The organism is Dyella dinghuensis, assembly GCF_003977615.1.
GTDB lineage: Bacteria > Pseudomonadota > Gammaproteobacteria > Xanthomonadales > Rhodanobacteraceae > Dyella_B > Dyella_B dinghuensis.
In genome coordinates this window covers 688143-745813 of record NZ_RYZR01000003.1, presented here as the reverse complement: position 1 = coordinate 745813, position 57671 = coordinate 688143, and the positions used below count along the sequence as shown (strand labels likewise).

The 57671-nt window shown below is 60.0% G+C and carries 51 protein-coding genes, 1 tRNA gene and 2 pseudogenes (2 of these 54 cut by a window edge); 30 read left to right on the top strand and 24 right to left on the bottom strand.

Going from position 1 to position 57671, the window contains the following annotated elements:
* The 6 genes from EKH79_RS06515 to EKH79_RS06490 form a co-directional block, all read left to right on the top strand.
* On the top strand, positions 1-419 hold the 3' end of the coding sequence (locus EKH79_RS06515) for an SIS domain-containing protein (protein ID WP_199754154.1). 748 nt of this gene lie to the left of the window's left edge; only the last 419 of its 1167 coding nucleotides appear in the window; the start codon falls outside the window, past its left edge; its stop codon occupies positions 417-419.
* Positions 416-1357 carry a carbohydrate kinase family protein gene (locus EKH79_RS06510; protein WP_126672947.1) on the top strand — a complete coding sequence of 314 codons (942 nt, stop codon included), beginning with the start codon at positions 416-418 and terminating at the stop codon, positions 1355-1357. Before EKH79_RS06515 ends, EKH79_RS06510 begins: the two co-directional genes overlap by 4 nt.
* Positions 1354-2316 carry a 1-phosphofructokinase family hexose kinase gene (locus tag EKH79_RS06505; RefSeq protein WP_126672946.1) on the top strand — a complete coding sequence of 321 codons (963 nt, stop codon included), beginning with the start codon at positions 1354-1356 and terminating at the stop codon, positions 2314-2316. The genes EKH79_RS06510 and EKH79_RS06505 overlap by 4 nt, the downstream gene beginning before the upstream one ends.
* 135 nt (positions 2317-2451) lie before the next feature.
* On the top strand, positions 2452-5532 hold the full coding sequence (locus tag EKH79_RS06500) for a TonB-dependent receptor plug domain-containing protein (protein ID WP_158621208.1): 3081 nt from the start codon (positions 2452-2454) through the stop codon (positions 5530-5532).
* 118 nt (positions 5533-5650) lie between these two features.
* Positions 5651-7684, top strand: a complete 2034-nt coding sequence (locus tag EKH79_RS06495) for an enterotoxin (RefSeq protein ID WP_199754152.1) — start codon at positions 5651-5653, stop codon at positions 7682-7684.
* Between the two features lie 206 nt (positions 7685-7890).
* The gene (locus EKH79_RS06490) at positions 7891-9768 is read left to right on the top strand and encodes a beta-galactosidase (protein ID WP_126672944.1); all 1878 of its coding nucleotides are present in this window, start codon (positions 7891-7893) and stop codon (positions 9766-9768) included.
* Positions 9769-9770: 2 nt separating this feature from the next.
* Here the strand turns inward: EKH79_RS06490 and EKH79_RS06485 are convergent, their stop codons facing one another.
* Positions 9771-11159, bottom strand: a complete 1389-nt coding sequence (locus EKH79_RS06485) for a carbohydrate porin (RefSeq protein WP_233590204.1) — start codon at positions 11157-11159, stop codon at positions 9771-9773.
* A 91-nt stretch (positions 11160-11250) separates the two neighbouring features.
* The gene (typA, locus tag EKH79_RS06480) at positions 11251-13083 is read right to left on the bottom strand and encodes a translational GTPase TypA (protein WP_126672943.1); all 1833 of its coding nucleotides are present in this window, start codon (positions 13081-13083) and stop codon (positions 11251-11253) included.
* Between the two features lie 306 nt (positions 13084-13389).
* Between typA and EKH79_RS06475 the strand changes: the two genes are divergently transcribed.
* The 3 genes from EKH79_RS06475 to EKH79_RS06465 all read left to right on the top strand — a co-directional run bounded on the left by EKH79_RS06475 (position 13390) and on the right by EKH79_RS06465 (position 16338).
* On the top strand, positions 13390-15138 hold the full coding sequence (locus tag EKH79_RS06475) for a 3-hydroxybutyrate oligomer hydrolase family protein (protein ID WP_126672942.1): 1749 nt from the start codon (positions 13390-13392) through the stop codon (positions 15136-15138).
* Positions 15139-15232: 94 nt separating this feature from the next.
* The gene (locus tag EKH79_RS06470) at positions 15233-15742 is read left to right on the top strand and encodes a peptidylprolyl isomerase (protein WP_126672941.1); all 510 of its coding nucleotides are present in this window, start codon (positions 15233-15235) and stop codon (positions 15740-15742) included.
* A gap of 89 nt (positions 15743-15831) precedes the next feature.
* A complete protein-coding gene (locus EKH79_RS06465) occupies positions 15832-16338 on the top strand; it encodes a YidB family protein (RefSeq protein ID WP_484481983.1) in 507 nt (168 codons plus the stop codon).
* 72 nt (positions 16339-16410) lie between these two features.
* Here EKH79_RS06465 and EKH79_RS06460 read toward each other — a convergent pair whose 3' ends face one another.
* Entirely contained in the window at positions 16411-16668 is a 258-nt protein-coding gene (locus EKH79_RS06460; protein WP_126672939.1) for a GlsB/YeaQ/YmgE family stress response membrane protein, read from the bottom strand.
* Positions 16669-16869: 201 nt separating this feature from the next.
* On the opposite strand from EKH79_RS06460, the gene EKH79_RS06455 reads away from it, so the two are divergent.
* Entirely contained in the window at positions 16870-18069 is a 1200-nt protein-coding gene (locus EKH79_RS06455; protein WP_126672938.1) for a pyridoxal phosphate-dependent aminotransferase, read from the top strand.
* A 65-nt stretch (positions 18070-18134) separates the two neighbouring features.
* Positions 18135-19121 carry a malate dehydrogenase gene (locus tag EKH79_RS06450; protein ID WP_126672937.1) on the top strand — a complete coding sequence of 329 codons (987 nt, stop codon included), beginning with the start codon at positions 18135-18137 and terminating at the stop codon, positions 19119-19121.
* A gap of 100 nt (positions 19122-19221) precedes the next feature.
* Here EKH79_RS06450 and EKH79_RS06445 read toward each other — a convergent pair whose 3' ends face one another.
* From EKH79_RS06445 to EKH79_RS06405, 9 genes are all read right to left on the bottom strand, one after another.
* Complete coding sequence (locus tag EKH79_RS06445) at positions 19222-20907, bottom strand: ShlB/FhaC/HecB family hemolysin secretion/activation protein (RefSeq protein ID WP_158621207.1); 1686 nt, start codon at positions 20905-20907, stop codon at positions 19222-19224.
* Between the two features lie 134 nt (positions 20908-21041).
* On the bottom strand, positions 21042-22544 hold the full coding sequence (locus tag EKH79_RS06440) for a collagen-like triple helix repeat-containing protein (protein WP_126672935.1): 1503 nt from the start codon (positions 22542-22544) through the stop codon (positions 21042-21044).
* A 297-nt stretch (positions 22545-22841) separates the two neighbouring features.
* On the bottom strand, positions 22842-23570 hold the full coding sequence (locus EKH79_RS06435) for a UDP-2,3-diacylglucosamine diphosphatase (protein WP_126672934.1): 729 nt from the start codon (positions 23568-23570) through the stop codon (positions 22842-22844).
* Positions 23567-24223: a peptidylprolyl isomerase gene (locus tag EKH79_RS06430; RefSeq protein WP_126672933.1), complete on the bottom strand. Its 657-nt coding sequence runs from the start codon at positions 24221-24223 to the stop codon at positions 23567-23569. Before EKH79_RS06430 ends, EKH79_RS06435 begins: the two co-directional genes overlap by 4 nt.
* Positions 24224-24313: 90 nt before the next feature.
* Complete coding sequence (locus tag EKH79_RS06425; protein WP_126672932.1) at positions 24314-25831, bottom strand: Ppx/GppA phosphatase family protein; 1518 nt, start codon at positions 25829-25831, stop codon at positions 24314-24316.
* Between the two features lie 67 nt (positions 25832-25898).
* The gene (gene ppk1, locus EKH79_RS06420) at positions 25899-28004 is read right to left on the bottom strand and encodes a polyphosphate kinase 1 (RefSeq protein WP_126672931.1); all 2106 of its coding nucleotides are present in this window, start codon (positions 28002-28004) and stop codon (positions 25899-25901) included.
* A 54-nt stretch (positions 28005-28058) separates the two neighbouring features.
* A complete protein-coding gene (gene phoR, locus EKH79_RS06415; protein WP_126672930.1) occupies positions 28059-29360 on the bottom strand; it encodes a phosphate regulon sensor histidine kinase PhoR in 1302 nt (433 codons plus the stop codon).
* Between the two features lie 13 nt (positions 29361-29373).
* Positions 29374-30063 carry a phosphate regulon transcriptional regulator PhoB gene (gene phoB / locus EKH79_RS06410; protein WP_115476890.1) on the bottom strand — a complete coding sequence of 230 codons (690 nt, stop codon included), beginning with the start codon at positions 30061-30063 and terminating at the stop codon, positions 29374-29376.
* Between the two features lie 111 nt (positions 30064-30174).
* Positions 30175-31920 carry a M48 family metalloprotease gene (locus EKH79_RS06405; RefSeq protein WP_425478474.1) on the bottom strand — a complete coding sequence of 582 codons (1746 nt, stop codon included), beginning with the start codon at positions 31918-31920 and terminating at the stop codon, positions 30175-30177.
* Positions 31921-32042: 122 nt separating this feature from the next.
* Here EKH79_RS06405 and grxC point away from each other — a divergent pair, with 122 nt between their 5' ends.
* From grxC to EKH79_RS06390, 3 genes are all read left to right on the top strand, one after another.
* A complete protein-coding gene (gene grxC, locus EKH79_RS06400; RefSeq protein WP_126672928.1) occupies positions 32043-32306 on the top strand; it encodes a glutaredoxin 3 in 264 nt (87 codons plus the stop codon).
* Positions 32303-32692, top strand: coding sequence for a carboxymuconolactone decarboxylase family protein (locus EKH79_RS06395; protein WP_126672927.1), 390 nt, complete (start codon positions 32303-32305; stop codon positions 32690-32692). Before grxC ends, EKH79_RS06395 begins: the two co-directional genes overlap by 4 nt.
* A 325-nt stretch (positions 32693-33017) precedes the next feature.
* Entirely contained in the window at positions 33018-34031 is a 1014-nt protein-coding gene (locus EKH79_RS06390; protein WP_126672926.1) for an isocitrate dehydrogenase, read from the top strand.
* A 275-nt stretch (positions 34032-34306) separates the two neighbouring features.
* Here the strand turns inward: EKH79_RS06390 and EKH79_RS06385 are convergent, their stop codons facing one another.
* The 8 genes from EKH79_RS06385 to EKH79_RS06350 form a co-directional block, all read right to left on the bottom strand.
* Positions 34307-34774, bottom strand: a complete 468-nt coding sequence (locus EKH79_RS06385; RefSeq protein WP_126672925.1) for a carboxymuconolactone decarboxylase family protein — start codon at positions 34772-34774, stop codon at positions 34307-34309.
* A gap of 39 nt (positions 34775-34813) precedes the next feature.
* Positions 34814-35713 carry an RNA polymerase sigma factor SigJ gene (gene sigJ, locus EKH79_RS06380; protein WP_126672924.1) on the bottom strand — a complete coding sequence of 300 codons (900 nt, stop codon included), beginning with the start codon at positions 35711-35713 and terminating at the stop codon, positions 34814-34816.
* 57 nt (positions 35714-35770) lie between these two features.
* Positions 35771-36694 (bottom strand): aspartyl/asparaginyl beta-hydroxylase domain-containing protein, encoded by a 924-nt coding sequence (locus EKH79_RS06375; protein WP_325050587.1) that lies wholly within the window; start codon positions 36692-36694, stop codon positions 35771-35773.
* 113 nt (positions 36695-36807) lie between these two features.
* Entirely contained in the window at positions 36808-37596 is a 789-nt protein-coding gene (gene thiD / locus EKH79_RS06370) for a bifunctional hydroxymethylpyrimidine kinase/phosphomethylpyrimidine kinase (protein ID WP_126672923.1), read from the bottom strand.
* Between the two features lie 38 nt (positions 37597-37634).
* Positions 37635-37901, bottom strand: a complete 267-nt coding sequence (locus EKH79_RS06365; RefSeq protein ID WP_126673082.1) for a GIY-YIG nuclease family protein — start codon at positions 37899-37901, stop codon at positions 37635-37637.
* A 108-nt stretch (positions 37902-38009) separates the two neighbouring features.
* Positions 38010-39389, bottom strand: a complete 1380-nt coding sequence (locus tag EKH79_RS06360) for a PhoH family protein (RefSeq protein ID WP_126672922.1) — start codon at positions 39387-39389, stop codon at positions 38010-38012.
* 70 nt (positions 39390-39459) lie between these two features.
* Complete coding sequence (locus EKH79_RS06355; RefSeq protein ID WP_126672921.1) at positions 39460-39921, bottom strand: peroxiredoxin; 462 nt, start codon at positions 39919-39921, stop codon at positions 39460-39462.
* A gap of 105 nt (positions 39922-40026) precedes the next feature.
* Positions 40027-40590: a glycine cleavage system transcriptional repressor gene (locus EKH79_RS06350; RefSeq protein ID WP_126672920.1), complete on the bottom strand. Its 564-nt coding sequence runs from the start codon at positions 40588-40590 to the stop codon at positions 40027-40029.
* Between the two features lie 114 nt (positions 40591-40704).
* Here EKH79_RS06350 and dapA point away from each other — a divergent pair, with 114 nt between their 5' ends.
* Positions 40705-41598 carry a 4-hydroxy-tetrahydrodipicolinate synthase gene (gene dapA / locus EKH79_RS06345; RefSeq protein WP_126672919.1) on the top strand — a complete coding sequence of 298 codons (894 nt, stop codon included), beginning with the start codon at positions 40705-40707 and terminating at the stop codon, positions 41596-41598.
* 57 nt (positions 41599-41655) lie between these two features.
* The gene (locus tag EKH79_RS06340; RefSeq protein WP_126672918.1) at positions 41656-42246 is read left to right on the top strand and encodes a hypothetical protein; all 591 of its coding nucleotides are present in this window, start codon (positions 41656-41658) and stop codon (positions 42244-42246) included.
* A 70-nt stretch (positions 42247-42316) separates the two neighbouring features.
* Here the strand turns inward: EKH79_RS06340 and fdxA are convergent, their stop codons facing one another.
* Together fdxA and EKH79_RS06330 are read right to left on the bottom strand one after the other, a co-directional pair.
* Complete coding sequence (fdxA, locus tag EKH79_RS06335) at positions 42317-42640, bottom strand: ferredoxin FdxA (RefSeq protein ID WP_126672917.1); 324 nt, start codon at positions 42638-42640, stop codon at positions 42317-42319.
* A 48-nt stretch (positions 42641-42688) separates the two neighbouring features.
* Positions 42689-42764: transfer RNA gene (locus tag EKH79_RS06330), tRNA-Glu, on the bottom strand.
* Positions 42765-42946: 182 nt separating this feature from the next.
* Between EKH79_RS06330 and pcnB the strand changes: the two genes are divergently transcribed.
* From pcnB to panD, 5 genes are all read left to right on the top strand, one after another.
* On the top strand, positions 42947-44299 hold the full coding sequence (gene pcnB / locus EKH79_RS06325) for a polynucleotide adenylyltransferase PcnB (RefSeq protein ID WP_126672916.1): 1353 nt from the start codon (positions 42947-42949) through the stop codon (positions 44297-44299).
* Positions 44296-44778, top strand: a complete 483-nt coding sequence (gene folK, locus EKH79_RS06320; protein ID WP_126672915.1) for a 2-amino-4-hydroxy-6-hydroxymethyldihydropteridine diphosphokinase — start codon at positions 44296-44298, stop codon at positions 44776-44778. The genes pcnB and folK overlap by 4 nt, the downstream gene beginning before the upstream one ends.
* Positions 44779-44832: 54 nt before the next feature.
* On the top strand, positions 44833-45663 hold the full coding sequence (gene panB / locus EKH79_RS06315) for a 3-methyl-2-oxobutanoate hydroxymethyltransferase (protein WP_126672914.1): 831 nt from the start codon (positions 44833-44835) through the stop codon (positions 45661-45663).
* Between the two features lie 23 nt (positions 45664-45686).
* The gene (panC, locus tag EKH79_RS06310; RefSeq protein WP_126672913.1) at positions 45687-46532 is read left to right on the top strand and encodes a pantoate--beta-alanine ligase; all 846 of its coding nucleotides are present in this window, start codon (positions 45687-45689) and stop codon (positions 46530-46532) included.
* A 97-nt stretch (positions 46533-46629) separates the two neighbouring features.
* The gene (gene panD, locus EKH79_RS06305; protein ID WP_126672912.1) at positions 46630-47016 is read left to right on the top strand and encodes an aspartate 1-decarboxylase; all 387 of its coding nucleotides are present in this window, start codon (positions 46630-46632) and stop codon (positions 47014-47016) included.
* A gap of 13 nt (positions 47017-47029) precedes the next feature.
* Here panD and queG read toward each other — a convergent pair whose 3' ends face one another.
* The gene (gene queG / locus EKH79_RS06300; protein ID WP_126672911.1) at positions 47030-48106 is read right to left on the bottom strand and encodes a tRNA epoxyqueuosine(34) reductase QueG; all 1077 of its coding nucleotides are present in this window, start codon (positions 48104-48106) and stop codon (positions 47030-47032) included.
* Between the two features lie 33 nt (positions 48107-48139).
* Here queG and EKH79_RS06295 point away from each other — a divergent pair, with 33 nt between their 5' ends.
* The 5 genes from EKH79_RS06295 (at position 48140) to EKH79_RS06275 (ending at position 54951) form a co-directional block, all read left to right on the top strand.
* Positions 48140-49624: an NAD(P)H-hydrate dehydratase gene (locus EKH79_RS06295; RefSeq protein ID WP_126672910.1), complete on the top strand. Its 1485-nt coding sequence runs from the start codon at positions 48140-48142 to the stop codon at positions 49622-49624.
* On the top strand, positions 49617-50075 hold the full coding sequence (gene tsaE, locus EKH79_RS06290) for a tRNA (adenosine(37)-N6)-threonylcarbamoyltransferase complex ATPase subunit type 1 TsaE (RefSeq protein ID WP_126672909.1): 459 nt from the start codon (positions 49617-49619) through the stop codon (positions 50073-50075). Before EKH79_RS06295 ends, tsaE begins: the two co-directional genes overlap by 8 nt.
* Before the next feature lie 218 nt (positions 50076-50293).
* The gene (locus EKH79_RS06285) at positions 50294-51823 is read left to right on the top strand and encodes an N-acetylmuramoyl-L-alanine amidase (RefSeq protein ID WP_425478473.1); all 1530 of its coding nucleotides are present in this window, start codon (positions 50294-50296) and stop codon (positions 51821-51823) included.
* Positions 51824-52143: 320 nt separating this feature from the next.
* Positions 52144-53961: a DNA mismatch repair endonuclease MutL gene (gene mutL / locus EKH79_RS06280; RefSeq protein ID WP_126672907.1), complete on the top strand. Its 1818-nt coding sequence runs from the start codon at positions 52144-52146 to the stop codon at positions 53959-53961.
* Positions 53962-54030: 69 nt separating this feature from the next.
* Positions 54031-54951, top strand: a complete 921-nt coding sequence (locus EKH79_RS06275; RefSeq protein WP_126672906.1) for a DUF1684 domain-containing protein — start codon at positions 54031-54033, stop codon at positions 54949-54951.
* Between the two features lie 63 nt (positions 54952-55014).
* Here the strand turns inward: EKH79_RS06275 and EKH79_RS06270 are convergent, their stop codons facing one another.
* Positions 55015-55776 (bottom strand): enoyl-CoA hydratase/isomerase family protein, encoded by a 762-nt coding sequence (locus tag EKH79_RS06270; protein ID WP_425478479.1) that lies wholly within the window; start codon positions 55774-55776, stop codon positions 55015-55017.
* Here EKH79_RS06270 and EKH79_RS19190 point away from each other — a divergent pair.
* The 4 genes and pseudogenes from EKH79_RS19190 to EKH79_RS06250 form a co-directional block, all read left to right on the top strand.
* Positions 55660-55974: pseudogene (locus EKH79_RS19190) on the top strand (hypothetical protein); the annotation flags it as partial. The gene EKH79_RS06270 and the pseudogene EKH79_RS19190 overlap by 117 nt on opposite strands.
* Positions 55974-56738, top strand: a complete 765-nt coding sequence (gene bamJ / locus EKH79_RS06265) for a BamJ family beta-barrel-assembly machinery protein (protein WP_233590203.1) — start codon at positions 55974-55976, stop codon at positions 56736-56738. The pseudogene EKH79_RS19190 and the gene bamJ, both read left to right, overlap by 1 nt.
* A 49-nt stretch (positions 56739-56787) precedes the next feature.
* Positions 56788-57572 (top strand): annotated as a pseudogene (locus tag EKH79_RS06255) (NUDIX hydrolase).
* Positions 57569-57671, top strand: the start of a protein-coding gene (locus EKH79_RS06250; RefSeq protein WP_126672903.1) for a sulfurtransferase. Its footprint extends 761 nt past the window's final position; 103 of the gene's 864 nt are visible here — the first part of the coding sequence; the start codon lies at positions 57569-57571; its stop codon lies beyond the right edge, outside the window. The pseudogene EKH79_RS06255 and the gene EKH79_RS06250 overlap by 4 nt, the downstream one beginning before the upstream one ends.

Sequence of the window (57671 nt, the reverse complement as noted above, 5' to 3'; positions counted from 1 at the left end):
TGGAGATGACCGGTGGCAGGGTCGTCACCATGGCGGAAACATTCCTTGGCCTCCGGCATGGACCGATGTCGTTCATCCATCCGTCGACGTTGATTGTGGCGTTGTTGTCGCCCAAGGCCGATGTTCGCCGTTATGAATTGGATGTGTTGCGTGAGGTGTCGCGCAAGCGGCTTGGCTTGGCCAAGCTGATCGTCGGTGCGGACGTGCCATCAGAAGTGATTAGCGTTAACGACGTTTATGTCGACGCACCTTTCGCGACATCCAATGCCGATACCGCTGCTGTACTTACCGATGTGGTGGCGACACAACTGCTGGCATTTTTCCGCTGCCTGCACTTGGGCTGCAAACCCGATGCGCCATCCGAAGGTGTGCTGACTCGTGTTGTCGAGGACTTCGCCATTCACGGAGCATCGCCGTGAAGACGACCCAGCAGCCCGTACGCATCCTGGTGGTTGGCGAGATCAACGTGGATTTCGTCTTCAAGGGCTGCCGTGCGCTACCGATGCCGGGCAAGGAAGTGCTTGCCGACGACTTCGTGATGACGCCGGGCAGCTCATCGATGATTTGCGCGATGGGCTTGGCGAAGCTCGGAAATCATGTCGCATTTCACGGGAGACTCGGCTCGGATGCGTCCGGCGAGTATTGCCTGCGTGCATTGCGCGACGCCGGAATCGATACCTCTTCGCTGCGACCCGATGCGTCGCTGCGCACCGGTGTCACCGCTTCATTGTCGACACCGAACGACCGCGCACTCGTCACATTCGCAGGCGCCATGGCCGAACTGCGTGCCGATGAAGTGCAGGACGAGTGGCTGCGAAAAGCGACTCATCTGCACATCTCTTCCTACTTCCTGCAGAAGGCATTGCGGCCCGGTTGTCGCCGATTGTTCGAGCGCGCCACCGCATTAGGCCTCACCACATCGCTCGATCCGGGTTTCGATCCCGAGCAAAAGTGGGAAGGCGACGTGCTTGAGACTTTGCAACACGTCGATGTGTTTCTACCCAACGCGCAGGAGTTGGAAGCGATCACGGGCCGTGACGATCTGGGCGAAGCATTGGCTGCCGTACAAAACGGCCGCACTCGCACTGTCGTAAAGCGCGGCAGCGACGGATGCACCAGCCTGGACGATGGCTTGAAGGTTGATGTACCCGCCTATCCCGTCGACGCCATCGACAGCACGGGCGCCGGTGATTCATTCGACGCCGGTTTCTTGCATGCGTGGCTACGCAAGGCGTCGTGGCTGGATTCCATGCGGTGGGGTAGCGCGTGCGGAAGTCTTTCCACCCGCGGCATGGGTGGCACGGCAGCACAAGCCACGGCTGATCAAGCCATGTCCATGATGGCGGCAAAGCCATGATCACAGTCGCCGGATTCAACACGGCTATCGATCGTTTTATTCAGCTCGAAGCGCTGAATCCTGGCGAGGTGCATCGGGTCCAGGTTGAACATGTTTATCCCGGTGGGAAGGGTGTGCACGTTGCGCAAACCATTGCGGCGCTGGGTGAGCGCGTGCAACTGATCGGCTTGGTGGATGCTACGCATCGCGCTTTGATTGATCGCCGCATGCGTGAGCGCGGTGTTGCGTTTCACGGCGTCGATGTGGGTGGCGAACTTCGCCATTGCCTGGCACTACGCGATGCACGCGGCACGATCACGGAAATATTGGGGCAGGGTCCGGAACTCTTGCGATCCGAATGCGAGGCGCTGCTAGAGCATTTTCGGCGCAGCATCGATGAAAGCGAGCTGGTGATTCTCTGCGGAAGCTTGCCGCGCGGACTGACCGCGACGGTCTACGCCGGCCTCGTCGAATACGCGCGGCAACGCGGCAAGCGCTGTCTTGTCGATGCAAGCGGTGATGCCATGCGGCATGCCATCGACGCAAAACCGTTCATGGTCAAGCCCAATCGCGATGAGATCAGCGAATGGATCGGTCAGCCAGTCAATGATTTGTTGGCTGCCGAACGCGCGGCAGTGGCCTTGCGCGAGCGCGGCGTTGCCGTGCCGGTTGTCACGATGGGCGAGCTCGGCGCCGTGGCCGCTGATGAAAGCGGCGTCTGGCATGCGCAAGGGAGCTCGATACGTGTGCGCAACAGCGTCGGTTCCGGCGATTGCTTTCTCGCCGGCTTTGCGGTGGCGCTGAAGCGAAATATGCCGCTCGATGAAGCATTGCGGTTGGCGGTCGCCAGCGGCATGGCCAACGCGCAGACGGAAGAAACAGGTTTTGCAGAACGAAGCAGCGTGGAGTCGTTGCTTCCCTCGGTAAAGGTAAGCCGTCTCCGGGAACCGGAGAAAGCGCACAGCACATCACCACGATGATGCATAGCAAACGCAAGTAGGGAACAGAACACTGAGTGTCGGGCGCAAGGGGAGCTTTCGCCCGACGATCAATATTCGCACGCGGCAACACGATTGCCGGTGATGCGACATCACAACACGGGAGGAAGGGTTTTGATGCACACCACAAAAACAAGTTGCCGCGGCACCGAACGCGGCACGGAACGGTTCACTCGCCCCACGATCAAGAAAACGCTGCTCTCGCTTCACGTCGCAATCGCTTTGACAGGGTTTGCATTTGCCGGTGCTGCGGTTGCCCAGACATCGTCGACGACCCAGTCGTCCAACGTGAGCAGCAGCCAGACGAGTCAGGCCACGCAAGCGAATCCGCCTTCGACGAAGAAGGCCGTCAACCTTGAAGCTGTCACCGTGACGGGTTCGAACATTCGCAGTGTGGATGTCGAGGCGGCGCAGCCCGTAGTCACGATCACTGCGCAGGATATCCAGAAGCAGGGTTTCGCGACGGTCGGTCAGTTGTTGCAGAACGTATCGTCGATGTCGCCGCCGGATCTCAGCCGATCCGCACCGGGTGATCTGGGCCCTAACCAGGGCGGTTCGTTCATCGATCTTCGCGGTCTGGGTGCCATGCGTACGCTGGTGCTGGTGGATGGTCAACGCATTGGTGCCGCACATGGCGGTTACACCAATATCAACGTCATCCCGACATCCATTGTCGATCACATCGACATTCTTGCGACGGGTGCCTCTGCGGTTTACGGTTCCGATGCCATCGCCGGTGTGATCAACATCGTCACGAAAAAGAACTTCAACGGCGTTCAGCTCGATACGTACGACGGCGAATATATGCCGCATGCGGATGGCCGTCAGACGCAGAACAGTTTTACCGCAGGCAAGAGCAATGATCGCGGTGGCGTTGTGTTCAGTGCGTCGTTTCAGAATCAGAGCGCCGTCTGGGCGGACGATCGCAGTTTCTCGGCGTACCCCTATACGTCGCAGTATCCGTATTACGGCTTGAATCAGACTGGTCCACAGGCGCAGATCCTCAACTATCCGGGCGCCGCCACCGTCAACGGCGCGGTTCAACCGTGGGTGCTCAATGCGGGTGGTAATCCGATGAACATCAACGATTACCATCCTTACGTGTATCCGACGTACGCAGCAAACGGGAACATCACCAGCCTCGCGAATGCGGGCGACCAGAATTACAACCCCTACGCCGGTCGCACGAATATGTTGCTGACGGAGGACAGGACCAAGAACCTGTACCTCGATGCGCATTACAAGATCACCGACAACATCACGTTCAAGTTCAACTACGGGTACAACGCCGACTACGAAACCGCGCAATCGGGCTCGCCCTATTTCTATTCGGGCATGGGCTCGAACGGCGCGTATCCTTCAGTGCTTTCCGAATACAGTTACTACAATCCGCTTTACGGTATTCAGCCGGTCCAGTTCGCCCGCTATGCGCCAGAGGACAGCTATATCAGCTGGAACGATAACAAGAACTATCGTTACAGCTTTGGCCTGGATGGCGTCTTCAGCATCGGCGAACACGAATTCAATTGGGATGTGTACACGTACGACAGCAAGATCAGCGGTGTTAACACGCGCACCGGTTATTTCAACCTGATCAACGTTGCCAATGCATTGGGCCCTTCGTTCTCACAGGGTGGCACTGTGGTGTGTGGCACACCGGGCAACGTGATTGCCGGATGCGTGCCCATCAATCCGCTTGCGCCGCTCACGCCGCAGGAGCTCAAATACATCGCAATCAACAGCATCGAACATTACGGCAGCAACGAGCGCGCATGGGTTGCCGACTTTGGCGGCGATCTGGCGGAGTTGCCGGGCGGCGATCTGACGTTCTCCACGGGTGTGCAGCATCGCGATGAGTCCGGTTATGACTCGCCCGATCCGTTTGCCTACGCGGGTTATTCGACCGACGGTGGCGTAGGTCCCAATAGCGGCAGTTACGATCTCAACGAGGCGTACGCGGAAGTCAACGCGCCGCTGCTGAAAGATTTGCCCGGTGCGCAAAGCCTCAGCCTCGATGTGGCGACACGCTATTCGCACTACAGCAACTTCGGCAGCACGACCAACAGCTCGTTCAAATTGACGTGGAAGCCGATCGACGACGTGCTGGTGCGTGCAAGTTACGGCACTGGTTTCCGCGCGCCGACGGTCAACGATCTTTTCCAGGGCCGTTATCCCGCTGGTACGTTCACCGACCCGTGCGACTCGGTGTATGGCCTCTCCGCGTACGGCAACAACGCGCTTGTCGCACAACGTTGCTTGACCGGTTATGGCGGTATCCAGGGTGTGCCGGCGAATTTCCGCCAGACCGACAACACCGGCGCTCCCATTACATCGCCTAGCGGTGAGGGTGCCGAGCCAACGACCAACTGGACCGGCGGCAACCCGAACCTGCGCCCGGAAACGTCCTACAACGGTGACGTGGGCCTTGTTTACAGTCCGGCATGGTTGCCCGGTTTCGACGCGACCGTCGACTGGTGGACGTACAACATCCGCAACCTGATCACGGGCATCAGCAACGATCAGCTCATCGCCGATTGTTATCAGTACAGCATCCAGTCGGCGTGCGGTCAGTTCAAGCGCAATCCAACTACCGGCCAGATCTACGATCTGTTGAATCTGGAAACGAACGCAGGTTGGTTGAAGGAGCGCGGCTACGATTTCTCGTTCAACTACCGCTTCCCCGAGACACCGGTCGGCAACTTCAAGCTGGGCATGAATGGTACGTACATCGCAGCGTTCAACATGTTGCCGACGATCGGCTCGAACGTCATCTACATGGCGGGTAACACGCAGAACTACTACACATCGTGGCGTTTGCGCGACAACGTGACACTGAACTGGAGCTGGCACGATTTCGGTGCAAGCTGGACGGTGCGTTACTTCTCGCCGTACAAGGTGGATTGCGCCTATGCGCCGTCGACGGGTATTACGGCGTTCCCGTGCACGCTACCCAACTACTATGCACCGGGTGTCGGCGTGGTGCCGCAGACGCAGATTCCATCCATCACGTTTAACGATCTGCAGGTGTACTGGAACGCGCCGTGGCATGCCACGATCTCGCTTGGAGCGAACGACATCTTCAATCGCGTCAGCCCGAACGTGTACGGTGGTTATCAGAGCGGCGATACGCCGTACGACTACAACTCGTCGTATGACCTTGGCCGCTATGTCTACGTGCGTTATTCACAGAAGTTCTGATGTGACAAAGGCGAGGTCTGCAAGGGGTATAAATCTTTGCAGCCTCGCCGCTTGAACAAAAATCATCGCTTCGAGTGCTACCAAGGCGCCAAAGGCTGCCGCTCTTCAAGAGGTTTCCATGTTTCACGTGTATCGCAACAAGTTGCTATCGATGCGCAGGACGGGTCTCGCCATCGGCCTGATAGGTGCGTGTTTGGGTGGTTCGTCGTTGGCGCATGCGGACGATGCGGCGATTCTCAATCCCGGAGCGCCCGTCTACGCGGTTCAGACCGGGCAGGCGCATTTTGGCAATGCCGCTGTCGAGGCGGCCTGGGTGGTCGCTCAAAATCGTCTGACTGGCTTGACCATCACGGATCGCGACAATGGCCAGGCGTTGAAAGTCGACGCGCTGTTCGATTTGACCTTGCGGAACAAGCAATCCATCAAGGCCGGCGATATGCATTTGCTGGCAGCTCCGTCCGAGCGTGCGCTGCCGGCCGATCCAAAATCGCCGAATCTGGCGGAACGTTCGGCAGGTAAGGCGGTAAGCGCAAGCTTTGGCGATGCCGATGGGCGCTTTCGTGTTGACTGGCAACTTGTGCAGCGCGACGGTTCGGCCTATCTGCGCGAAATCGTCACCGTCACCGCCTTGAAGCAGGACGAGCCGCTTACCAGTGTGTCGCTAATTCCGTCGACCATCGATCATGCGGAAGTCGACGGCACCGTCAAAGGTTCGCCAGTGGTGGCGGGGCGGATGTATATGGGGTTTGAGAACCCATTGTCGGATAGCGATGTGCGTGGCAAGCATGTAGTGCTCAGCATGGCGCGTACGCTGCCGCTTCGCAAAGATCAGTCGATCACGTATTCGGCGGTTGTCGGTGCCGTTCGTGATGGTCAGTTGCGGCGCGATTTTGCGACATATGTGGAGCGGGAGCGCGCGCATCCCTATCGCCCCTTCCTGCATTACAACTCCTGGTACGACATCGGTTACTTCACGCCCTATACCGAAACGCAGGCGCTCGATCGCATCAACACTTTCGGTGAGGAGCTCAGCGTCAAGCGCGGCGTGAAGCTCGACTCTTTCCTGTTCGACGATGGCTGGGATGATCGATCCGGCAGCTGGCATTTCAGCAAGGATTTCCCGCATGGCTTTGTGCCGTTGCGCGACGCCGCGGCGAAATACGGTGCCGCGCCGGGCATGTGGCTGTCGCCTTGGGGCGGTTACGGGCCGCCCAAGGATGAGCGTGTGAAGAATGGCAAGGCAGCCGGCTACGAAATCATCGACGATGGCTTCGCGCTCTCTGGTCCGACGTATTACCAGCGTTTCCATGATGCGGTTATGGAAATGCTCGACAAAGACGGCATCAACCAATTCAAGTTCGATGGCACCGGTAACGCCGACAGCGTATTTCCGGGCAGCCGTTTCGATAGCGACTTCTCTGCAGCGATTGCGCTGATCGAAGATATTCGCGCTTCTCATCCGGAAACTTATATCAATCTCACGACCGGTACCTGGGCATCGCCATTCTGGTTGCGCTATGCCGATTCCATCTGGCGTGGCGGAGAAGACGACTGGCATGCGGGTGTGGGTACCGAGCGCGAGCAGTGGATCACTTATCGCGATCAGCAGACTTACGAAAACATCGTCATTCAAGGTCCGCTGTATCCGATCAACTCGCTGATGCTTCACGGCATCATCTATGCGCAGAAGAATACGCGCCTCAATACTGATCCCGGGCACGACTTCGCCAATGAAGTGCATTCCTATTTCGGGACAGGAACGCAGCTGCAGGAGATGTATATCACGCCGTCGCTGCTGAGCAAAGACAACTGGGATTCGCTGGCCGAAGCGGCCAAATGGTCTCGCAGTAACGCGGATGTTTTGCGCGACTCGCATTGGATCGGCGGCGATCCGGGGCGGCTGGATGTCTACGGTTGGGCGTCGTGGTCGCCGAACAAATCGATTATCACGCTACGCAATCCGGATTCACACGCACAGACGGCTGTCATCGATCTGCAACGGCAATTGGAATTGCCGAAAGGCGCGGTGCGGCAGTTCCACGTTCGTGACGTGTGGAACAGCGGTGGCGCTCCGAAGCAGCTCGATGCCGATCATGTGAGCACGATCACGCTGGCGCCATTCGAAGTATTGACCCTTGAATTGACGCCTTGATGTACCCTCCGGCCTCCGTTGTTAGTGATGCGGTGCGAGCGTAAGTTTTCGATCTAGCCGCAACGCGCTCCCTCCCCTACGTGCAGTGGGGGAGGGTTGGGGTGGGGTGAAGCCGTGATGGTTGCGGCAAGATTGATTGACCCCTCCCCGGCCCTCCCCTGCAAGCAGGGGAGGGAGTATGTGTAGAGCTATTGGCTGAGGAATTCATGGAGCGTCGCGATTTTCTTCGATTTGCGCTTTTGACACCGCTGGCTGCAGCCATGCCGGTTGCTTATGGCGAAACGGACAAAGCATCCGGTATCGAACCCATCCCCGATGGCAAGCCGCATCGTTTCGAGCTCAGCCGCCAACATTTCCTGCTCGACGGCACACCGTTCCAGATACGCAGCGGTGAAATGCATCCCGCGCGCATTCCCGCCGAATACTGGCTGCACCGCATTCAGATGGCCAAGGCGATGGGACTCAATACCATCGCGATTTACTTGATGTGGAACTACTTCGAAAGCGAGCCGGGCGTGTTCGACTTCACGACCGAGCGCCGCGACTTCGTCCGTTTCATCAAGTTGTGTCAGCAGGAAGGCATGTGGGTTTATCTGCGCCCAGGCCCCTACGTTTGCGCGGAATGGGATTTGGGTGGTCTGCCGGCATACCTGTTGCGCGATCCTTCCATTCGCGTGCGCACCAAAGACGACGCGCGCTACATGCACGCTGTGCAACGCTACATGGAAGCGGTGGGTCCCAAGATTGCGCCGCTGATGGCCAACCGTGGCGGCCCGATCCTGATGATGCAGATCGAGAACGAATACGCATCGTTTGGCCACGATCGCGAGTATCTGCTGCGCTTGCGTACGATGTGGCAAGCAAACGGCATCGAAGGACCGTTCTCGGTCTCCGATGGATTGGACCAAATCCAGAAAGCAGGCACGTATGTGCCGGGCGCTGCACTAGGCCTGGATGGCGATACCGATTTTGCCGCCGCGCAGGCGATTGCGGGCGACGCGCCAGTGTGGGTCGGCGAGGGTTATCCCGGCTGGTTGACGCACTGGGGCGATCTGTTTTTTCAAAGCGGCAATTATCTGCCGACCTTGCGCAAGCTCATGGCCGAAGGCCGCTCGTTCAACATGTACGTGGTACATGGCGGCACCAACTTCGGCTTCACCGCCGGTGCCAACGCGCGTAACGACTACGCGAATTTCGAACCGGTCATCACCAGCTACGATTACGGTGCGCCGATAAACGAGCGCGGCGAAGCGACGCGCGATTACCGCGCTTTCCGTTCCGTGATTACGGCACATCTGCCGGCGCCAGTCTCGGATCCACCGCCCGCGCCACCGACCATCCATTTTGATGATGTGATGGCGCATCCCTATGCATCGATCTGGGACAACTTTCCGATGCCGTCGCGGCAGGTGAAGAAGCCCGATCCGAATGAAATCCTGTTTGCGCAGAATCAAGGCATGGTGTTGTACCGCAAGACGCTGTTGAGCGGCGGCATGCTGAATATGGAAGGCCTGCGCGATTACGGCACGGTATCGAGCGACGGGAAATACCTGGATTATGTGTCGCGCGTGAACAAACCCGGTTTGCACGTGCGGCAATACGTGGATATTCCGCCACCCGCCAACGGCGTGGGTGCGATGGTGGAGATTCTGGTCGACAGTTTCGGCCATGTCGGTTACGGGCAAGCGATGTACGACTTCAAGGGCATCGTCGGCGCGGTAACGCTCAACGGCGAAGAGCTGCACGATTGGCAAGCGCATAGCCTGCCGCTGGATGAGGCCTATATCGCAGGCCTTCCGCCGATGGAACGGAATTCGCCTTCTGCGCTTCGTCCCGGCATGTTCTTCAAGGCCATCGTCAAGCTCGACCAGCTGGGCGATTGCTACATCGACATGAGCGAGTGGAACAAAGGCTATCTGTGGGTCAATGGCAAGCCGCTTGGCCGTTACTGGCAAATCGGCCCGCAGCAGCGCCTGTATTGCCCCGCGTCATGGTTCAAGCACGGACACAACGAGTTGCTCGTGTTCGATATGCATCGTGTCAGCGCCGCGCCCATTCGCTGCAGCAATCGTTTGCAGGGCTGAACTCAGAATTCGATGTGCGCGCGCAGACCGGCAAAGCGCGCCGGGCCGCGATCGCGGTTGTAGCCGGGATTGCGAATGAATTGAATGTCCGGTGTGATGGTCAGGTGGTTGATCACCGCGATGCTGTAATACGCCTCGGCAATCTGTTCCGGACCGTAACGCAGCGTGCCGTCGCCCAGCAGGAATCCGTCGCCGCCCAGGGTGAGGTATTCGGAGTGAATGCGCGATAGCCCTTCGATGGCAACGCCCAAACCGACTCGATCGTCGGAACGGCCCCAATGCGCGCCGGATAATTGAAAGCCACCGCTGAGCACGCGATCGACTTCTGTAAACACGAACGATTCGGTGTGTCCGTCGTTCCAGCCTGCACGCATGAAAAGTCCGGTGTCGCCATTGTCGGCCAGCGGAAGTTCGCCGTTGATGCCAAAGCCGAACTTGTGGCGTCCGGGCGCATCGTCGTCGTGAACATTCGGCTGCTGACCGGTTGCTTCGGCGATATCGATGGCCTGTTGATAAATGCCCATGTTTCCGGTGTTGTAGAAACCCAGAAAACGTAGCGCCCAGCCATCGGGCTTCGGTTGCAGCGTCCATTCGAGTTGCTGACCGCTCGCTACATTCAACGATTCTTCCAGCGGTTGTCCGTTAGCCTCGATCGGCATGCGATAGATGCCATAACGCAGACTCCATCCGGGCATGATCCAGCCAACCATTAATCCGTCGGTGTAACCGCGCGTGTCAGCCGCAAAGTCCCAGGCGGTGTTGTTCCATAGCGACCAGTTCATGAACTGCGTGCGTGTCGAATTCGCGTAACGGTTCTTGTCGAAATCATCATTGACCGCCATCAGGCCGACTTTGATTTCAATGTGCTTGGCCGCTTCTTGGCCCGGCAGCTGATCTTGTCCGCGCTCGATGGTCGTCATCTGGTCGCCGAGTGGGACCGTCCAGCGCAAATAAGCGCGAGCGACGTAGGGACGTTTGCCAAGGCTAGCAACGCCGGAGCGAATGATGTCGCCATTCGTCAAACCAGCCAGACCGGTAGCGCCGCTTACACCTTCGCCCTTGAACATTTCCACGTCGAGATAAAACTGCAGACGTTCCGGAAGCTGGATGCCGAAATACGTGCCAAACGTGTGCGAGCGTGCTGTCGATCCATTGGGATTGAGGCTCAACGGGCCGCTGTAGGGCGCGTGCACGCGCGACTGATTTTGATCGACGAAGGTGTATTGCGCGCCGAGCCATTGCGGCACGAACAGCGGCGCATCATCGGCGTGAGCGGCCAAGGGCGCTGCGGCGATCAGCAGGCACGACAAGATGTTGCGACGGGCGCGGCGTTGAAACGTGGTGATCATGAGTGAAGGTTGCGGACGTCCAATCGCCGGTGCACCGCTCATGCTGCAAGCTGCAAGCGAGTGTGTCAACGAAAAGACGTCCAACAAAAAGGCCACCTTGCGGTGGCCTTTCGTTGTCTTGGCAGCGATGCATTTATCCCGCGCCGCGCGACGCTTTCTTGCGATCGTTTTCGGTGAGGTGCTTCTTGCGCAAACGGATCTCTCGTGGGGTGATCTCCACCAGCTCATCGTCGTCGATGAAATCCAATGCCTGTTCCAGTGAGAACTTGATCGCCGGAGTCAGCTGGATAGCATCGTCCTTGCCCGACGCACGCATGTTGGTCAGCGGTTTGGGTTTGATCGCGTTGACGGTGAGGTCGTTGTCCTTGGCGTGAATACCGACGAGCTGGCCTTCATAGACCGAATCGCCTTCCGCCGCGAACAACTTGCCGCGATCCTGCAACGGCCCCAACGAGTAAGCGGGCGTGGTGCCGGCCGCGTTGGCGATCATCACGCCGTTGAGGCGCTTGGCGATCTGGCCTTCTTCCTTCGGACCGTAGTGGTCGAACACGTGGAACAGCAGGCCCGAACCCTGGGTGAGGGTCTTGAACTGATTCTGGAAACCGATCAGGCCGCGTGCCGGGATCTGGTATTCGAGACGCACACGACCCTTGCCGTCCGACTCCATGTTCTTCAGCTGGCCCTTGCGGATGCCAAGGCGCTCCATCACCGGTCCCTGGTGAATTTCCTCGACGTCGACCACGAGTTGTTCGATCGGCTCCATCTTCTGGCCGTCGATCTCTTTGATGATCACTTCGGGGCGCGATACGGCGAGTTCGTAGCCCTCGCGGCGCATGTTCTCGATCAGCACCGACAGATGCAATTCACCGCGACCGGAGACGAGGAACTTGTCGGCATCGGAGCCTTGCTCGACCTTCAGGGCCACGTTGTGCACCTGTTCGCGGTCCAGACGATCCTTCAGCTGGCGGCTGGTCAGGAACTTGCCGCCCGAAAGGTCTTTGCTGCCGGCGAACGGCGAGTTGTTGACCTGGAAGGTCATGCTGATCATCGGTTCGTCGACGGTCAGGGCCGGTAGCGCTTCCGGGGTATCCAGCGCGCAGACCGTGTCGGAAATGGTCAGATCCTGGATGCCGGAGATGGCGACGATATCGCCCGCTTCGGCGCTGTCCTGCTCGATGCGCTCCAGGCCCATGAAGCCGAGCACCTGCAGCACCTTGCCCTGGCGCTTCTTGCCTTCGCGATTGATCACGGCGACCGGCATGTTCTTCTTCAGCGTGCCGCGCTGGATGCGACCAATGCCGATGACGCCAACGAAGTTGTTGTAGTCCAGCTGGCTGATGCGCATCTGGAACGGGCCGTTCGGGTCGACCTCCGGCTTCGGCGCATGATCCATGATCGCCTGGTAAAGCGGGGTCATGTCGCCTTCGCGAGCCGAGTCTTCAAGGCTGGCATAGCCACCCAGCGCCGACGCGTAGACGATCGGGAAGTCCATCTGCTCGGCGGTGGCGCCGAGGCGATCGAACAGATCCCACACCTGGTCCACAACCCATTGCGGGCGCGAGCCCGGGCGGTCGATCTTGTTGATCACCACGATCGGCTTGAAGCCCATCGCGAACGCCTTCTGCGTGACGAAGCGCGTCTGCGGCATCGGGCCGTCCATCGCGTCGACGAGAATCAACACGGTATCGACCATCGACAGCACACGTTCCACTTCGCCGCCGAAGTCCGCGTGGCCTGGGGTGTCGACGATGTTGATGCGGTTGCCACGCCAGGTGATCGCGGTGTTCTTGGCAAGAATGGTGATGCCGCGTTCTTTTTCCTGATCGTTGCTGTCCATCACGCGTTCGGCGAGCACCGTGCGTTCGGACAGCGTGCCCGACTGCTTCAGCAGCTGGTCGACGAGGGTGGTTTTGCCATGGTCGACGTGAGCGACGATGGCGATATTGCGCAGGTTTTCGATGGACATGGATATAGGGCTTGGGCGAGCCGTAAGATCGCCGCGCAGGTTTCGGTTAGGGTTAACCCGCCAATTATACGGAGTTATGTGACAGCTTGCTTGATATCTGCATAACGCAGTGCCGCGCGAGGGTTGCGGCGTGCTGGGTTGCCGTCAGTGTGGGTCGCCTCGGTCTGGGGATGAAGGGCTGTTTATTCACAAATGTGAGGGCTTCGGGTTGGCCGCCGGTAAGGCTGTAGCCGAGCATCGGCACGGGTTTGCCCCCTAACAGGCGTCGCTGCGTATATTGTCGGGCGGTCGTCTACGGAGCCTCCGATGCAAGGGATCGATTTCGTTCAGGGCGATGTCTGCGTCACCGAGCATCGCGACCATGACGATTTGCTCAGTGGTGGTCTGGGTTTGGCTGGGCTCAGGGCGCCTCCGGCCCCTTTTGCAGATCCACAGCATCCCACCGTGCAGGAGTTGCGATGCCGGGCGATCCGCACGAGCTGGGCGGGGATCGCCGATTTGGGCCCGCTTGGCGGTTACGGTTCTGTTTATGGTGCCGTTCCCGATGTGCCCGGCCGCGAGTATCAGGCGTTTGCGAAAATTCCAGGCGCACATGCGCCGCATCGCGTCTTGCTGCAGGTACCGGACCATTTCGACAAGGCACGCCGGTGTCTTATCGTCACGGCGTCGTCCGGATCGCGCGGCATTTACGGCGCGATTGCGTTGGCCGGTGCATGGGGCCTGTCACGCGGTTGCGCGGTGGCGTACACCGATAAAGGAACCGGATCGGGTTACTTCGACTATGCCGACGACACGGGCGTCGCACTGGACGGTCGGCGCGCCATACGCGGCACCGCGATGCTGGAATTCGAACCGTCGCCGTCAGCCAGCAAAGGCATTGCGATAAAGCATGCGCATTCCGGCGATAACCCGGAGGCCGACTGGGGGCGTCACGTTTTGCAGGCCGCGCAGTTTGGTCTAGCGATGCTTGATCGTGCTTTTCCGGATCAGGCGCCTTTCACACCGCAGAATACAAAGATCATCGCAACGGGTTTGTCCAACGGCGGCGGTGCGGTATTGCAGGCGGCTGGTTTGGACGATCAGCACATGCTGGCCGGTGTTGTTGCATTGGAACCGAATGTGCACACGCCCAACGGCCCGGCACTCTTCGACTACATGACCGAGGCGGCGATGTGGTTGCCGTGTGCATTGCTGGACGAACGTTTCGCTTCGACGCCGTTCGCACGCGATGCGCAGGGCAAACCGCATGCAACATGGGTGACGCGTTGCGCGCGCCTGCATACGCAAGGCTTGCTGAAGACATCCACGCTGCAAGCACAGGCCGCTGAGGCATACGAACATTTGTGCAGCAGAGGGTGGACCGATCAGGCCATGGCTACCGGCGCGTCGTCCACGGCGCTGGATCTGTGGCGTGTGATCGGCGCGGCCTACGCCTCTGCTTATCTGCGTCGCGGCTCCGAAGACATGCCATGTGGTTATCGCTATGAAGCCATAACCGCAGCGGGCAAACCTGCCGTTGCCGACGATGCAACGCGCGCAAGCTGGTGGGCCGACGCATCGGGCATTCCGCCCGGCAATGGCGTGGGCTTGTTCGGCGGTACGGATACATCTGACGATCCGCAATTTGTCGGTACCGAATGCTTGCGTCGGCTATGGACAGGCAACGACGCCGACGCGGTTGCACTGCATGCATCGGTGAATGCACTCGCTGCGAGGCTGCCGCGCGCCGGTCTTCCGCTATGGGTAGTGCACGGTGCAGACGATGGTTTGCTGCCGACGACATTCACCTCCGAACCTTATATCGCGTGGCTGCACGATGAAGGACGCCAGCCGTTGTATTGGAAAATCCCGCACGCGCAGCACTTCGATGCATTCCTGCCATTCCCCGGGTTTGGTGACAGGCATTTGCCATTGCTGCCCTACGGCTACGCAGCGCTGGATCGGCTCTACGCGCATCTCTACGCGGAGCAACCCTGGCCGAGCGATATCCCGGCACCCGCCGGCGCGCCTCGTGGTGCGGGGCCATTGCAGGCGCTCATGCTGGATTTACCCTAAATTCTGTCCCCACCGAGCTACTGGCGTTATCCTTGGCTATTAGGCGCCCGACGTCCGGACGCATCGTTTCAGCTCTGACAAAGAAGGATTATCCATGGCCATCAATGTGACGCTCACCACCAACCGCGGTCCGATTCATCTGCGTCTTCATGACGACAAAACCCCGGTCACCGTGGCGAGTTTCGTCAATCTGGCGCGCCGCGGTTATTACGATGGTTTGGCGTTCCACCGCGTGATTGCCGACTTCATGGTCCAGGGCGGTTGCCCGGAAGGCAGCGGCCGTGGCGGTCCGGGCTATCGTTTCGAGGACGAATTCCATTCGTCGCTGCGTCATGACAAGCCGGGCATTCTGTCGATGGCCAATGCCGGCCCGCGCACGAACGGCAGCCAGTTCTTCATCACCCATGGCGCCACGCCGTGGCTGGACGGCAAGCACAGCGTGTTCGGCGAAATCGTTGGTGCGGAAGATCAGGCCGTGGTCGATGCCATCAAGCAAGGCGACATCATTGAAAAGGTCACCGTGGAAGGCGATGTCGATGCACTGCTCGCCAAGCAGGCCGATCGGGTAAAGGAATGGAACGAAGTGCTCGATCAGCGCGCCTGATCGCTCCACTTCCCCAAGAAAAACAAAAGGCCGCCGGGGCTTCTCCGGCGGCCTTTCTTCTTCACGGAATGGTCACTTTCGTGTAGCCGATGTCGACCTACAATCCGGACGCTGGGCCCCCTCATTACGCGATGAAAAGGAGTGCTGCGATGTCCATCCTCGGAAATTTGGGCAGTTTGTTCGGTGGCGGTAACCAGACTGATGCGGCGGCAGGTGGAGCATCGCTCGTTTCGGTGGCCGGTCAATTGATCCAGCAAGCCGGCGGCATCCAGGGGTTGACCAACCTTCTGCAGCAACACGGCATGAGTGACGCCGTGCAATCGTGGGTTGGCAACGGCGCCAATCAAGCCATTTCCAGTGGTCAACTCGGACAGGCGTTGCAGAATGGCGGTTTGAATTCGGTCGTTGCCGAAGCCGCAAGCAAATTGGGCATGAGCCAGGACCAGGTGATGAACGGACTTGCGCAGGTGCTGCCGCATGCCGTCGATCACTTGACCCCCAATGGTCAGGTGCCCAGCAATGGCAGTGGCTTGGATCTATCGTCCTTGGCGGGACTGGCCGGCAAGCTGTTTGGCCCGCACACCGATACAGCCTGATCGTTTTTCTCTTCCACGAAAAAAGCACGGCAGGGCAACCCGCCGTGCTTTTTTATGCGCAGTCGCGTGAGGTTATTGCGGATTGAAATAGCGCAGCAGCAACATCAGGATGATCGCGCCCACGATCGACATCAGAAAGCCGGCGGTATGGAACTTGGAGCCCGGCGGCGGCCGCTTGAACAGATAACCGATCAGGCCACCGATGATGGAGCCCACGATGCCCACGACCGTGGTCATGAGGAAGCCCATATGGTTCTCGCCAGGGACCACCCACCTGGCAATAAGGCCAACGAAGAAACCGACGATGATGAACCAGATGAAGTTGAGCATACGCACCTACTCCTTGAGTCAGTGATTCAAACTGCTGGTCGGACGGCGTCTTTCGCCCCGCGCTGCGGGGGCGCTTCATCATGCCAGCGGAACGTGACGGAACAATAGGAGTTTTTGAAGCCGGGGCAGGGGCCGCGATTGACGCGGCGCCGCATGCTAAAATTGCCGGGTTTGTTGTTTCCGTCCCCCTCCGAGGAAGCCATGCCCCAGCTCGCCCAGCGTGTCGGCCGCGCCAAACCCAGCGCGATCATGGTCATTGCCGAAAAGGCCAAGCAGCTCAAGGCTGCCGGCCGCGACATCATCAGTTTCTCCATCGGCGTGCCGAATTTTCTGCCCGGCGATCACGTCTATCAGGCGGCCCGCGAGGCGCTTTCGCACGATAGCGGTCAGTACGGCAGCAATCGCGGCGCCGATGCGTTGCTCGATGCCTTCCTGAAACACATCGAAGCGCTCGGTTTTAGCGGTTATGGCCGTGCGAATCTTTCGATCGGCATTGGCGCGAAACAGGTGCTGTACAACCTGGCCGAGGCGATGCTCAACGAAGGCGACGAGATCTGCTTTGCCGCGCCGTACTGGACGACCTATCACGACATCGCCGACATCGTCGGCGCCAAGGCGAACGTGCTGCATTGCGGCCCGTCGCAGAACTACAAGCTCACGCCGGCGCAGCTCGAAACCGCACTGGCGCGCAAGCCGAAAGTGTTCCTGTTCAACAATCCGTCCAATCCCACCGGCATGGTTTACACGCGCGAAGAAATCGCTGCGCTGGCCGATGTGCTGGTGAAGTATCCGGATACGTGGATTGTCACCGACGACATCTACAACTCGATGGTGTTCGACGGTATCGGTTATCACAACTTTGTCTTCGCGCGTCCGGAATTGCGCGATCGTCTCGTGTTTGTCGACTCGGTATCCAAGACCTACGGCATGCCGGGCTGGCGCGTGGGTTTGATTGCAGGTCCCGAGTCGGTGGCGAAAGCGGTCACCACGCTCAACTCCAATCACATCACCAGCGTGCCGGAAGTGATCACGGCCGCGGCCGTCGCGGCGTTCAGTGGCCCGCAGGATATTCCGCAGGCGAAGTGCAAGGAATTTGCCGAGAAGCGCGATATTGTCGTCAATGCGCTGAAAGCGATTCCCGGTGTGGTGTGTCCGCGTCCACAAGGCGCGTTCTATGCATTCCCGGATATCTCGGTGGCGTTTGGCAAGAGCCACAACGGCAAGCGTCTGGAGAACGACGTCGATGTATGCGCAGCGTTGCTGGAAGCGAAGGGCGTGGCCTGCGTGCCGGGCTCCGCATTCGGCGAGCCGCTTGCGATGCGCATTTCCTACACCTGTCCCACCGCACAACTTCAGCCGGGACTGGATCGCATTACCCAATTCTTTGCCGAACTGACCTGATTTATTTACCGGCCCGCGTCGTAAGGATGCGGGCCTCGTTTTATGCACCTGAAGGAGTTCCCACGATGAAAGCACCCGTTCGTGTTGCCGTGACCGGCGCTGCCGGCCAGATTGGTTACGCCCTGCTGTTCCGCATTGCTGCCGGCGACATGCTCGGTCCGGATCAGCCGGTGATCCTGCACCTGCTCGAAATCACCCCGGCGCTGCCTGCGCTGCAGGGTGTGGTGATGGAACTCAACGACTGCGCATTCCCGACGCTGGCTGGCGTGGTCGCCACCGATGACGTGAACGTCGCCTTCAAGGACGTCGATTACGCATTGCTCGTCGGCGCACGTCCGCGTGGCCCGGGCATGGAGCGCAAGGATCTGCTCGAAGCAAACGGCGCGATCTTCTCGCCGCAGGGCAAAGCACTGAACGATCACGCCAAGCGTGATGTGCGCGTGCTGGTGGTCGGCAACCCGGCCAACACCAATTCGCTGATTGCGCAGCAGAACGCACCGGATCTCGATCCGAAGTGCTTCACCGCGATGGTGCGCCTGGACCACAACCGTGCGCTGTCGCAGCTCGCCGAGAAGACCGGCAAGCACACGACCGACATCAAGAAAGTCACCATCTGGGGCAACCACAGCTCCACGCAGTATCCGGATCTGCATCACGCGACCGTCGGCGGCAAGGCTGCGCTCAGCCTCGTCGATCAAAACTGGTACGAGAAGGATTTCATCCCGACCGTGCAGCAGCGCGGCGCAGCGATCATCAAGGCACGCGGTGCTTCCTCGGCGGCGTCGGCAGCTTCTGCAGCCATCGATCACATGCGCAACTGGGCGCTGGGCACGTCGGAAGGCGACTGGGTGTCGATGGGCATTCCGTCGGACGGCTCGTATGGCATCAAGCCGGGCGTGATCTACGGCTACCCGGTGACGGTGAAGAACGGTAAGTACGAGATCGTGCAGGGTCTGGAGATCAATGACTTCTCGCGTGCCCGCATGGATGCCACCGACAAAGAACTGCGCGAAGAGCGCGCCGGTGTCGAGCATCTGTTCGCCAAGAAGTAATTTTGGTTATTCGTGATATCAAAACGGCCGCCTGCTGGCGGCCGTTTTGTTTTGAAGCTTTGCAGCTTGAATCCTTTTCCCTTTGGGATAAGTGCCAGCATCAATGCAACTGGTAGCTAAAAGAAAAATCCACCCGCGGTTCCCGATGCGGAGCACCCATCGGAACATCGCCAACCGGCTCGGCCACCGTAAGGTCAAACGCGTAATAACGCTTATCCGTCCAACGCACACCCACGCCCGCCGTCCCCAGCTTCGCCAACGAAGGCACGCCCACGTTGAGATACACGCGTGCAAATTGGCCGATGATGTAAGGCGTCACTTGCCGCACCCACGTGTTGGAAAGATCGTAGTGCCGATTCACTTCGATCGACGCGCCCCAGCCACTGTCGCCTGAGGTTTCACCGGGATCGTACGCAAGCCCATAACGCGGGCCGCCAAAGCTGATCTGTTCGGTGGTAGGCAACGTATCGTTGCTGTGTTGCCCGGTGATATTGAACACCGTTCCAAATCGCTGTGGCCACGCATTGCTTTGGATAAACGTGGCGTCATAGCGCGTGAACTCGGCATTGGCAGGCGTCACCAGCACGTTGTTACCCACCTGCGTGACGACACTCGCGCTGGCACCCAGCGCATTCAGTCCGTGCGCGATTTCCAGATCGATCTTCTGCGTGCTGTTGTCGTGCGCCTTGACGTAATCGAGTTTTGCATCGAGCACACGCAAATCGTATTGCTGCAGCACGCTCGCGCCGGTCACGGTGTTGGTATAGCGCTCCTGCAGATCGGTGGCGTACGCGCCGCCGGTGAGTGTCAGATTGGTGCGGCTATCCAGCAGCAGCGGATAAGAGAGACTGATCGCATATTGATCCTGATCCATGCTCTGTTGCAGATACGAAGGCAGCTGATTGTCCGTGTCCGGATTGCCCTGGTAGTGCGAACCACTCACATGGAGCATCAAGCCGTCTGCACCAACCGGTTGCATGTAGGCGAGTGAATACAGTCGCTGATCACCGGGGCCGGAAGGCAGCAGCGTGGAAAACGTCAGCTGTTCGCTAAGCGGTGTAAAACCGTTCTCCGTGACCGCAGTCAAGCCTTGAACGCCGGGATGGTTGACGTCGACGCCGGTGGTTGCGTTGAAGCGCGTACGCGTCACATCGATTACCAAACGCGTTGCGCCGTCGGTTGTCGTCGGTGCGGGAACGTTCGCATTGACGTGTATGCCCGGTAGCATGCCGAGCACCTGTAGATACCGTTCGAACGTTTTCTGTCGAAGCGGACGGTCCTTGACGATATGTGCGGCAATGGCGCGGATTTTTCGCTCCATGTTTCCCGCATCGCCTTTGATGACCACATCAGCGACGTAGCCTTCGACCACGGTGACATGCACGGTGCCGTCCGCGAAATTCTGGGTGGGAACATAGCCGAATGACAACGCATATCCGTGTGCCTTGTAGACAACCGTAATCTTCGCAGCCGCTGCAAGCACATCTCCGACGGTAACCGTCTTGCCACGCATCGGAGTGAACAACGCTGCGATCTCCTTGAACGGCACGGCATGCACGCCCGTTACGTCGAAACGTTGCGGCGTGATCTGCGTGGCGAGCAGGGCGGCCAAACGTGGATTCGCGGCCTGGGTCTGCACTTGCGTGTTGACGCGCGGCGCATTCGGCGTTTCGACGCGCGGCAAATTCTGTAGCGGATTGGCAGTCGTCGGCGGGCGAAATTGCGCTTGCGCCTGCACGGACATGACGAGCGACATGCCAATAGCCGGGCCGATCCATGCCTTCATGCGTTGCCCCTGTTTGTCGTCTTCCATCACGACACGCGCTAGTACGGCAGATCGCGTGCCGGCCCCATAAGAGGGAGGTGGCTCAGCGCCACCTCCCTGCGACTTGCGTTCTCGTTGTCAGTGGATCGTTCGGCTTAAAGCGTATGCTTGCCGAGCAGGCCGCCTTTGCCGTTGCTACCGCCGGTGGTATTGCCAAGCGTGCTGAGCAGGTTGCCGGTGCCGCTGTCACCGGTCAGTCCACTCACGCCGTTAAGCAGATTGCTCACGCCTTGGGTGACCGGTTGCAGTGGGCCATTCACGGCAGCAGTTGTGTTCGTTCCCACCGTAGCTACGGCCGAACCTGCTGTGCTCACCACCGATCCCACCGTGCTGGTGACTGGGTTGATGGCTGCTGCAGGGCCGGAACCCGTGGCACCGGCCAACGTTTGACCTGTCGTCGCCAGGGTCTGGCCTACGCCCGTCACGGAAGTAGTCGCGCCCACTGCGGTCACACCAACCGGATTACTGATGCTGCCAGTCTGTCCCAGACCGCTGGTAATGCCATTACCCAGAGTCGTCACAGCGCCACCCGTGCCTTGCACGGTGTTGCCGACGAATTGCGTAATGGGAGATGCACCCGGTACGGACGAGCCGGCGATCTGTGAACCCACTGCAGAGACGACATTGCCTGTGCCGCTGGTTGCTGCACCGCCTACTTGCGAAACGGCAGCGATCAGATTGCCATTGCCCGGGCTGTTGCTTTGCCCAAGCATGGCAACCGGCGTCACCACATTGCTGAGCGTCTGCGTGACCGCTTTGACGGCACCGGTGCTCAGTGCGTTCTCAAGCGGGGTGCTTCCGTCGGATACGCCGTTGCCGACCATCGAGACCGCGCCACCAAGTGTCGATGTGATCGGTTGAATGGGCGAGCCTTGGAAATCGCCAACGCTGGTTACCGTATCGCCCAGTGAGTTGACGGCTTTGCCGGAGTCATCCACCACGCCGCCGAGGCTATCGACCGTCGTACCCACGGGATTGCCGGTGTTGCCAATTTGACCGAGACCGCTGGTGACGCCATTACCCAGCGTCGATACCGCGTTGCCGGTGTTAGTGATCACACCAGCCAAGCCCTGTGTGGTTGGCGTGTTGCCGCCAAGCAGCGATTGATTGGGTATTTGCGAACCGATGGTACTGATCGCGCCACCCGCGCCGGACACGACGTTACCGAGACCTGTGGCGACACTGCCAACCAGACTCGTAGGTTGCGGCGTACCGCCACCGCCTCCCGAACCCGATCCCCCTCCGGAGCCACCGCCGCTACCGGAACCTCCGCCCGAGCCACCGCCGGATCCGCCACCACCCGATCCACCGCCACCGGTACCCGTAATGCCACCACCACCCGATCCGGTGCCTGTCCCCGTTCCACTGCCACTGCCCGAACCGGTGCCACTGTTGCCGCTGCTGCCGGACGTACCGCTACCGGAGCCGCTTCCTGTGCTGCCGCCCGAGCCAGTGCTGCTTGGGCTGATTGCAGACCCTCCCCCGGAGGATCGGACGGAACCCGAACCACTGCAGGCCGCCAGTGAAATCACCGCGACCATGATTGCCGACGCAAGACATGTTTGTTTGACTAAGTTGCCCGAAGAAGTGCTACGCATGATCGTCACTCCACGAACGCTGTGCGTTCCATGTAGGCGTTCCACCTGTAGTGGATGCGCTGAGGTAGACATCTATCCCTCCCGACCGGCCCCTGCCTTTTCCGGTTATTTGGATAGAAGCCACGTACCTGCAAGAGCGGGAATCGGGCGTAAAAAGCGTGATGCGCGTCACGTGAAGACATGGTGCAGACATTGTCTACACTTGAGGTTATCAACCTCACACAGTTGGCTTGGGCCGTATAGACGGCCAAACGTCAGTTTTGCGTATTATTTTTTCGGCAGCTGGCGTGAAATCGTTTACGGCGTTGGTAGCGCTTGAAGTTCGGCACCTGCGGGTGTCACCCGAAGCAGCGAACCCTGTTCATACCAATCGCCAAGAACGATACGGGTTGCCGGAGAGCCATCGAGTTCAAAACGGTGGACGGCGGGGCGATGCGTATGGCCATGTATAACGGTCTGCACGCCAGCGTCGCGCATGGCCTGGGCCACGGCATCGGCGTTGACGTCCATGATGGTTTCTTTCGTACTGCCCGTATGCGCGCGGCTGTCTTCCCGCGCCTTCGCGGCAAAAGCGCGACGCGCATCCAGCGACATGGAAAGAACCTGCGCTTTCCATTCCGGCGTGCGTACGTTGCGGCGCACGGTCTGGTAAGCGACATCGTCCGTGCACAGCACATCGCCATGCATCAGCAGCGTAGGCTTGCCGTACAGATCGTGCACCGTGCCGTCTTCGAGCAGTGTGAAGCCGGCGCGTTCGGCAAACGCTTCGCCTAACAGAAAGTCGCGATTGCCGACCATGAAGTAGACCGGCACACCTGCATCGCGTAACGCGCGCGTGGCGCGAGCAATGCGTTGCGGCAGTTCTGCATCGTCGTCGTCGCCAATCCATGCTTCGACCAGATCGCCGAGAATGTACAGCGCATCGGCGTGGCGAACTTCATCGCTGGCCAGAAAGTTTTCGAACAACGAAGTGATGTGCGGCCGGCTGTCGTCCAGATGCAGATCGGCAATGAACAACGTGCTCATGGCGATTTGCGTGAGGTACCACTCGATGCGGCTGCGGGCGTTTCTTCGCCGAGCACGTTCGCGCCGTCAATCACCACGGGCGGATTGGGCACGTCGGCAGAGAAGGGGCCTTGTGCATGGGTCGGCAGGGCGGCGATCTTGTCGACGACGTCCATGCCTTTGATGACTTTGCCGAATACCGCGTAACCCCAGGTCAATCCGCTTTGATTGCCGGCATAGTCCAGCCGACGATCGTCGACCAGATTGATGAAGAACTGCGCTGTGCCCGAGTTGGGATCGCCGCCGCGCGCCACGGCGATGGTGCCACGCAGATTCGACAAGCCGTTGTCCGCTTCGCTGGCCACTGGCGAGTGCGTGCGGCGTGGCTGCAGATCTTTCGTATACAAGCCGCCCTGGATCAGATAACCGGGAATCACGCGATGGAACACCGTGCCGGCGTAAAAGCCCTCATGCACATAGCGCAAGAAATTGGCGACGCTCTTGGGTGCTTTGTCGGCGAACAGTTCCAGCGTGATGTCGCCCTGCGAGGTGTGCAGCACAACCGTCGGATTGGCTGCAGCAGGCGTCGCCGCATTCGCAGCTGGCGCAGAAGTCTGCGCGAAGGCAAGCGGCGTAGCGAGCAGAAAGAGGGCAGTCAGCAGGTACTTGGGCATGACGATTGGGCGGAGCGGCGGAAATATCGGGGCATCATACGCGGCCCGGAGCCGCTGTGCCTCTTTTGGCCATGTCAGGTTGGCTTCGCGTCATTGTGCGGACACGCTCAGCGCAAGTCCCAGTTCGGTCATGGGCGTGATTTCCTGCTCCAGATCTGCCTGGCTCAGCGGATGTTGCTCGAGCCACGCTGCAGGAAGTTGCAGGGTCAGTCGCTGGGTGGTTGCAGCCAGGCGCAAGGGCGGCAGGGATTCCGCACGCCGCGCACGCCGGAACAGCACGGCGAGGCGCAGCAGCGCCGTGATATGCCTGGCGAGCTGGCGGTAACGCTGGGGCAGCGATGCAAAGCTGGTTTTGTCCGGCTTGCGGCGGTGGGCCTGGATGATCGCGGCCAGCAGGTGCTGTTCCTGCTTGGAGAAACCGGCCAGATCGGCATTGCGAAGAATGTAGGCACCGTGATGATGGTGCTGGCTATGTGCGATCGCCAGGCCGATTTCGTGCACGCGAGCTGCCCACGACAACCATTCGCGTGCTTCGGCATCGAGCTTCCACGTTGCGGCGACCTGATCGAACAGCATCAGCGCCGTGGATTCCACGCGACGTGCCTGGGCACGATCGACGCCATAGCGACTGGCCAATGCATCAATGCTGGCGGTGCGCGGATCGCTGCCGCCTGCGCGACCGATCAGGTCCCACAGCAGTCCTTCGCGCATTGAGCTTTCGCACACTTCCAGGCGCTGAATGCCCAGCGCGGCGAATGCAGCTTCGAGAATCACCACGGCACCGGCGAATACCGGCGCGCGCTCTTCGGCCAGGCCCGGTAGTTTCAGTGTGCCGATTTGCCCTTGCTCAAGCAGCGCATCGCGTAACGAAGCAAGCGATGCGGGCGTTACGCCGTGGTCGGAGAGTTTCATCGCCTGCACGACAGCGCCGATGGCCTTCGCACTGCCGGAGGAGCCGAACGCATCGACCCAACCGGACTCCAGATATTCCTCGGAGAACTGCTGCAGCAACACGCCGATTTCGCCGCGTGCACGCTGCCACCGTTTGCGTGTGAGCTTGCCGCCGGGGAAGAAGCGCGCGGTGGTAGCGATGCAACCGACCTGCACGCTTTCCGTGTGCATCGGTGCCAGCCCGCGGCCAATGATGAATTCGGTACTGCCGCCACCGATGTCGATAACCAAACGCGGTTCGCGCGATGCGGAAAGATCGTGTGCGACACCGAGAAAGATCAGTCGGCCTTCTTCACGGCCGGATACGACTTCTACCGGGTGACCCAGCGCGGTTTCCGCTGCGGTGAGGAACGCTTGCGGTGAAGCCAGCCGCCGCACCGTATTCGTCGCCACGGCGCGCACGCGCGCGGTAGGAATGCCGGCGATGCGCTGACCAAAGCGGGCAAGACAGTTCAATGCGCGTGCGCGGTGTTCCGCATCCAGCGTGCCGTCGGCGCGAAGGCCGGCCGCCATGCGCACGCTGTCGCGCAGGCGGTCGATCACGCGCGGTTCCCCGTGCTCCATGCGCGCCACGACCATGTGGAAACTGTTCGAACCCATATCGACGGCGGCCATCAGCTCGCCATCCTTGATCTGCGTCTGGTCGCCGAGGCTCACGCATCGCTCCTGGTCGGGACTGGCTGGGATACTCGCATGGTCGGGTAAATGATCTGAAGTTGCATCGTTACGTGGAAGCGTTGAGGCCGCTCAAGCGTTCAAGCAATACCTGCTGCGCGGTATACGGCGCGTGTGCGCCGGGAGTGGCGCGTTCGTAATGTCCATCGCTGTCGAGCAGCCATGCCTGTGTGTTATCGGCGAGATAGTTGGCGAGCGTTTCATCGTGAACGCGTTTCGCCAGTTGCGGATCGATGATGGGAAAGGCGATCTCGATGCGCCGCATCAGATTGCGTTCCATCCAGTCCGCGCTGGCGCAGTAGATTTCCGGTTGACCATCGTTGGCAAACCAGTAAACGCGACTGTGCTCGAGAAAACGTCCAACAATGGAGCGAACGCGAATGCGTTCGGATATGCCGGGTAAACCTGGACGCAGCGTGCACGCGCCGCGCACGATCAGGTCGATATCCACGCCAGCTTGCGCTGCCGCGTAAAGCGCTTCAATAACATGCGCTTCATTGAGTGCATTGAGCTTGGCGACGATGCGCGCAGGACGACCATTGCGCGCATGCGTTGCTTCTCGCTCGATCTTCTCGATGATGCTCTTGTAGAGCGTGAACGGCGAATGCAGCAAACGCTTCAGGCTGATCATCGGGCCCAAGCCCGACAATTGCTGGAACACCTTGTGCAGGTCTTCGCCAATTTCCGGATCGGCCGTCATCAGGCCGATGTCGGTGTACAGGCGGCTGTTGGCCTGATGGTAGTTGCCCGTCGACAAATGCGAATAACGGCGCAGATGGCCGTTTTCGCGCCGCACGATCAGCATCATCTTGGCGTGCGTCTTGAAGCCGACCACGCCATACACCACTTGCACGCCGGCTTCCTGTAGCCGCGTGGCAAAGCGGATATTGGCTTCTTCGTCGAAGCGTGCGCGCAGTTCAATTACAACGGTGACGTCTTTGCCTTTGCGCGCGGCCTCGACCAGCAGATCCACGAGTGGCGTGTCTTTGCCTGCGCGATATAGCGTTTGCTTGATGGCGAGAACGTCCGGGTCCTGTACGGCTTCGCGCAGCAGATCGACAACGGCCGAGAACGATTCGTAGGGATGATGCAGCAATATGTCGCGCTGGCTCAGCACGTCGAAGATGCGCTTGGCACCATTGAGCCCGGGCGATATGGCGGGTGTGAAGCGCGGAAATTTCAGGTCGGGGCGATCGATGTCGTCGTACACCGTGCCGACGCGAATGATGTTCACCGGCCCGTTGCAGCGATAGACGTCGGTCTCTTCCAACTGGAAGTTGGAGATCAGCATCGACACGATGGATTGCGGACAGTCGTTGCCGATTTCCAATCGAACGGGGCGCGCATAACCGCGGCCGAGCAATTCTTCGGTCAGCGCGCGAGCGAGGTTGTCGACTTCCTCTTCCACGATCAGCTCGCTGTTACGCGTCACGCGGAATTGATAGGCGCCAGCCACCTTGAAACCGGGGAACATCATATCGACGAACGCCTGCAGCAATTCGGCGAGAAAGACGTAGTGATCGCCGGTGCCGCCCACTTCATCCGGAATGCGGATGATGCGCGGCAGCGAACGCGGCGCGCGCACCAGCGCCATGTGGCCCTCGTGGCCGAATGCGTCACGGCCTTGCAGCACCACGGCGATGTTCAGCGTCTTGTTGAGAATGCGTGGGAAGGGATGCGCCGGATCGAGACCTAGCGGTGAAAGCACCGGCAACACTTCGTTTTCGAAATAGCCTTGCAACCATCGGCGTTGCCGCGTTGTCCACTGTTTACGCGTGAGGAAGTGAATGTTTTCGGCCGCCAGTGCAGGCCCCAGTTCGTCATGCCATGTGGCATACTGCGCGCCGACCAGATCGAGCACGCGTTCGCGGATATGCGCAAGCAGTTCGCCGGACGCGACGCCATCCGGCCCCGGCGCTGCCGAACCGAATTGATGGTGATGCTTAAGCATCGCCACACGTACTTCGAAGAATTCGTCGAGATTGCTCGCGACGATGCTTAGAAAGCGCAGACGTTCAAGCACGGGCGTGCTCGGATCGCGCGCTTGTGCGAGTACGCGGAAGTTGAATTCAAGCGCACCCAGTTCGCGGCTCAGAAAAAGCTCGGGCTTGGGCGCTTCGTTCACGACGGGTTGGATGGCTGGGCGGCGCGGCATCCGCGCATTCTCGCCTATCAACTACCTTTACGCCTACGCTTTTGTGTCAATCGCTCAGTGAACGTCGAGCGGTTTGCTGACGTCGTGGACTTCTGGCGTCAGCAGGCGCTCGGGACCGAAGCAGCAAGTGAAGGTGGAACCTTGACCCGGTGTACTGCGGATATCCAGACGTGCCTGATGCAAGCCGAGCACGTGTTTCACGATGGAGAGACCAAGACCGGTGCCGCCGCTGTCGCGCGAACGGCTTGAGGAAACACGATAGAAGCGCTCAGTGAGGCGCGACAGATGATCGGCAGGAATGCCGTAACCCGTGTCGGTTACCGAGTAGTTGGCGCCTTCGGCCGTACGTTCCCAGCGAACCGTGATGCGTCCGCCGGTCGGCGTGTAACGCACCGCGTTGCTCACCAGGTTGGAGAGCGCACTGTGCAAATCCTTCGGCGAGCCGAGCAGATCCAGTTCGGCCGTCGATTCCACCGTGATGGTGTGGCGGCCTTGGCTAAGCGCTTCGGCTTCCTTGCGCAGCGTTGCCAACAGCGGCGCCATCTGCACACGTTCTTCGCTGACGTGGTCCTGTGTTTCCAGGCGCGACAAGGTCAGCAGATCTTCGACGATCTGACCCATGCGCTTGGACTGTGCGCGCATTTCGCCGAGCACCGGCGCCAGATGCGGCACATCTTCCGGATCGAGCAATTCGAGATAACCGTGAATTACCGTAAGCGGCGTGCGTAGTTCGTGCGACACATTCGCCACGAAGTCGCGGCGAATCTGTTCCAGACGCGACATATGGCTGATATCGCGTGCAAGCAGCAGACGCTGGCGCTGGCCAAAAGGCAGCATGGTCACGTTGATATGGCGGCTTGGCTGCCCTGGCGCGCTGACGTCGTTGAGCGGTTCGGGCGAGGGCTCTTCCAGCCAACCGGCGAGTTCGGAATTGTGCAACTTGTCGCGCAGCACGATGCCGCGATCCTGCGGACGACGCAGACCCAGTAAGCTCTCCGCCGCATGGTTGAACCAGCGTACGTGCTGGTCCTGATCGAGCAGCACAATCGCGTCCGGCAGATTGCCAGCGGCTCTGCGCAGATCGTGCAAATTGGCGGCCAGGCGTCGGGAGCGCATCATGAATCGGTCATGCCGGGGTTGGTCGGGGTCGTTGTTCTTGTCGGGGGTGGACGAGTTAATCATTGTCTTAGCTATGTGACGCAAGTGCGTCAGCAGCAAGACAATCTCTGCTACAGCGACGAGCGCCACACCCGTGGCGACATGGCCTCCGGCCAACCAACCCGCCAAACCGCCTGCAAGCAAGCCGACGACTAGCGCGAATGGGAGTTTCCAGGCGCTGTCGAGCAAGCGGTTCATGGCGGGGTGGGCGTCAGGGGCTTGCCGAGAATCGATAGCCTGCACCCCGGACCGTCTGCACCATGTCTTCGAGCTTCCACGGCTCGAGTGTCTTGCGCAGGCGCCGGATGTGCACATCGACGGTGCGTTCTTCCACGTACACGCTGCCGCCCCACACGTGGTCGAGCAGCTGGGCGCGGGAGTAGACGCGTTCGGGATGGGTCATGAAGAAGTACAGCAAGCGGTATTCGGTCGGGCCGATCGGCACCGGCTCGTCGCCCGCAAACACGCGGTGCGCCGGGCCATCGATGCGCAGGCGGCCCAGTTCCACCATGCCCGAACCGTCATCACCCTGGCTGCGGCGAAGCACGGCCTTGATGCGGGCGATCAGCTCACGGGTGGAGAAGGGCTTGACGACATAGTCGTCCACGCCGGCTTCCAGGCCATTCACGCGGTCCATTTCCTCGCCGCGTGCGGTGAGCATGATGATGGGCACTTCGCGGCTGAGTTCTTCCTTGCGCAGACGGCGGGCCAGGTCCAGTCCGCTGGTGCCCGGCAGCATCCAGTCCAGCAGAATCAGGTCGGGAACCTGCTCGGCAATGGACATCTGAGCTGTGCGTGCGTCGGCAGCCTGGGCGGTATCCATACCGGCCTTGCGCAGGGCGAAAGCGACCATGTCGCGGATGGAAGCTTCGTCTTCAACGATCAGGATGCGTTTGTGCACGCTGGGTCCAATGGGGTTTGCCTATGACGCAAATATTGCAGCGGTGCAATGTTACGTGGCAATGACACAATGTGAAATTTAATTGTCAAAGACTTGAACAGCGCGGGTTTTTCAGTATTTCTGGGTTGAAATACTCAGGCATCCTGGCAGGCCGCAGGGCGACCCGTCCAGCATCTGCCGCTCCTGCTGAAGCCCTTCAACGGCCGAATCGTGGTCGTTTAACTGGGGTGTCTGGTTGTTCCCATCCGGGTTGTCGTCGGTCGAAACGTGGCGTTTACGCAGTTCCATCACCAGCGGGGTGAGTTCGGCGATGTGGGCCTGAATGCGTGCCCGCGCGTAATAATCCAGATCCTTCCGCTTGAGCAGGCCTTTGAGCTGCTCCATCGCGTCGAAGGGCCGGCCCGAGAGATAACTGGCCTGGGCATAGGCTTCGCCCGAACGGATTGGGTCGCCGGCCCGGTCGCTGGCGCGTGCGTAGGCGGTGAAGATATCGGGCTCGTCGGTGTCTTCCAGCATCGGGCGAAGCAGGTCTGCGGCCTGGGCGGCCTGAGCGACGGAACCACCCTGGGTCAGCGCGTTGGCATAAGCGACGGCAATGGCCTTGTTGTGCGGCGATTGCGTGTTGAGTGCGGCGTAAATATCTAGCGCCGCAGCACGCTCGCCAGCCTGCAACCGTGCATCGGCCATCCCTAGGCGCAGGATGATGCTCTGCGGATATTTGACCAGTAACGGCTGCAACTGAGGAATCGCTTTGATGCCTTGGCCGGTGCGCGTGAGTGCCAACGCATAACCGTAGTGATTTTCCGCCGTGTCGCTCCCGGGCTTGTTGGCGGCGAGCAATGAACCGTAGTACGTCGCCATGTGATACGGATCGTCAGCCAGCACGCGCACGCGTTCACGCATCAGCAGATAGGTGCTGGGGCCGTTCGGATCTTCACCTTTCACGTTGAGCAGCGTGGTGGGATCTTTGACGTAAGCAATCGGCGCTGTGATGCCTTCCCAGTTGGTCTTGTCGAGCAGATTGCCGTTCGGTTGTGTTTTCTGTGCAGCGATCAGCGCTGTCGCGCGCGCTTTCGCGTCGGCAATGCGGTCGGCGGTGACCGGGTGATCCTGCAACAGCGATGGCACCTGGATGCCGCCGGAATCCGCGCTCATTTCATCTTCCATGCGCTGGAAGAATTCGGCCATGGCGTTCGGGTCGAAGCCTGCCTTGGATAGCGTGGTAATGCCGGTGCGGTCGGCCTCGGCTTCATCCTTGCGCGTGAAGTTGATTTCTTTCTGCGCAATCGCACCCATGCCGCCTTCCAGCAACGCCGCGGTTGCGCCGCCATTGGAAACGCCGCCGGCAGCAATCGCGCCCAACGCAACCAGCGCCATCAGTGGCTCATCTTTTCGTGCCGATTCGTAGGCGCGCTGCAGATGGTTTTGCGTAATGTGGCCGATTTCATGCGCCATCACTGCGGCGAGTTCGTCTTCGCTGCGCGTGATGGTGATCAAACCCGAATCGATGCCGATATAACCGCCCGGAGCCGAGAACGCATTGATCACCGGGTCTTTGGCGATGAAGAACGCGAAATGATCCTTCGGCTTGGCCGAATTGGCAACCAGACGGAAGCCAAGATTGTTGATGTAGTCGTTCAGCAGCGGATCGTCCACGACCATGTCGAGCGCGCGCATCTCCTCGAGCATTTCCTGGCCGTAATCCTTCAGCTCCTGATCCGAAACCAGGGCGTTGGCCGAGCTGCCAAGGTCGGGCAGGCGGATGTCGTCCGGCTTGTCCTGGGCACCGGCAGCCAGGGTCAGGCCAGTCAGGACCAGAGTGGTCAGCAGGCGTTTACGCAGATGTCGTGGTGCCATGGTCATAGATGAACGACAATATCACTTGTGACCTTACGGCGAGGTTGCAGTTCAGCCCCAAGCGGGTTGTTTTTAAAGGCTGTAACCGCCATTTCCTGCGCAGGTTATTTCGGAGTTTTGCAATGCCCAAGATCGAAGTCTATTCCACCGCGGTATGCCCTTACTGCGTGGCCGCCAAGAACCTCCTGAAGGCCAAGGGCCTTGCCTGGGAGGAAGTGCGTGTGGACACCGATCCGGCGCAGCGCGATCTGATGCTCCAACGCAGCGGCGGCCGTCGCACGGTGCCGCAGATTTTCGTCAACAATCACCACGTTGGCGGTTACGACGATCTGGTCGCTGCCGATCGCAGCGGCAAGCTGACGGCACTTCTGGGCGAAATGGCATGAGCAGCGAAAAGGATCGCCTCGCCGAATTCACCGCTTTTCGTCAACGCATGAACGAACGCATCCTGGGTGAAGACAACCAGGTCGTGCGGCGCTTCTTCGCGCTCGATACGCAAACGTACAAAGCCGGCGCGCTGGATGTGAAGACCAAGGAAATGCTTGGTCTGGTCGCATCAATGGTGCTGCGTTGCGACGACTGCATCAGCTATCACGTCGCGCAATGCAAGGAAGCGGGCGTGACGCGCGAAGAGTTCTTCGAAGTGTTCAGCGTGGGCCTGGTGGTGGGTGGGTCGATTGTGATCCCGCATCTTCGCCGTGCCGTGGATTTCCTGGATCAGCTGGAATCCGGCAGCACCACCCAGGGCGAAAACTGCAGCGAACATCCGTGAACGCTTTTGCTCCCTCTCCCCATCGGGGAGAGGGCTGGGATGAGGGGAACAATCTTGCGTAAGTGGTGATTCAAAGCCGGCTCCGATGCATGTCATCGCGAGCGTGGCCCCTCACCTCAATCCTCTCCCCGCAGGGGAGAGGAGGCGAATGCAAAGAGCCATCCTTATTCGATCTGATGCAACGCTCCGTGCGAGGATTTCCAACGCTCCAGTCCCGTTTCGGGCTGTTCGACGACAGCCGCATCGGCGATAATTGACGGGTTTTCAGCCTGGCGCCCATTCCCCTCGCGCTGGCGTCCCCCGCTTCAATCCAAGGAGTTTCCCCATGAGCAAGACCATCGCGGTGATCCCGGGCGACGGTATCGGCCCGGAGATCATGAGCGCTACGTTGCACGTGCTCGATGCGCTCGAATGCGGCTTGAGCTACGACACGGTCGAAGCGGGCATGATCGCGCTGGAAAAGCATGGCGATCTGCTGCCCAAGGCAACACTTGAGGCGATTGCCAAGCATCAGGTGGCGCTGAAGGGGCCGCTGACCACGCCGGTGGGCGGTGGTTTCACCTCCATCAACGTCACACTGCGCCGCCACTTCGACCTGTACGCCAATGTGCGTCCGGCGATCAGCTTCCCGGGCACCAAGGCGCGCTACGAGAACATCGACATCATCACCGTGCGCGAGAACACCGAAGGCGCGTATCTGGCCGAAGGCCAGACGCTGTCGGAAGACGGTGAAGTAGCGACCTCGATGATCCGCAACACGCGAAAGGGTAGTGCGCGCATCGTGCGTTACGCCTTCGAGATGGCGGTCAAGAAAGGCCGCAAGAAAGTCACCGCGGTGCACAAGGCCAACATCATCAAGACCGCTTCGGGGCTGTTCCTGAATGTGGCGCGTGAAATCGCCAAGGAATACCCGCAGATCGAGTTCAACGAGATGATCGTTGACAACGCCTGCATGCAGCTGGTGATGCGTCCGGAGCAGTTCGATGTGATCGTCACGACGAATCTTTTCGGCGACATTCTTTCCGATCTTTGCGCGGGTTTGGTGGGTGGCCTTGGGCTTGCTCCGGGCGACAACATCGGCGCGAACGCGGCGATCTTCGAGGCGGTGCATGGTTCTGCGCCGGATATCGCCGGCAAGGGCGTTGCCAATCCGTGTGCGCTGTTGCTGGCTGCTGCGGACATGCTTGATCACCTTGGCATGGTCGAGAAGGGCACCAAGCTGCGTCAGGCGATTCGCGACACGATGGCGAATGATCGCGATCATGTGACGCCGGATCTGGGTGGCAAAGGCAATACGCAGAGTTTCGGCGAGGCGATTGCGAAGCGCGTTAAAGCCTGATCGTGTGATCACCCGCAAAAAAAGCCGCCTATAAAGGCGGCTTTTTCTTTTCGCAGACTTCCCAATATTCCACACGCTTCTACAGTGCCGTCATTGACCGGCTGCGCCGTTGAAAAGCGCTTCGGCGCAGGCCGGAATCCAGTGACTGTATCGCTCGGTTTTCGCGACATGCCGGAAATAAAATACGCATTACGAAGTCAGCGTTAATGCAAAAATCGACGCCATGTCGCCACTGGATTCCGGCCTGCGGCGGAATGACGGCGCAGAGGCGATGGTTAGGCGACCTTGCGAGTGACCGGCTGGAATGAACCCGCTTCCGTCTTGCTCGGTATCGCAATCCGATTCCAGCTATTGATCATGATCACCAACAAATTGAGATCCATCAGCTCACGCTCACTGAACTCGGCACGCGCCTGCTCATAGATATCATCGGGAACGCCGTGCACCGGATCCAGCCGCGTCACCGCTTCGCACCATGCGAACGCCGCACGTTCACGCGCGCTATAGAACGGCGCTTCGCGCCAGGCCTGCAGCAGATACAACCGTTGTTCGGTCTCACCATCGGCGCGCGCTTCCTTGCTGTGCATATCGATGCAATACGCACAGCCGTTCAGCTGCGAAGCGCGCAACATCACCAGATGCACCAGGCTCTTCTCAAGCCCGGAATGATCGATATACGCCTTCATCGCAAACAGCGGCTTAAGGGCTTCAGGATTGTCAAAATAGGAAAAACGGGCTGACATGGGGGAATCCTCGTGTGAAAGGCGACCCATTTGGGTCGTTCAATGCAAGGACGTGCCAGCCTGCGATTTCGTGACAGCTTCCAGTCGAGCCAGTTTGGCGGGGTTGCGAAGGACTTGCATGGACACGATCTGATCGTCGTTGCACTCGATCCAGATTACGGTAACGAGCTTGCCATCAGCCCACGTCAGCAGAGCGGGGGCGCCGTTGACCACCTGCAGCTGGCGCTGGATCTGATGGCCTTGTTCCTTGAGGTTGATCTGCAGATACAGGCGCGCGATGCGTTCCGCACCGTGCAGCGGACGCAGCGTGGCCGTGACGGCGCCGCCGCCATCCGCAACGTGCACCGCATCGGCGGCGAGCAGCGCGTGCAGATTCTCTTCCGTGGGCTGCTCCAGAGCCGCCGCGAAACGCTCCAGCAGATGTTGCTGCGTTTTTGCGTCACTCGTAAAGCGCGGCCGATCCTGACGCACACGCTGCCGGGCGCGATGGACACGCTGCCGGCAGGTGTCCTCGGTAATGCCCAGCATGGCCGCCGCTTCGGCATGGCTATAGTCGAAGACCTCGTTCAACAGGAACGCAGCACGCTCTTCCGCACTCAACCGCTCCAGCAAAAGAAGAAACGACAAAGTGAGCGTTTCTGCATGCTCGGCTTGTTCTTCCGGTTGCTCGCTGGCTTCAATCAGTGGTTCGGGAAGCCAAGGGCCGGTGTAGTGGGCACGCTCGACTTTTGCGTGACGAAGACGGTCCAGTGCAAGGCGCGTGGTGACCGAAACCAGCCAGGCTTCGGGATCGTCCAGCTGGCTTTTATCCTGCGCGTGCCAGCGCATCCACGCATCGTGCAGTACGTCTTCTGCATCGGCTGGGGTGCCGAGCATGCGGTAGGCAAGCCCAAGCAGACGAGGCCGTTGCTTTTGAAAATACTCGGTGTGGTTGTCCATGACCGTTTTCCGGTGACCTGTAACTAGGACGTACCACGCACCGAAAACGTGACGGGTTCAGTGCACGAACGGCCAGGGTGCCAGGAACACCAGCCAGATGAAGATCAGCATGCCCGTGTACTTCACTGCGCGGAACAGGCGCGGGTATTTCCGCTTGAAGGCGCGGTTGCGTTCGCGGCTGCGCTGATTCAGCGCAAACATGCGATTGACGAAACCGGTCTTTTCTTCCGGCGATTCGGTGTTGGGCGAAGCGGTGATCTTGCCCATGAATGCACCGACGCGATGGTTGATCGCGTTCATGAAACCGGTGCGCAGCGGGCGCTCGACATCGGCGAACAGAATCACGCGTGTCTGATCGGTCTTGTTCTCGACCCAGTGCACGTAGGTTTCGTCGAACACGACGTCTTTGCCGTCGCCCCACGCGTGTTCTTCTCCGTCGACGAAGATGCGGCAGTCGCGCGAGTTGGGGGTGATCAGGCCAAGGTGATAACGCAGCGAGCCGGCGAAGGGATCGCGATGCGGATTGAGTTTGCTGTTCGGTGCCAGCGTCGCAAACATAGCGGCTTTTACGCTCGGAATCGATTTGAGCAGCGCGACGGTTTGCGGGCACAACGTTTCGGCGGAGGCCAGTGGCTCGCCGTACCACTTCAGGTAAAAACGTTTCCAGCCCTGCTTGAAGAAACTATTGAAGCTTGCGTCATTGTTTTTTTCTGCGGCGCGGATATGCCCGTCGTCAAACAGCTGCAGCGCCTCCTCGCGGATGGTTTTCCAGTTGGCTTGCAACAGATCCAATTGAGGGAAACCGCGACGATCCAGAATGGGTTTGGCCGGGACCGCCGAGAACGCATACATCAGCAGGTTGTACGGCGCGAAGATGGCGGAGTGATCGACCAGTTGGCGATCGAAGCGCAAGCGCGCGCGTCCACGCAGATGCACCAGCAGCACGCACAGGGCGAAGGCCAGCAACACGTAAAGGATGATGAAGCGGGGACTGAGGAAATCCATCGGGAATAACGGCTCGGGTCGCGCCAGGCGCAGGATCGAAATATGTGGCCGGTTGGCCATTGCGCAATGATTTTACGGCTTTTTGCCGATTAATGATTCAGCACGTAAAGATCGCCGCCGCCCGGCTTGTACCCGCGTTTCAGCGCCCGATGCACGTACGCCGTGGCTCGGCGCACCGCGGATCGTGCGGTATGGCCTTTGGCCAGTTCGGCGGCAATGGCCGATGCCAGGGTGCAGCCGGTGCCATGCCCTTCGACAGGCAGCCTGGCGTGGCGGACTTCCATCATTCCGCTTTCGTCGAAGAAGCGATCAATCACCTCGTCGCCTCGTGCGTGGCCGCCTTTCAGCAAGATCGTGCGGGCGCCGAGGGCGCGCAACGTTTCCCCGGCATTCACCATTTGGTTCGCCGTGCGCAGCGGGCAACCGATCAAGGCTTCGGCTTCCGGCAAGTTGGGAGTGAGCACATCGGCGAGCGGAATCAATTCATTGACCATGGCATCGATGGCGTCCTCATCCAGTAGCCGGGAGCCGCTGGTGGAAATCATCACCGGATCGACCACCAGCCACGCCGGTTTGCGTTTGCGCAATTCACGAGCGACGAGGCCGACCGTCGCCGCATTGCCGAGCATGCCGGTTTTTACGGCGGCGATGGGGAAGTCGTCGAACAGCGCTTCGATCTGGCTTTGGATATGTTTGAGCGGAACAGCGTGTACAGCAGTAACGCCGCGCGTGTTTTGCGAGGTAATCGCGGCGATAACGGACAGGCCATGCACGTCATGCGCATGGAATGTTTTCAGATCCGCTTGAATGCCTGCACCACCGCCGGAATCGGATCCGGCGATGGTCAGTGCTATGGGTGGATTTAACGTACGCGCCACGCTCTTCGCTCGTCATTCCGGCGTAGGCCGGAATCCAGTTACAGCAAGGTTGGATAAAGATCGGACCACTCAGGGTTCTCGCCTTCGATAAGGCGATTTTTCCAGAGACGTTTCCACCCCTTCAATGCTTTTTCGCGAAGTATGGCGGATTCCATAGTGGGGTGCAGTTCGTACCAAACGAGCAAATCGACATTGTAGCGATGAGTGAATCCTTCAACCGCATGACTCTTGTGTTGCCATACGCGCTTCACCAAGTCGCTAGTCACGCCGATGTACAACGTGCCATTTTTGCTACTGGCAAGCATATAAACACAAGGATTGTCGCCAATCCATGGCGTTGTCTCCACTGGATTCCGGCCTGCGCCGAAGCGCTTTTCAACGGCGCAGCCGGTCAATGACGATCAAGAGCCTTACTACAGCGCCTCCGAGGCGAAATCAGCCAAGCGCGAACGTTCACCGCGACGCAGCGTGATGTGCGCCGAATGCGACCAATGCTTGAAACGGTCGACGGCGTAAGTCAGGCCCGACGTGGTTTCGGTCAGGTAGGGCGTATCGATCTGCTCGACGTTACCCAAGCAGACGATCTTGGTGCCGGGACCTGCGCGCGTAATCAAGGTTTTCATCTGTTTCGGCGTCAGGTTCTGCGCTTCGTCGATGATCAGATAACGCGACAGGAATGTGCGGCCACGCATGAAGTTGAGCGAGCGGATCTTGATGCGCGAAGCGAGCAGGTCGTTGGTGGCCTGACGCCCCCAGCTGCCACCTTCTTCCGGATTGGCGAGCACTTCGAGGTTATCGGTGAGTGCGCCCATCCACGGCGTCATCTTTTCTTCTTCGGTACCTGGCAGGAAGCCGATGTCTTCGCCGACAGAAACCGTTGCGCGGGTCATGATGATTTCGCGATAACGCTGCTGATCCATTACCTGCGCCAAGCCGGCAGCGAGTGCAAGCAAGGTCTTGCCGGTGCCGGCCGTGCCGAGCAGCGTGACGAAATCCACATCAGGATCCATCAACACGTTGAGCGCGAAATTCTGCTCGCGGTTGCGCGCGGCGATGCCCCATACGCTGTGATTGCTGTGGCTGTGATCGTCCAGCAACACCAGTGTTGCGCGTTGCTCGTCGACATGCAGCACACGCAATTCAACGCTGTTTTCGCCTGGCAGGAACAGACATTGCTGCGGATACCAATCTTCATCTTCCCTGCGATCGACCTTGTAGAAGGTGCGACCACGCTCGTTCCACGACTGCACTTCCGGATGCTTGTCCCAGAAGTTTTCCGGCAACTCGGTCGAGCCGGTGTAGAGCAGGGCGAAATCGTCGAGCGCGCGATCGTTTTCGTAATCCTCCGCATCGATGCCGTAGATCTTGGCTTTGATGCGCAGGTTGATGTCTTTGGTGACCAGAATCACCGAGCGTTCCGGATTCTGATCGCGCAGTTCGATGACCGACGAGAGAATCTGGTTATCGGCTTTGCCGTGACCGTTGCTGGTGCGCTGCTGGAAATACAGGCGGCCGACCGCGCCGCCGCGCTTGAGCGTGACGCCTTGCGGGTTGGTCAACTCCAGACCGTTGCTGATGCCATGACCGTTGCCGCGTTCGATCAGCTCATTGAGAAAGCGGCTGACCTGGCGGCCATTACGCGAAACTTCCGAAGCGCCTTTCTTCTTTTCATCCAGTTCTTCCAGCACCGTCATCGGAATGAAGACGTCGTGTTCTTCGAAGCGGAACAGTGAGGTGGGATCATGCAACAGCACGTTGGTATCGAGGGCGTAGATGCGCTTGCTTCCGGTCATGCGGAAGGAACCTCATAGGGCTGGAGGTTAGAGGGACGTAGCACGTTGGTGAATGCGTGAGACGTGGAAATCACCGGCTGGGTATCGCGTCGAGCACCGCCTGGGCATGACCGGGCACTTTCACGCCCCGCCACTCCGCGGCGAGCTTGCCGTCGGGGTCGATCAGAAAGGTACTGCGTACCACGCCCATGTGACGTTTCCCGTACAGCACCTTCTCGTGAATCACGTCGAAGGCGTTGCACCAGGTTTCTTCAGCATCGGAAACAAGCGGAAACGGCAGCCCCTGCTTGCTGGCGAAATTGGCGTGGGATTTTACGGAGTCGCGCGAAACGCCGACGATTTCGGCATGGCGTTTGCGGAATTTCGGATAGAGGTCGCGGAAGTCTTTCGCTTCGTTGGTGCAACCGGGGGTGCTGTCCTTCGGGTAGAAGTAGACGACTACCCATTGTCCCTTCAGTGAATCCAGTTTCAGCGTGCTGCCGTCGCCAGTGACGCCTTGCAGCTTAGGAACTTTCTTTCCTAGGTCGGGCATGAGTTCTCCGGAAGCCTGACTGAGTTTTGCGCTTGCCTGGGATGGAGACTAGCGCGTGTCGGGCAGTGGAAAACAGCCTTGTCAGATTGATCCTAGCGGAGCATCCTAGAACTTCACCGGATCCATGATGGCGTCCAGATTCAGGCCATCGCAGAACTCGAGAAAATCGTCGCGCAAAGCGGCAATGTGGATTTTATCCGGCACCCCGATCGTGAACTGCGCCTGGAACATCGCGGCGCCTGTCTGCATGGCCTGATAGCGCATCGAGCTCAATTGCTCGACGCTGATTTCGTGGCGGCTGAAGAAATCGACGATCTTCACCAGGATGCCGGGCCGATCGGACGACACCACTTCCACGAGGTAGGGCAGCAGGTGGCCGCTGGGTTCGCGTGGCACCGTGCGGTAGTAGGTCAGGCGCAGTTCTTCTTCACGCGCCAGCTTGGTCAGCGCCGTTTCCAGTTTCGCCACCGCGTCCCAGGCGCCCGTCGCGAGCAGGGTGAGCGATGTATCGATACCGACGGTGGAGACGCGCGCATCCGACAGGTTGCAACCGGCATCGGCGATACGACGGGCCAGCGCGAGCAACGGCGTGCGTGCCGCGGGAGTCAGCGTCTGGATCACTAGGTGATGGTCGTTGCTGGATCGCGCGGAAAAAGGAGTGGTGGACATGGAAAATGGCGATCCCGTGTCGTGCGGGACGACGACAGACGATAGCCGAGCTTACTTGCCCGTCCCGCGAGCCCGCAAGTAATATGCAGGGCTCAGTTTTGTGCGGATCGCACCATGGATATTCGCGGAAGCATCTGCGCGCTGGTTACCCCGTTCGGTCCGGATGGGGGGCTCGATCTTGCGGCATTCGGCCGCCTGCTCGATTTCCAGATCGCAGGGGGCACCCAGGCAGTGGTCGTCGCTGGTTCCACCGGCGAAGCTCACATGCTCGAACATGATGAATACGATCGATTGCTGGCCTTTGCGGTCGAGCGCGTTGCTCGTCGCATCCCTGTGATCGCTGGAACCGGCGAGGCGGGCACGGCAAAAACTGTGGCTCTCACGAAACGCGCCCGTTCTCTGGGTGCCGATGTGGCACTCGTGGTGGCCCCGTATTACGTGCGCCCCACGCAGGAAGGTCTGCGCCGTCATTTCCTCGAAGTGGCCGAACACGGTGGTCTGCCGACGCTGCTGTACAACGTGCCGACCCGCACCGCCTGCGACATTTCGCCCGATATCACGGCGGTGCTGCGCGATCATCCGGCGATCGTCGGCATCAAGGAAGCGCGCGGCGATGCCGAGCGCATCAAGCAAACTGCGGAACTTGTTCGTTCGGATTTCGTCTATCTGTCCGGTGACGACCAGACGGCGGGTGATGCCATGCTGCAGGGTGCAGCGGGTACCATTTCGGTCGTGGCCAACCTGGTGCCCAGGGCTTTCCGTGCACTGTGCGATGCGGCCACCGCGGGCGACCGCGCGGCGGCAGCGCGCTGCAATGCCGCCCTCGATCCGCTGGTGCAGGCGCTCAATTGCGCGCCGAACCCGATCGCGGTGAAGGCCGGCCTGCCCGATCTGGGGCTGGGAACCGCCGTGCCGCGGTTGCCGTTGGTCGAGCTGGAACAGGGTCCGGCACGTGAACAGTTGCGCAAGGCCCTGGCGACTCTGGCATCCTTGGCGGATGCCGCCTGAACGATTGGCTGTCCCGACTTCAATAATTCACTACGGAACATCACGGAATCCCTCTACATGAAGAAATTTTCTCTCGCCGTTGCCCTGCCGGCCCTGGCTCTCTCTGGCCTGCTACTTTCGGGCTGCGGCATGTTCCGTAGTGAGCGCGCGTGGCAGAACGCTAAGCAGGAATCCCCGCTGCAGATCCCGCCGGGCATGGATACACCTTCGGCCAGCGCGGCGCTGGTGATTCCGCCGGAAGGCAGCAATCAGCCCTCGGCGAACGGTGCGACGGCGCGCGTGGGCAACAATCCGGGGACGATTACGGACGGCTTCATCATGGCCGACAATCCGCAGGACACCTACCGCCGCGTAGGCGAGGCTTTGGCCAACGGCGATCTTGGAACGCTGCAAAGCCACGACGACACAGCGCTTAGCTACACGATCAGCGTGATGGCTTCCGACCAGCCGGTGGAAAAAGCAGGCTTCTTCGGCCGCATGTTCGGCAAGGGCAGCAGCTCCAGCGGTCCGACGGTCGCTCCGCGCCAGATTGTGGTTAGCGTGACCAATAGCGGTCAGGGTTCGAGCCAGGTTCGCGCACAGGGCGAAGCCGCTGCTGTGGCCAAGGTGGTCGACAGCTTGAAGTCTCGCCTGGGCGGCAAGGGCTGAGCGAGCGCTCAGTCCTCGCAAGAGATAAAAAAAGCCGCCCAATGGGCGGCTTTTTTGTTCGTGAAACGGCTCAGCGCTCGAGTAGCTTGAGCTTGTCGGGCTTGCCTTCCCATTCTTTCGCGTCGGCCAAGGCGTCTTTGCGCTGCGTGATCACCGGCCAGGATTTGGCCAGTTCCTTGTTCAGCGCGGTGAAGGACTCTTGCCCGGCGGGCACGTCGTCTTCCGGATAAATCGCGTTGATCGGGCACTCGGGTTCGCACAACGTGCAATCGATGCACTCGTCGGGATTGATGGCCAGGAAGTTGGGACCTTCATGGAATGCGTCGACAGGGCAGACTTCAACGCAATCGGTGTATTTGCATTTGATGCAGTTATCAGTGACGACAAAAGTCATGCTGCCGTGTGCCTGCTTTGGATCGGAAGTCCGATCATAATGGAAGGGTGGCGCTCCCAACGAGGTTCGAACTCGTGTTCCCGCCTTGAGAGGGCGGTGTCCTAGACCGCTAGACGATGGGAGCGTATTGCTGCAAGGCGCGGTAGTATAGCTGAATTGTCCCGCCCGGCAACGCGCTAGGGCGGTGACGAGCACTGTTGGATACGCTCACAGGACAATGCATTTGGCCGCGATAATCGGGCCAAGCCGGCAGGCTTGTTTGGGCCATGCCATTGGAAGATGAATGCTCCCAAGGACTTTGATCGCTTGAATTCCAAAGCCAGGAACGACGCCAAGCACGCGCTGCGCATCATTCCGCGCGAGCAGCACACGATCTCTCGCAAGAACATCAGCAAAGCTGCGTTGCGTGTGCTCTATCGTCTGAATGAGGCCGGTTACGACGCCTATCTGGTAGGTGGCGCCGTGCGCGATCTGCTGCTCGGCGGTCACCCGAAGGACTTCGACGTCGCCACCAATGCGACGCCGGACGATGTGAAGAAACTCTTCCGCAACTGCCGACTGATCGGTCGCCGCTTCCGCCTCGCGCACGTGGTGTACGGATCGGAGATCATCGAGGTGGCCACCTTCCGCGGCACCAGCGAGGAAGAAGGCGAGGGTGATCGGCACATCGTCGATGGGCGCATCGTGCGCGACAACGTCTGGGGCACGATCGAGGAAGATGCGCTGCGCCGCGACTTCCGCGTCAATGCGATGTACTACGGCATCAACGATTTCGCCGTGCGCGATTACGTCGGCGGCATGCAGGATCTGCAAGATCGCGTGCTGCGCCTGATTGGCGACCCAGCCACGCGTTATCGCGAAGATCCCGTGCGCATGCTGCGCGCGGCACGCCTTGCCGCAAAGCTCGATTTCCGTATCGATTCGTCGGCGTCGGCACCGTTTGCGGAGCTGGGGCCGTTGCTCAGCTCAGTGGCGCCAGCGCGGCTTTTCGACGAATCGCTCAAGATGTTTCTCACCGGGCATGGCTTGAAGAGTTTCCGCATGCTGGAGCAATGCGGGCTGCTCAAATTCATGTTCCCGGCCACGGCGCGCGCGCTCAAGCGTGGCGACAAGGCGTTGCGCGAGTTGGTCGAGCAGGGCCTGGAAAGCACCGACGCACGCATCAGTGACGGCAAATCGGTCACGCCGGCATTTCTGTTCGCGGTACTGCTGTGGGGCGAGGTACGCGATCTGGCGCACACCTGGACCACGCAGGGCAAAGACGCCAACGAAGCATGGTCGCGTGCAGCGACGCATGTCGTAGCCGAACAATGCCAGCGCGTGGCGATTCCACGCCGCTTTACGATCACGATGGAAGAGATCTGGTCGCTGCAACCGCGCTTCGAACAGATTCAGCGCAAGAAGGTGTTTCGCCTGCTGACGCATCCGCGTTTCCGCGCGGCATTCGATTTTCTGTTACTACGTTCGGCCGAATCGCCCGCCATGGGCGAGCTCGGGCAATGGTGGGCACATGCGCAGCAATTGCCGCATGAAACCCTTGCAGCGGCGCTGCCGTTGCAGAGCACGAACGCCGCGGGCGAGGTCGAACTGGTGCGCAGCACCGCGCCGCGCAAACGCAAGCGTCGCCGTAAACCCGCGGGTAAATCAGGAACCACTTGATGCGCGCTTACATCGCGCTTGGCAGTAATCTCGGCGATTCCAGGCAGCAACTTCTCGACGCGATCGAGAAGTTGTCGCGCCTTCCGAACTCTCACGTGCTGGCTCGCTCGCGTCTTTATCGCACGCCGCCGTGGGGCAACGTCGAGCAGCCTGATTTTCTGAACGCGGTGGTGGCATTTGAAACGCCGATGCCGCCGCATGACTTACTCGATGCGTTGCTTGAGATCGAACGCGAAGCAGGACGCACGCGTCTTGGCGAACGTTGGGGGCCGCGCACGCTCGATCTGGATCTGCTCCACGTGATGGGCCAAACGGTGAACGATGAACGACTCACCTTGCCGCATCCGCATATTTCCGAGCGGGCATTCGTGTTGCTGCCGCTCAACGATGTGGCGCCCGATCTTGAAATTCCCGGGCAAGGCCGCGTGAGTAACCTGCTGCGAGCCGTTGATACGCAAGGCTGTGAGGCAATGGCTTGAGCCTTTGCCGTCCCAAGCCGGATAATTGTTCACCGCAGCATTGAAGGAATGGCCGTGTACGTCGAAAACGCAAGCGCTCCCGCTCGCAAGCCGGTGACCGTACCGAGTCTGCATGCGATGAAGGCGGAAGGGCGCAAGATCGTCATGCTTACCGCATACGACGCGAGCTTCGCCACGCAGGTGGAGCAGGCCGGTGTGGATATCGCGCTGGTTGGCGATTCGCTGGGCATGGTGGTTCAGGGGCATCGCAGCACGTTGCCGGTCACGCTCGATCAGATGGTTTATCACACCGCCGCAGTGGCGCGTGGTTTGTCGACGACGTTGTTGGTCACCGATGTTCCGTTTCTCGCCGATCGCGATGCTGCATACGCATTGGAAGCCGGCGCGCGTCTGGTTGGCGAAGCGGGCGCCGCGATGCTCAAGATCGAAGGTGCTTCACCGCATATCCTCGAAGCCATTCATGCGCTGACCGAGCGCGTCATTCCGGTCTGCGCGCATCTCGGGCTTACGCCGCAATCGGTGCACAAGTTTGGTGGATTCAAGATTCAGGGCCGCGAGCATGACGCGGCCGAGCGCGTCTACAACGAAGCGCTGGCCGTGCAGGACGCCGGTGCAGACTTGCTCGTCCTGGAAGGCGTTCCTGCCGCGTTGGGCGAGCGTATAACCAAGGCGCTTAAAATCCCCGTCATTGGCATCGGCGCTGGCCCGCAGTGTGACGGACAGGTGCTGGTGATCTATGACATGCTGGGCATCACGCCCGGCAAGCGTCCAAAGTTCAGCAAGGATTTTCTCGCCGGCCGCCAATCGGTCAGCGAGGCGATCGCAGCGTATGCCGCCGATGTTCGTAGCGGTGCCTTTCCGGCCGCCGAACACAGCTTCAATTAAATCCGTTCAAAGAGCGAGTATTCATGCAAACCTTGCAAGACGCAGCGGGATTGCGAGCCACCATCCGTGGCTGGCGATCGCAGGGGCACACGGTCGGCTTCGTGCCGACCATGGGCAACCTGCACGCTGGTCATCATTCGCTGGTGAAACTGGCGCGCGCGCGCGCTGATCGTGTCGTGGCAAGCGTGTTCGTCAACCCTACGCAGTTCGGGCCGAACGAAGATTTCGAGCGTTATCCGCGCACCATGACGCAGGATCAGGCGGGTCTGGCCGAATCGGGTTGCGATCTGCTGTTCGCGCCGGATGTCGCCACCATGTATCCATTTGGCCCGGAGCACAGCGTCAGCATTCACTTGCCGCAGATCACCGACACCTTGGAGGGCGAGTATCGGCCGGGTCATTTCGACGGCGTCGCCACGGTCGTGTGTAAACTGTTCAACCTGGTTCAACCGGATATCGCGATATTCGGACAGAAAGATTTCCAGCAGCTCAAGGTGATCGAGCGCATGGTGCGGGACCTTGGGTTGCCTGTGAAAGTGATGGGCGCGCCGACCCAGCGCGCGGACGACGGTTTGGCGCTCAGCTCCAGAAATCAGTACTTGTCACCGGAAGAGCGCGCCCTATCCGTGACCATTTACGAGACCCTGCAACAAATGCGCGATCTGGTCGCCAAGGGCCACCATCCGAAGGTGGTGGAGCAGGCGGCCGCGTCCAAGCTGGAACGTGCCGGCTTTGTCCCCGATTACGCTGCCATCCGGCGTGCGGAAGACCTTGCCGAGCCTGCCGAGACCGAGCGGGAAGGGCTGGTTGCCCTCATCGCCGCCAAGCTCGGGACCACCCGCCTGATCGACAACTTGTTGTTCGATTAGGCCATCCCCATCTAGCGCCCGTAAGCCGATGTTGCGGCGCAACGGCGGCGGCTCGATAATATCCGTCATGCAGGCAGTTCCTGCAGGAATTGAAGTCATGCAACTCAACATGCTGAAGGCGAAGATCCATCGTGCAACCGTGACCCACGCGGAGCTGCACTATGAGGGCTCCATCGCCATCGACGGCTTGCTGCTCGATGCGTCGGGCATTCGCGAGTACGAACAAATTCATGCCTGGAACATCAACAACGGCAAGCGCTTTGTGACCTATGCGCTGCGCGCTGAAGAAGGCTCCGGCATCATCTCGGTGAACGGCAGCGCCGCCCATCGCGCGCAGCCGGGTGATCTGGTCATCGTCGCAGCCTTCGTGCACTTGAACGAAGCCGAGCTGGAGAAGTTCCAGCCGACGCTCGTCTATGTGGGCGAAGGCAATCGCATCAGCCACACGAATCGCTCGATTCCCAAGCAGATGGCTGCGGCCTAAGAAGCCTTTCTCGTCAGGCGGCTGTATCGGCCGCCTGCTGCTTCAACGCCCACGCAACGTGTTCGCGCACGATCTCCGATGGATGATCGCGGTGTGCCGTGAGCGCGTTTCGAACAGCATCCGACGGTGGCGCATTGCCCAGCGCCACGGCGATGTTGCGCAACCAACCTTCGTAACCCGTGCGACGGATCGCCATGCCTTCGGTGCGTTGCAGGAACTCCGCTTCGCTCCACGCGAATAGCTCGACCAGTTTCGCGCCGTCCAGCCGATGACGAGGCGCGAAATCCGGTTCCGCCGTGTCCTGAGCGAATTTGTTCCACGGGCAGATGAGCTGGCAATCGTCGCAACCGAAAATGCGGTTGCCCATCGGTGCGCGCAGTTCTTCCGGAATCGAGCCTTTCAACTCGATCGTCAGATAAGAAATGCAGCGACGTGCATCAAGTCGATACGGACCGATGATCGCCTGCGTCGGACAGATATCGATGCACTTTCGACAAGTACCGCAATGCGCGCTTGCCGGTTCATCAATGGGTAACGGCAGGTTGGTGTACAGCTCGCCGAGGAAGAAATACGAACCGCCCTGCTTGTTGATCAATACCGTATGCTTGCCGATCCAGCCCAGTCCCGCATTGCGCGCCAGCGCTTTCTCCAACACCGGTGCTGAATCGACGTAGGCGCGATAACCGAAATCGCCAATCGAACCGCGAATGCGTTCGGCCAGCTTTTGCAATCGATTGCGCATCAGCTTGTGATAATCGCGGCCCAACGCGTAACGTGCTACGTAGCCTGCTTCGGCATCGTTGATCACATCCCACGCATGTTCGGTACCCGGTGGCATGTAATCCATGCGCACCGAAATCACGCGTTGCGTTCCTGGTTCCAGCTCATCGGGGCGGCTGCGACGAGTGCCATGGCGCTCCATGTACTCCATCTCGCCGTGATAGCCGTCATCGAGCCAATTCTTCAGGTGCTGCTCGTCCTGGGCCAGTTCGACACCGCTGATGCCCGCTTCGGCGAAGCCGAGCTCGCGCGCCCAGCGTTTGATATCGCTGGCGAGTGCGGCGTAGTCCGGCTGTGCTTGCGTTGACATGCGTCTAGTGTAATCGCTGCCTATAATCGGCTGATGCATGCCATGACACACGACCACGATCTCTATACCGTCGAGCAGGTTCGTGCGCTCGACCGGCGTGCGATCGATGACTTGGGTATCAGCGGTTTCGAGCTGATGAGCCGGGCCGCCACGGCGGCATTTGCCTGCCTTTGCCGGCAATGGCCGCAAGCGCGGCGTCTGGTGGTGTTTTGCGGGCCTGGGAATAACGGTGGCGACGGTTATCTGGTCGCCGCCCTCGCGCATGGTGCGGGACTCGGCGTCGAAGTGGTCGAATTGAGCGACGTTCGGCAGGGCGATGCGAAATCCGCGCGCGAGACATGGATACGCAGCGCGGGCATCACACATCGCTGGCATCAGGATGGATCGTTGCCACATGCCGATGTCTACGTCGACGCGCTCTACGGCACAGGATTGAATCGTGCGCCCGACGCATCGGCATCGTCGCTGATCGATCGTATCAATGCCTCAGGCGTGCCGGTGATGGCACTTGATGTGCCCTCCGGATTGAACGCGGATACGGGGCATTGCCCGGGGTCGGCCATCGTTGCGCAACTGACCGTGAGTTTCATCGCGGCCAAACGCGGCATGTATACGGGACAAGCGGCGACGAAGGTTGGTGCCCTGGTTGTCGATGCGCTCGGTTTGCCCGAGATTCTCTGGCAAGGCATGCCAACCGACGCTGCATTGTTGGAAGCGGCACATTTGCCACCCCGTGCACGCGATGCCCACAAGGGCGATAGCGGACATGTACTCGCTATCGGCGGCGATCAAGGCACGGCTGGCGCGATTCGTTTGTGTAGTGAAGCGGCGCTGCGCAGCGGTGCAGGGTTGGTTAGCGTCGCCACGCGCGCCGAGAATCTTTTTGCACTGAATGCCGCGCGACCGGAATTGATGCCGCACGCAGTGCACGGTCCGCAAGAGCTGCAGTCTTTGCTCGATCGCGCCACGGTTTTGGCGGTGGGGCCCGGCTTGGGCCAAACAGCCTGGGGGCACGCCTTATGGCTCACGGCGCTCGATAGCAACAAACCGTTGGTACTCGATGCGGATGGACTCAATTTGCTTGCACGCGAACCGCGAAAGTTCAGCGCGCCTACCGTATTGACGCCGCATCCCGGTGAGGCCGCACGGCTGCTTTCGACGACGACCGCAGACATTCAAAAAGATCGCTTCACCGCTGCACGTGCGTTGGCGCAACGCTACAGCGCGGTCGTCGTATTGAAAGGTTCGGGTAGTCTGATAGCCGATTCGGATGGACGTCTGGACGTCTGTATCTGGGGGAATCCTGGCATGGGTTCGGGTGGTATGGGCGATCTGATGACAGGCGTGATAGCTGCATTGATGGCGCAAGGTTGCAACGCATGGCAGGCGGCGCGAATGGGCGTGGGCTTGCACGCACGCGCAGGCGATTTGGCTGCGCGCGGTGGTGAGCGCGGTTTGCTTGCGAGCGATTTATTGGAACCCTTGCGTACACTCGTGAACGGACTTGCGCATGGTTGAGCAGCGTTGGGAACTTGCCGATGAAGATGCCACGCACGCATTCGGCGTGCGTGTTGCCGATGCACTCGATGGCGGCATCGTCATTTATTTGCACGGTGAACTCGGTGCGGGCAAGACAAGTTTCGCGCGCGCATTGTTAAGAGCACTCGGCGTGGGCGAGCGCATCAAGAGTCCAACCTACAGTTTGGTCGAGGGCTATCAGGCGAAGGGACGTCCTGCGTGGCACCTAGACCTTTACCGCATCGCCGATCCGGGTGAACTGGAATGGCTCGGGTTGGATGCCTTGTCCGATCAAGATGCCGTGGTGCTCGTGGAATGGCCGGAACGTGGGAAGGGGGCATTGCCAGCGTCCGATCTGGTGCTCGAACTGGCCTACAGCGGCGCCGGCCGCAGCGCCGCTTTGCGGCCCAACACGGTCCGGGGCCAGCAACTGCTGGCTCGTCTGAGGTGAGACGCAAGCAGTCGTAAGTGTTCGTCCGGCATAAGAAAACTGAACGAGAAGGCCCCGGCGGGTGTGCCTTCAAAATGCGTGGCTTATGGCCGATAGCTTGAGCTGGCCTGACAAATAGCCCGCAGGTTATGGAAAATCAAAGAAAAAACTCTTGCAATCGAGAGAGCACTGATATTCAATTCCGCGGTATGAGGGGACTGATCACCCGCATTACCTGTTTGACTGGTACCGCGCTTCTCTTCGCGGTGGCCAGCAGCGTGCTGCACGCCGGCGACGTGAAAAATGCCCGCGTCTGGGCAGGTCCCGAATACACCCGCGTCGTCTTCGATCTTTCCGGCCCCACGTCCTACAAACTCAGCCGCGACGGCGATCGCGTTTTGCTCGATTTGAGCGACAGCCGCGTCGTGGCGAGCTTTGATGCAGCCGCGCAGGGGCTGCTGAAAAGCCTGAGCAGCGCGCGTCAGGGCAGCGGCATTCGCCTGATGGCCTCGGTGACGCCGGGCAGCCAGACCAAGAGCTTTGTCCTCGGCCCGTCGGGTTCGGCGGGTTATCGCCTGGTGCTGGATCTTTATCCGGGCGCAGCTGGTGCGGCGCCGTCGCACAAGCCGGCTCCGGCTAATCCGGTCGCTGAAGTGAGCCAGCCGGCGCCCGCAAGTTCAGTTTCGACAGCCGATACCGACGACAGCGCTGCCCCGCCTCCCGTCGTGGCGGCTCCCGTCAGCAAGTCATCCCGCAAGGGCATCAATCTGCGACAGGCCGCGCTGCTGATGAATAGCCAGCGTCAGGTCATCGTGGCGGTGGATGCCGGCCATGGCGGCAAGGATCAAGGCGCGCACGGCCCCGACGGCACGCTCGAAAAAGACGTGACGCTCGCCGTGGCGCGCGACCTGGCGGCACAGATCAATCGCCAGCCGGGGATGAAAGCCATCCTCACACGCGATGGCGACTACTTCATTCCGTTGAAGCAGCGCTACGAAATTGCGCGCCAGAATCAGGCCGATCTGTTCATCGCCATCCACGCCGACTCCTACACCAGCAGCGACGCCCGCGGCTCATCGGTTTGGGTGTTGTCCTCGCGCGGCAAGAGCTCGGTCGCGGCACAGATGCTGGCCGATCGCGAAAACAGTTCCGACCTTATCGGTGGCGTTTCACTGGCCTCCGAGAACGACAGTCTGGCCTCCGTTCTGCTCGATATGCAGCAGGGCTGGGCGGTGCAGGCGAGCGACACGGTTGCGCAGAATGTGTTGAACGCGTTGTCGGCCTTGGGCCCGACCCATCGCGGCTACGTGGAGCATGCGAACTTCGTAGTGCTGCGTTCGCCGGATGTCCCGTCGATCCTGGTCGAGACGGCATTCATCAGCAATCCGTCTGAAGAGCACAAGTTGCGTGATCCGGGTCATCAGCAGGAACTGGCTACCGCCGTCATGGATGGTCTGAAGAGTTATTTTCTGAACAATCCGCCGCCCGGCACGTGGTTTGCGGTGGAAGCGGCGCGCCGCAAGGGCATTTCGGTCGATGGCGGAACTGAAGTGGCATCGACCGGCAAGCCGGCAGAGAAAGTAGCTGACAGTGACACCTCGGCCCCAGCCGATGCCGACGTTCGTGACATGCACCGCGTCGAATCGGGTGAAAGCCTGCGCAGCATCGCCAAGCAATACGGCGTGAGCGTGGATTCCCTGAAGAGCATCAACGGCATCAGCAGCAATAGCGTTCGTCCCGGCACCATGCTGGAAATTCCGGATAGTTGATCTAGGGATGCTCTGATGCATTCTGCGCAGGCGGCATGATATCCAGAAGGCTCGCAGGGTGTGTTGCGCGGCGCCGGGAAGACTGGCTGTCTTGCCAAGCCGTGCGGCGCAGCCTGCGAGCCTTCTGGATATCACCCCATCACTCAAATTCAACGCGTTGGGGCCGGCTCTATCCGTCCGCATACCTTCGGATCATCGTCTTGACAGACAGCCAGTCTGCCTTCGCCGATGGTCCTGCGGTCTGCGAACGGATAGAGCCGGTGACGCCTGCGCAGAATGCATCAGAGCATCCCTAAGCCGGGCGCTGTTAAGCTTGCTCAATGCCCCGCATCAAACCGCTTCCCTCCGACCTCATCAACCAGATCGCCGCTGGCGAAGTCATCGAACGGCCGTCTTCGGTCGTCAAGGAACTGGTCGAAAACAGTCTCGATGCAGGTGCCACGCGCGTCGAGGTCGACATCGAGCTGGGCGGCGCCCGGCTGATTCGCGTTCGCGACGACGGCGATGGTATCGCCGCCGATGATTTGCCGCTGGCGGTGGCATCGCATGCGACCAGCAAGATCGGCAGTTTCGACGATCTTGAACACGTTGCGAGCATGGGTTTTCGCGGTGAAGCGCTGGCATCCATGTCGTCGGTGGCACGTTTTGCCATGACGTCGCGCTTGCGCGGACAGGACAATGCGTTTCGCATCGAGGTCGATAGCGGGCGCATGCAGGCGGCACGTCCTGCGCAACATCCGCAAGGTACCAGTGTCGAAGTGCGCGATCTGTTTTACAACGTGCCGGCGCGACGCAAATTTCTTCGCGCCGAACGCACGGAATTCGCGCATATCGACGATCTGCTCAAGTCGCTTGCGCTGGCGCGCAGCAAGGTCGAATTCCGGTTGAGTCACAACGGCAAGTCCGTGCGTGTCTGGAAAGCCGCGCGCGACGATCAGTCCATGCTGATGCGCGTTGCCGAAGTATTGGGCGATGACTTCCCTCAGCAAAGCCTGCGCATTGATCACGCTACGGCGGGCATGCGTCTTTCGGGTTGGGTGGGTTTACCTACGGCCTCGCGTCCACAGGCGGATTCGCAGTATTTCTATGTGAATGGACGATTGGTGCGCGATCGCGTTGTCGCTCATGCGGTCCGGCAGGCGTACGCGGATGTGCTGTTCCACGGACGGCACCCTGTTTTTGTGCTTTACCTCGATCTTGATCCGGTGGGCGTCGATGTGAACGTACATCCGGCGAAAAGCGAAGTGCGTTTTCGCGAACAACGTCTGGTTCACGATTTTCTGTTCCGCACTTTGCACGAAGCACTCGCCGAAACGCGTGCAGGGCAGGTGGTTTCGCAACCTGAAAGTACGACGTGGACGCCGACGCCGATGGCTTCAACGCCAACCATCCCGTCGTATAGCAGCAACAGCTGGCAGAGCAATCACACGCAGAGCCGCTTGCAGCTGGGTGTACGCGACGAGCCATTGGCCGGGTACGCCGCGTTGCTGGGAGAGCCCGAAGCGTTGCAGGTCAGTGCCGTGCAACCGATACCTTCGGCCAATGACGACGATGTTCCGCCGCTCGGCTATGCCATTGCGCAATTGAAGACGATCTACATTCTTGCCGAGAATGCGCATGGACTCGTCCTCGTCGACATGCATGCCGCACACGAACGCATCACGTATGAAAAGCTCAAGTCCGGCCGCGCGTGCAGCAATCTCCGTTCGCAAATGCTGCTGGTGCCGTTGTCGGTTGCCGTAAGCGCAAAGGAGGCCGCGGCGGCCGAAGAGCATGGCGAAGCACTCGCGGATTGGGGGCTGGAGTTGTCGCGCAGCGGCCCCTCTGCGGTTGTCGTGCGACGCATCCCCGCATTGCTCGAAGGCGCCGATGTGGCGGAACTGACACGCAGTGTTCTTGGCGAGCTTGCGCAACATGGAAGTTCGCGGCAATTGCAGGAAGTCGAAAACGAATTGCTATCCACCATGGCCTGTCATGGCTCCGTGCGTGCCGGCCGTCGTCTCACGGTGACGGAAATGAACGCACTGCTGCGCGAGATGGAAGCGACCGAGCGATCCGGCCAGTGCAACCACGGCCGCCCCACTTGGGTACAGATCAACATGAGCGAACTGGATAAGCTATTTCTTCGCGGTCGTTAAGAACGGCTTGTAACACCCGCAAACGGATGGCCATACTGAAGCCTTCTTGCAACGGGCGGAGCAAACCCCATGTGGCGTAATGTCCTGGCCGGACTGATTTTGAGTACTGGAGTAGCCCTCGTGCATGCCGATACCCCCACCCACGCCGTTGCGCCGGATAACTACACGCAGAGCATCGACAAATGGCGAGCCGATCGCACGGCTCGGCTGACGGCTCCCGATGGCTGGCTCAGCCTGATCGGTCTTGAGTGGTTGCAGGAAGGTGCCAATCGCGTCGGCAGCGCTGCGGATAACGACATTGTGCTGCAGGCCGGCCCCGCGCACCTGGGCGTGGTGACGCTGGATAAGGCAGGGCAAATTCATATCAAGCTTGCACCGGGAAGCGACGCAACGGTTGACGGCAAATCCGTCAGCGACGCAACGCTGATCGACGATGCGCACGTCACGGGCGGTGCATCGCCGACGCTTGTCGCATTCGGTACCGCAAACTTTTATGTCATCGACCGCGAAGGCCGCAAGGCATTGCGCGTGAAGGACAGCACCTCGGCGACGCGGCAGCACTTTCTCGGCATCGATTATTTTCCGATCGATCCGTCATGGCACATCGTCGCCGACTGGGTGCCGTTCGATCCGCCGCACGATCTTCAGATCGGTTCGGTGATTGGCACGATCGATACCGTCAAGGTGCCCGGCAAGGCCGTGTTTACGCATGACGGGCACACATACGAGTTGCTTCCGTATCAGGAAGAGCCGGGCGGTGAGTTGTTCTTTGTGCTGGCCGACCGCACGTCGGGTCACGAAACGTATGGCGCGGCGCGCTTTCTCTATGCCGCATTGCCGGTGAACGGCAAGGTCGTGCTGGATTTCAACAAGGCTTACAACCCGCCGTGCGCGTTCACGTCATTCGCCACGTGCCCGCTGGCGCCGCCGGAAAACCGATTGGATTTGCGCATTACCGCGGGCGAAAAAAAATATCGCGGCGGTCACTGACAGGCTGTTTCGCTGCATCGTCATTCGGGCATAAAGCCGAATGACGATGCAGCGCATGTGCGATTACTTTCCTTTGAACATGGCCTTGCGCTTCTCCAGAAATGCGCTGGTGCCTTCGCGCATATCTTCCGTCGAGAACGCCAGTGCAAACCCCTGCGTTTCGAATTCGAGTCCCTGATCGATCGACGTTTCACCACCCTGCAGTACGGCATCGAGAATGCCTGCAGCAGCCAAAGGCGCAGCAGCAGCCAGTTGGTCGGCTAGCGCGTTGACGGTTTCGTCCAGCGCCTCGGGTGCGACCACGCGATTCACCACGCCCAGCTCATAGGCGCGCTGTGCCGTGATCGTGGCGCCCGTCAGACAAAGCTCCAAGGCCGCGCTGCGGCCAGCCAGACGCAGCAGGCGTTGCGTACCGCCAAAGCCGGGAATCAAGCCAAGATTGATTTCCGGCTGACCGAACCTGGCCTTCTCGCTGGCGATGCGCAGATGGCAGGCCATCGCCAACTCCATGCCGCCGCCGAGCGCAAAACCCTGAATGCGCGCGATGACGGGTTTGCCAAGTCGTTCAATGCTGCTCATCAAGCGCTGACCGGTGCGCGAGAAGCTTTGCGCTTGCATAGGCGTATAGCCATGCATCTCACTGATGTCCGCGCCGGCGACAAAGGCCTTTTCACCGGATCCGGCCAGCACCACAGCGCGCACGGCGTCGTCCTGCGCGGCTTGCGCGAACGCCAGGGTCAGCTCGTTCAAGGTGTCGCGGTTGAGCGCATTGAGCTTGTCCGGCCGATTGACGGTAATCGTGCGAACGGCATCGCGATTGCCGATTTCAAGGTTGCGGTAGGCCACGGTCGACTCCGTATCGAAGATAAAGCACTGATTTTAGCAGCGGGAACCTTTGCCGATCCGCGCTTTCTTAGACAGACCTTGATTGACGGTGCTGAATCGATGGCACAGCTGCAAGAAATGGCCGAACCGCTTAGGATGGCGGCTTTGGCCGTATGCTTGCCGCCATGGAGAAAGTAATGGCATACACGCGATGGCTGGTCCCGGTTTTCTTGCTGCTTGCCGCGTATGCGGTTCAGGCACAGGGACCGCTTGCCCCCAGCCCGCCGCCGAAGCAACCGCCTCCGCCGCCGGTCAAGATCGACAAGTACAAGCTTTCCTACGCGATCGGCTATCACCTCGGTACCCAGCTCTCCGGTGGCGATTTCCCGGCAGGCGTGGATATCAACGTGGTGCGAAAGGCCATGGAAGATGGTTACGAAAAGCGTCCGCCGACCGTCACCAAGCAAGACATGTTCGATCAATTGTCGGGCTTGGGTGAGCACATCCGCGACGAGGCCGTCTCGGAATTCAATCGCATTGCTGCCGACAACGCGCGCAAGAGTACGGATTTCCTGACGCACAACGGCACGCAGCCTGGCGTGGTGCAGTTGCCGTCCGGCATTCAGTATTCGGTGATCAAGAAAGGTGACGGTTCAGTCAATCCCGGTGTCGATAGCCTGGTGACGGTGAACTATCGCGGCATGCTGATCGACGGCACCGAGTTCGATAGCACCTGGGCGCACGGCTCACCCGTAAGTTTCACCGTGGACCGCGTCATCCGAGGCTGGCAGTACGTCATTCCGCGCATGCACGTGGGCGATCGCTGGAAGGTGGTGATTCCGCCACAGCTGGCTTACGGCGAGCACGGCGCGTTGCCACGCATCGGCCCCAACCAGGCGCTGGTGTTCGACATCGAACTACTCGACATCAAGCCGCCGAATCCTCAATCTGCCGGCCCGTAAGCCAAATTTCCGTGTACCGGAAGGGCGCCTGCGTTAGCATATCGGGCGCATGTCGAACATTTCCCCGCTTCCCGCTCAAGCCATTCTTAGCCCGTGCATCGGCATCTGCCAGCTCGATCCGCAGGGCTACTGTCTGGGTTGCTATCGCACAGGCGATGAAATCGCCCGTTGGCGGAGCATGAGCGAGACCGAGCGCTCCCACTATATGGACGTAGTGCTTCCCGCACGCGAGATCGCATGATGATGGACGTGGTGCAACGCGCGTTGCGCCCGCTGTCGCAACCGCCGTCAGCGCCTGGCTGGAACCATGCGCAGATGTCGGATCTGCTGGGCAATACCGAGCGTCTTCCGGCTGCCGTGCTGATCGGTTTGCGCGACGGCGACGAACCGCGCATGGTGTTCACCGTGCGTACCGATCATCTGAGTTCGCACGCCGGGCAGGTGTCGTTTCCCGGCGGCCGTACGGATCCCGGCGACGAAAACGCGATAACCACTGCGCTGCGCGAAAGCGAGGAAGAAATCGGGCTCGACCGAACATTGGTCACGCCGATGGGTTATCTGGATTGCTTCGAGACGATCAGCGGCTTCAGCATTACGCCGGTCGTTGCGCGCATTGCACCCGAAGCACGTTTTCGTCCCGCACCGGATGAAGTGGCCGAAGTATTCGAAGTGCCACTCGCGTTCTTCCTTGAACGAGACAACCTCAAGCGCTACACCATGGAGTTTCGAGGACATCGCCGTGAGATGGTGGAGTTCGACCATAGCGGCCACCGCATCTGGGGTGCCACCGCCGCGATGCTGGAAAACCTGTTGCAGAGGATGGAGCACGCATGAAAAGTACGCTGATTTCCGTCGCTGAACTCGCTGCACTGAAACCTGACGATGTATTGGTCGTCGATTGCCGCTACGACCAGTTCGATGCGCAAAAGGGTG

Excerpts from the sequence above, each read along its gene's own strand:
- EKH79_RS06440 (WP_126672935.1), bottom strand. The coding sequence starts at position 22,544 with ATGCGTAGCACTTCTTCGGGCAACTTAGTCAAACAAACATGTCTTGCG.
- ppk1 (WP_126672931.1), bottom strand. The coding sequence starts at position 28,004 with ATGCCGCGCCGCCCAGCCATCCAACCCGTCGTGAACGAAGCGCCCAAG.
- panC (WP_126672913.1), top strand. The coding sequence starts at position 45,687 with ATGCAAACCTTGCAAGACGCAGCGGGATTGCGAGCCACCATCCGTGGC.
- EKH79_RS06435 (WP_126672934.1), bottom strand. The coding sequence starts at position 23,570 with ATGAGCACGTTGTTCATTGCCGATCTGCATCTGGACGACAGCCGGCCG.
- EKH79_RS06275 (WP_126672906.1), top strand. The coding sequence starts at position 54,031 with ATGTGGCGTAATGTCCTGGCCGGACTGATTTTGAGTACTGGAGTAGCC.
- EKH79_RS06390 (WP_126672926.1), top strand. The coding sequence starts at position 33,018 with ATGAGCAAGACCATCGCGGTGATCCCGGGCGACGGTATCGGCCCGGAG.
- queG (WP_126672911.1), bottom strand. The coding sequence starts at position 48,106 with ATGTCAACGCAAGCACAGCCGGACTACGCCGCACTCGCCAGCGATATC.
- mutL (WP_126672907.1), top strand. The coding sequence starts at position 52,144 with ATGCCCCGCATCAAACCGCTTCCCTCCGACCTCATCAACCAGATCGCC.
- typA (WP_126672943.1), bottom strand. The coding sequence starts at position 13,083 with ATGTCCATCGAAAACCTGCGCAATATCGCCATCGTCGCTCACGTCGAC.
- EKH79_RS06455 (WP_126672938.1), top strand. The coding sequence starts at position 16,870 with ATGCCCCAGCTCGCCCAGCGTGTCGGCCGCGCCAAACCCAGCGCGATC.
- EKH79_RS06460 (WP_126672939.1), bottom strand. The coding sequence starts at position 16,668 with ATGCTCAACTTCATCTGGTTCATCATCGTCGGTTTCTTCGTTGGCCTT.
- phoR (WP_126672930.1), bottom strand. The coding sequence starts at position 29,360 with ATGAACCGCTTGCTCGACAGCGCCTGGAAACTCCCATTCGCGCTAGTC.
- EKH79_RS06445 (WP_158621207.1), bottom strand. The coding sequence starts at position 20,907 with ATGAAGGCATGGATCGGCCCGGCTATTGGCATGTCGCTCGTCATGTCC.
- EKH79_RS06485 (WP_233590204.1), bottom strand. The coding sequence starts at position 11,159 with ATGAGCGGTGCACCGGCGATTGGACGTCCGCAACCTTCACTCATGATC.
- EKH79_RS06430 (WP_126672933.1), bottom strand. The coding sequence starts at position 24,223 with ATGCCCAAGTACCTGCTGACTGCCCTCTTTCTGCTCGCTACGCCGCTT.
- EKH79_RS06295 (WP_126672910.1), top strand. The coding sequence starts at position 48,140 with ATGCATGCCATGACACACGACCACGATCTCTATACCGTCGAGCAGGTT.
- panD (WP_126672912.1), top strand. The coding sequence starts at position 46,630 with ATGCAACTCAACATGCTGAAGGCGAAGATCCATCGTGCAACCGTGACC.
- EKH79_RS06340 (WP_126672918.1), top strand. The coding sequence starts at position 41,656 with ATGAAGAAATTTTCTCTCGCCGTTGCCCTGCCGGCCCTGGCTCTCTCT.
- dapA (WP_126672919.1), top strand. The coding sequence starts at position 40,705 with ATGGATATTCGCGGAAGCATCTGCGCGCTGGTTACCCCGTTCGGTCCG.
- EKH79_RS06395 (WP_126672927.1), top strand. The coding sequence starts at position 32,303 with ATGAGCAGCGAAAAGGATCGCCTCGCCGAATTCACCGCTTTTCGTCAA.
- EKH79_RS06365 (WP_126673082.1), bottom strand. The coding sequence starts at position 37,901 with ATGCTTGCCAGTAGCAAAAATGGCACGTTGTACATCGGCGTGACTAGC.
- EKH79_RS06465 (WP_484481983.1), top strand. The coding sequence starts at position 15,832 with ATGTCGACCTACAATCCGGACGCTGGGCCCCCTCATTACGCGATGAAA.
- EKH79_RS06500 (WP_158621208.1), top strand. The coding sequence starts at position 2,452 with ATGCACACCACAAAAACAAGTTGCCGCGGCACCGAACGCGGCACGGAA.
- sigJ (WP_126672924.1), bottom strand. The coding sequence starts at position 35,713 with ATGGACAACCACACCGAGTATTTTCAAAAGCAACGGCCTCGTCTGCTT.
- bamJ (WP_233590203.1), top strand. The coding sequence starts at position 55,974 with ATGGCATACACGCGATGGCTGGTCCCGGTTTTCTTGCTGCTTGCCGCG.
- EKH79_RS06450 (WP_126672937.1), top strand. The coding sequence starts at position 18,135 with ATGAAAGCACCCGTTCGTGTTGCCGTGACCGGCGCTGCCGGCCAGATT.
- grxC (WP_126672928.1), top strand. The coding sequence starts at position 32,043 with ATGCCCAAGATCGAAGTCTATTCCACCGCGGTATGCCCTTACTGCGTG.
- EKH79_RS06475 (WP_126672942.1), top strand. The coding sequence starts at position 13,390 with ATGCAAGGGATCGATTTCGTTCAGGGCGATGTCTGCGTCACCGAGCAT.
- EKH79_RS06405 (WP_425478474.1), bottom strand. The coding sequence starts at position 31,920 with ATGGCACCACGACATCTGCGTAAACGCCTGCTGACCACTCTGGTCCTG.
- EKH79_RS06355 (WP_126672921.1), bottom strand. The coding sequence starts at position 39,921 with ATGCCCGACCTAGGAAAGAAAGTTCCTAAGCTGCAAGGCGTCACTGGC.
- EKH79_RS06350 (WP_126672920.1), bottom strand. The coding sequence starts at position 40,590 with ATGTCCACCACTCCTTTTTCCGCGCGATCCAGCAACGACCATCACCTA.
- EKH79_RS06385 (WP_126672925.1), bottom strand. The coding sequence starts at position 34,774 with ATGTCAGCCCGTTTTTCCTATTTTGACAATCCTGAAGCCCTTAAGCCG.
- EKH79_RS06360 (WP_126672922.1), bottom strand. The coding sequence starts at position 39,389 with ATGACCGGAAGCAAGCGCATCTACGCCCTCGATACCAACGTGCTGTTG.
- tsaE (WP_126672909.1), top strand. The coding sequence starts at position 49,617 with ATGGTTGAGCAGCGTTGGGAACTTGCCGATGAAGATGCCACGCACGCA.
- EKH79_RS06495 (WP_199754152.1), top strand. The coding sequence starts at position 5,651 with ATGTTTCACGTGTATCGCAACAAGTTGCTATCGATGCGCAGGACGGGT.
- EKH79_RS06490 (WP_126672944.1), top strand. The coding sequence starts at position 7,891 with ATGGAGCGTCGCGATTTTCTTCGATTTGCGCTTTTGACACCGCTGGCT.
- EKH79_RS06505 (WP_126672946.1), top strand. The coding sequence starts at position 1,354 with ATGATCACAGTCGCCGGATTCAACACGGCTATCGATCGTTTTATTCAG.
- EKH79_RS06470 (WP_126672941.1), top strand. The coding sequence starts at position 15,233 with ATGGCCATCAATGTGACGCTCACCACCAACCGCGGTCCGATTCATCTG.
- fdxA (WP_126672917.1), bottom strand. The coding sequence starts at position 42,640 with ATGACTTTTGTCGTCACTGATAACTGCATCAAATGCAAATACACCGAT.